This is a genomic window from Citrobacter sp. Ce006, assembly GCF_030336535.1.
GTDB lineage: Bacteria > Pseudomonadota > Gammaproteobacteria > Enterobacterales > Enterobacteriaceae > Citrobacter > Citrobacter europaeus.
Map to the genome: position 1 here is coordinate 172,124 of NZ_JAOWDO010000067.1, position 57,671 is coordinate 229,794.

A 57,671-nucleotide genomic window follows, 5' to 3' on the forward strand; every position below is an offset into this window, starting at 1 on the left:
CATTTTTTCATTAACGTGATATGCGATCATTTTTAACAAACGCGCGACAAAATCACTATATATATAACTTAATATCTTTTATACATTAATTGTTCAACCCTGCGACTATTCCACAAAAGAGAAAGCTATATGGAACAGACTACTGATAAGAAAAACGATAATTTTCAGAAAGATGGCAAAGAACAGTTCAATCGCTCGATCGGTCTTATTTCAAACTTTGCGCTGGGTTTTACCTACCTGTCGCCGCTTACCGCCGTCTATTCACTGTTTGCGTTGGCCGTAACGCTGGCGGGGCCGCCTGCAGTTTGGTGGATTTTAATCGTCGCATGTGGACAACTTTTAGTGGCGTTAGTGTTTGGTGAGGTCGCTTCCCAGTATCCAATAACCGGCGGGCTTTATCCCTGGGCCAGAAGGTTGTGGGGCAAGAAGTATGCGTGGATCGCCGCCTGGATTTACCTGTGGGCGCTGGTGGTCACCATTACGTCAATCGCGGAATATACGTCTACGTTTGTTGAATCGCTCTTCCACTATGGTCAGACGCCAGCCACCATGTTGGTGACTTCCGTCCTGCTGCTGCTGTTGATGATGGCGGTTAATATGTCCGGGACTAAGAATCTGGCCCGTGTTGCGAAAATTGGCTTCTGGTGTGAAATCGTCAGCGTGATTGCGCTGGGTATTTATCTGCTGATTTTCCACCGTTCGCAGCCGTTCTCTGTCATCTTCGATTCGATGGGCGTGCTGGCTCATGACGGCAGCTATTCCACCGCATTTATGTCCGCCGCACTGATGGGGCTGTTTATGTTCTTTGGCTTTGAGGCCTGCGGTAACGTTGCGGAAGAGGTGCAGAATCCGAGTAAAAAGATCCCGGTCGCGATGATTTTAAGCATCGTATTTGGTGCGATTTCTGCGATTATTTCCGTAATGGGTTATTTGCTGGCTTCACCGAATCTGGTCAGTATCGTGAATGGCAAAACGTCCGATCCGATCCCGGCTATCCTGAACGAAGCACTTGGCGAAACCGGCGCAACCGTCTTTATCATCGTCGCGATTGTGGCGATGCTGTCTTGCATTCTGTCTCTGCAGGCTGCCTTAAGCCGCCTTATCTTTTCCTTCTCCCGCGACAGAATGCTGCCGGGTAGTGAATGGATGTCAAAGATATCTAAAAATGGCGTTCCGGATAATGCCATGGTCGTCAGCTGTTTGCTGCCGGTCATCATCTGTGTTTGGGTCTATTTTCAGCCAGATAATCTGTCGCGTATTACCGCATTTGCCGTCATCGGGATTTACATTTCGTTCCAGATGGTTGTGCTTGCCGCACTGCGCCAGCGCCTGAAAGGCTGGAAACCGGCCGGGGAGTGGACTATTGGCGGTTGGGGCACAATTGTGAACGTGCTGGCGCTGGCCTATGGATTATGTGGGATTTGGTTGTTGGCGCAACCGGCAGACAGCAGCGACTTCATCGATCGTTGGACGGTATTGTTCGGCCTGGCGATTGTCGTTGGCTCGGGGCTTATCTATATGTTCCTGACCCGACCGTTTGGTCGTTCTGCGGCACCGGAAAATGATGCTATTGCTTACGCTAACAAGCTGAATATAGGCCAGGATAACTAGAAACTAAGGGCCTTCGGGCCCTTAGTTTTGATAGTGATAAAGGATAAAGTAGTCGCTCTGATAAACCACACTACTGTTTGCTGGAGCGAGTAATTCACCCACGCGAAAGCGCGGCCAACTGGAGAAGATTATCCTGTTTTCCAGATTGGTCAGAATCACATAATCAGGGTGAGCGCAGGAGAGCAGTTCGGCTTCTATCTGACTAACCAGCAGGTCGACGGCAGCGACACCAAGAAACTGATCGTTGTAGTAGACCGGTACTGCCGAGGTCAGGGTATAGGAGATATTGCAGATATAGTCGACGTAGGGACCGTGGATATAGGCTTTTCCTGCCGGAGGTGAGTGTTTAAACCACTCGAAGGTTCTGAAATCCAGTCGTTGTTGTGTGGCCTGATCCAAATCGAGGTGCGCCTGACTCAAACCATTATCCTTTTTATACCACCATTCCAGCAGCCAATACTCTTTTGTTGTTGCGGTACTCTCAATATGGCTGGCAAACCCGGCTCCTGAACAGTAATGATTGTCGTTGAGCGTGCGCTTGATGTGTTGCTGAACGGTCGATCTCACCGAGGGATCGAGGACAACCTCTGCCGAGGGCTTTTGCACCCCGGAAATCGCCTCATGGATGCTCCTCGCCAGCGCAACGGTAGAATCTACGGTAGAGGCGGTAATATCATCAATTTTACGAATTAATGCGCTTAAGGATGTCGAAGAGCTCATTATCTGTCCTGCCTTCACTGATTGTCAGTTCGCGTTATATTTCAGCTTTTTTTCAATAAGGTAATAGGTAAACGTGTCGATGATCCGTGTGGCAAGCTGCACAGATTCCGCCTCGTTGTGCGCCGCCAGCGCATCGGCCAGCGCCGAATAAAGCGCGATAATTTCGGCATGAATGTTGTCTGCACGATAAAGTATCGCCACCAGCGATGCCCATTCAGCCTGCACCTGCAGCTCCTGGTTGGCCAGCCGCGCCGAATGCGAACTGGCGGCTATCGCCAGCAGGCAACGCATATCGGCCTGGGTCATCAGTTCAGGTGAGTTTGCTTTACTGAGTACTTCAACAAACTCGCGAAATTTGGCGATATCCGCGCTTGTCATCCGTCTGGAGGCCAGCCTTGCGCTATGGCTGATAATGGCGCAATGCATTTCACCCAGATCAGAAAGGTAATCCGTGCTGATCGCTTTGAACGGATGCAGAGCGCTGTTTTTGCCATCGATGTTTTCGCATACGAAGCTGCCGCCATTACGCCCACGAACCGTATGGATAAGATTATTAGCCCGAAGCGTGTTTAGCGCTTCTCTGATGGTGATATGTGAGACACCCATCATCTTTGCCAAATCAGTTTCGTTGGGGAGCTGTTCTTTTGGCTCCAGCAATCCCGTGATAATGGCGTTTGAAAGGCGCTGCACTATCTGGTCTGAACGACTGACCTGCCCGATAGGCGCAAATATGACCGCGTGAGTAATCATAATCTTTTCTGTACTCAATTCCCTGAAACAACGACCATTTTTAACACATGCCCGTCGGGCAAGGAAGGTAAGAATGGCCGAGTCATTTTACATGCCTGGGCGCAACTTAACTGCACAGGCGAATGTGTGTCCCGATAACCTCATGATGAGCCGGGCATAACGCGTTGACTCACGATGAAAAACCTTACCTTGTAAATGTGAAAATTAAGTTAAAAATGCGAGGCTTATCATAGTGTCAATGTTGCGCATTTGAAAATGTTTTACAATATATATATTACATAAGATTCTTTATGTATTAACTGGCAGGAGACAGGTATGAAAACCCTGAAGCATTTTATTAATGGGCAATATGTAGCAGGCAGCAGCGAAGACACCTTCGAGCTGGTGAGTCCGGTTGACGGCGAAACGTACGCATTATCTCCTAACGCCAGCGCGGCAGAGGTGGAGCAGGCATATTCGGCGGCGGAGGCGGCGTATAGCATCTGGAGAAAATCGACGCCGGCACAGCGGCAAAAGGCGTTATTGCGCCTGGCTGATGAGATTGAACGCAACGTTGAGCGGTTAGTAAACGCGCAGAGCCAGGAAACCGGTCAGCTTCGCCATTTTATTGAGAAAGAAGAGATCGCGGCATCCTGCGATGCCATCCGCTTTTTTGCCGGCGCGGCGCGCTGTCTTGAAGGGAAGGCGGCAGGAGAATATTCCGCCGGGTTTACCTCAACTATCCGCCGCGAACCGCTGGGTATTGTTGGCCAGGTTACGCCATGGAACTACCCGTTCATGATGGCGGTATGGAAGATTGCGCCAGCGCTGGCGGCAGGCAACACGGTTGTATTAAAGCCAAGCGACACCACACCGATCAGCACGCTGCTGTTGGCCGAACTGGCTGCCCCGTTGTTCCCGAGAGGAGCATTTAACGTCGTGTTGGGCAAAGCCAGCACCGGTTCGCTGGTGGTTTCAAACCCGAAAGCCTCGCTGGTTTCGATTACCGGTTCGGTCCGTGCGGGTCTGCAGGTTGCGGCTTCGGCTGCGGCAAACCTGACCAGGGCGCATCTGGAATTGGGCGGGAAAGCGCCCGCGGTGGTTTTTGCCGATGCGGATATGGACAAGGCGATTGCGACAATCGCCACGGCAAGCTTTTTCAATGCCGGGCAGGACTGCACGGCGGCTACGCGTATCCTGGTCGAACAGTCCATTTACGCTGAGTTTCTGGAAAAGCTGATCCAGAAAACGAAGAGTATTAAATTTGGACCGCCAGAGGACCAGGAGGCGCTGTATGGCGCATTAAATAGCAAAAATCAGTTGGAGCAGGTGAAAGGCTTTATTGAACGTTTACCAGCACATGCAAAAATTGAAACCGGTGGGCGCGCAGGATCTGGGCCTGGCTTCTATTTTGAACCGACGATCGTCTCCGGATTGCATCAAAATGATGAAGCTATTCAGCATGAAGTATTTGGTCCGGTAATGACTATTCAATCGTTTTCTACTGACGAAGAAGTACTACACAAAGCGAATGATGTGGAGTATGGTCTTGCCGCCAGCGTCTGGACCAGTAACCATGGTCGCGCGCAGCGCTTCAGCATTGACCTCGATTTTGGCACGGTGTGGATTAACAATCACATTCCTCTGTGCGCCGAAATGCCGCACGGCGGGTTCAAAAAATCGGGTTATGGCAAAGATCTCTCATCCTATTCGCTCGAAGAATACACTCGGGTGAAACATATCATGTGTGACATTTCTGAATAGAGAGGATGACGATGAAAACCATAAAAATAGCGGTGCTTTCATTAGTGATGTTCTCGGGCTTTAGCCTGGCAGAAAGCACCTCGCTGAATACCGTGAAAGAGTATATGGCGGCGTGGAATGCGCACGATGCTTCGCGAGCCGCTCAATATCTTGCTGATGATGCGGTCTATTATGATGCCGCTGCGGGCGAACCAATAAACGGCAGAGAAAAAGCGGAAAAAGAGGTCATCGGCGCTTTTATTAAGGCGGTGCCAGACCTGAGCTGGAAAATGGTGGGTAAACCCGTCTACGACGAAGATACCGTGGCATTCCGTTGGGAATTTTCAGGAAAAAATAGTGGTGAATGGGCAGGGAGTCCGCCGACAAATAATCCGATCAAATTTGAAGGCGTCAGCTATATTCATGTTAAAGCAGGAAAAATCACCTGGCAGGGTGACTATTATGATTCTAAAAAACTGGACGAAGAGTTAAAGCCAGTGAAGTAGTCGGCTGTACCCCTTTAATAATTTGAAGGGGTATATCTCTTATTTGTGTCGTATTAAGGGCAGTGTGTAGCAATAAGGAAAAAAGTTAATGGCAATTACCAGACGTGATTTTCTCAACGGCGTCGCGGTGACTATTGCGGCGGGGCTTACTCCGCTGGAATGGGTCAGGGCGGCAGGAAAGGGAAACGCATTTATAGATGGACACTATTATCCGCCCGCGCTGACGGGGCTGCGGGGTAATCATCCTGGATCGTTTGAAATGGCGCATGCGCTAGGCCGCGAGCATAAGCATTTTGATCTAAACGCTCTGCCCGTTGAGGAAGAGTACGATCTGGTAATAGTGGGGGGCGGGATTAGCGGGCTTGCTGCCGGATGTTTCTGGCGACAACTTGCCGGACAAAATAGCCGGGTCCTGATCCTCGATAACCATGATGATTTTGGCGGGCATGCCAAACGTAATGAATTTACCAGCTCGGGCAAGAAACTACTCGGTTATGGCGGCAGCGAAGCATTCCAGTCACCCGCGCATAATTTCAGTCCTGAGGTACAAAAACTGATGGAAACCGTGGGCGTCAGCGTCACGCGGTTAAAAGAGAGTTTTGACGTAAACTTCTACCCCGACTGGCAACTCAGTCGCGGCGTTTTCTTCGACAAAAAGAATTTTGGCGAAACAAAAATCGTCAGCGGCGATCCGGGCCGCGCGGTATCTGATGATATCCCGCCGGACAGGCTCAATGGGCGTAAAATTGAAGACTTTATCAATGATTTCCCGCTAAGTGAGAACGACAGAAAAGCACTGATCGACCTGCACGTACGTCCTGGCGATTACCTTCCGGGGATGACGGTCGATGAGAAAATGGAATGGCTGGATACCCACAGCTACAGTGAATTTTTAGCAACAAAAGTTGGTTTGAGCAAAATGGCGCTGCTCTATTTTCAGCAGCGTTCCAATGACTTCTTTGCCATCGGCATTGAAGGCATCTCCTGCAGCGATGCCAGGGCGTGCGCCTTACCCGGCATGGAAGGGATGGGGTTACCGCCGTTGGACGGAGAGTCGCTGGCCGACCTCGAAGAGCCGTATGTTTACCATTTCCCGGACGGTAACGCCGGTCTGGCCCGATTGTTAGTCAGGTATATGCTGCCGGATGCGCTACCGGGTAACACTATGGAAGACTCTGTTCTCGCCAGACTGCATTACGAAAAGCTGGATCTACCAGAAAACACCACGCGTCTGCGCCTGAACAGCACGGTGATAAATGCGGCCAACGTACAGGATGGCGTGGCGGTGACCTATCTGCGTGACGGCAAAATGCACCGTGTGCGCGGTAAGAACACCATCATGGCAGGCTATAACATGATGATCCCGTATCTGGTGCCCGAGATGCCGGAACAGCAGCAGGCGGATCTCAAACTGAACGTGAAAGCACCGCTGGTGTACACCAACGTGGTGGTCAAAAACTGGCAGGCGTTCAAACAGCTTGGCGTACATGAATTTTACTCTCCGGCTGCTCCCTATAGCAGGGTTAAGCTCGACTATCCGGTCAGCATCGGCGGGTACCAACATCCGGCCTCACCGGACGATCCGATGGTCATTCACATGGTCTATGTGCCTACCTATCCTGGCAGTAACCTGTCGGCCAGAGAGCAGTTCCGTCTGGGACGAGCCTATTTACTGGGGACCACATTTGCGGCGCATGAGGAGATGATTCGTTCCCAGCTGCAGGAAATGTTTGGCTCAACGGGCTTTGATAATCAACGCGATATCGCCGCCATTACCGTTAACCGCTGGGCGCATGGCTATGCGTATTACGCCAACTCGCTGTTCGATGATATGGATAAAATGCCAGAAATTATCGAGCGGGCGCGTCAGCCAGTCGGTCGCATCGCCATCGCTAACTCCGATTCTGACTGGAGTGCTTATGCCCATACGGCGATCGACCAGGCATGGCGTGCGGTTAATGAACTCAAGGATATGGGGTGATCTATGCGTAATGTAACCGTTCTTGCCGCCTGTTTATTTACCGCCTCTGTTAGCGCTGCGGAGTCTAATGGCGAATATATCGCGCGAATCTCAGACTGTGTGGCCTGCCATACCACTGAAGGTGGTGCTGCGATGGCGGGTGGCAAAAAGTTTCCTACCCCGGTAGGGGATATTTATTCGACCAACATTACCCCAGACAAGACGCAGGGTATTGGTAATTACTCATACGAGGATTTTGAAAAGGCGGTACGTCAGGGAATTGCCAAAGACGGTCATCCGCTCTATCCGGCTATGCCTTATCCCTCTTATGCAAAACTTTCTGACGCGGATGTTCAGGCGTTGTATCGCTATTTTATGCATGATGTCACGCCGTCTGCGCAACCCAATAAAGAGAATGCTATTCCGTGGCTACTCTCCGCTCGCTGGCCACTGCATATCTGGAACTGGTTGTTTACCGACGCGCCAACAACGACAGCAGTGAATGCGAAACCAGATGACAACGCTGCCCTGGTAAAACGGGGCGCTTATCTGGTGGAAGGTCCCGGGCACTGCGGTTCATGTCATACACCGAGAGGCATGGCGATGAACGAAAAAGCGTATACCAATGCTGATGCCGAGTACCTGAGCGGCGCGATGATCGACGGCTGGTATGCGCCTTCGCTGCGGGGCAGCGGAATGTCTGAGCAGGCGTTAAAATCGCTGCTGCTTACCGGTAAAAGCAAACATGCCGCGGTTTCTGGTTCGATGGCTGAAGTCGTTACGCAGAGTACGCAGTATCTGACTGATGAAGATGCCACGGCGATCGCGCAATATCTGCTGAGCCTGAAAAGCGCGAAGCCTGAAGCGGGGCGTACCGCATCGACTACTGCATCCTGGTCGAATTCACCCGAGGCGGGCAAAGTGACCTATAACCGCTACTGCTCCACCTGTCACGGACTGGAAGGGAAAGGTACGGATGATAACGCGCCTTCTTTGATCAATAACCCGTTGGTCATGGTTGATGACCCGACGCCGCTGTTCAGAGTGATTGCCCACGGCGCAGAAACACCGACTACGCGTGGCAACGTCTCCTTTAAGATGCCTGCGTACGGTGGCCTGTTAAACGACACCGAAATGCGCGACGTGATTAACTACGTGCGTAAGAGTTGGGGAGAAGGGAATGGCGAAGTAAGCCAGGAAGACCTGGCTGGCGTTAAAAAAGCGTCACATTAAACAGCATGCCGGATAAGGCGCTTACGCCGCTATCCGGCAGTGCTTATACGGCGTTTACTCTGATAATACCCACCAGTCGTGTAAACGCCGCCGCCATTCCATGCTCTTCGATACTGGCAAATCCCAGCAGCAGTCCGCTGCGCTTCTCTTCATTCACGTAGTAGCGAGACAGCGGGCGCACCAGCAGCCCTTGTGTGTTCGCCTGTTGGGCAATAACAACGTCATCGCTTCCGGCGGGCAACTGTAGAATCAAGTGTAGCCCTGCGTTGCTGCTGAAAGAGCCAAGATAATGCTCACCAAGCTGGCGGCTGATAAGCTCCACCAGTGTCTGACGCCGACGACTGTACAGCTGGCGCATTTTACGTATGTGCGCCGCGTAGTAACCCTCACGGATAAACTCTGCCAGCGCGGCCTGAATCAGCAAATGTCCGCCGCGATAGAGGTCGTTATGAACTTTCTTCAGCGGTGCGGCTAGCGGTTTGGGCAGCACCACATACCCGAGACGTAGCGCAGGATAGAGTGTCTTACTGAATGTCCCGATATAGATGACCGGCGTCTCTTCTTCCAGTCCCTGCAAAGAGGGGATCGGCTGACCTGAAAAGCGGAACTCGCTGTCATAGTCATCTTCCACTATCCAGCTTCGCGTTTCGCGTGCGCGAAACAGAAGTTGCTGACGGCGACTGAGGCTCATCACCGAACCGAGAGGATATTGATGTGACGGTGTCACAAAAATAAGTTTTGGCGCAGGCTCTCCAGCTTCCGGAGGGACCATGCCTTGTTCATCAACCGGGATAGCCGAAAAATTTACCGCATTGATGCGCAGAATATTTTTGATTCCCCAGTAGCCCGGCTCCTCAATCCAGGCATTATCACCGGGGTTGCATAATGTTCGGGTCACCAGATCCAGCGCCTGGTGAATACCTTCAGTAATCAGAATTTGCTCCGGCGAACACCGCACGCCACGCGCGGTTCGCAGATAGTCTGCCAGCGCTTCTTTTAGCTCATTCACGCCGCCTGCGGCATCGTAAGTAAGAAACTCCGGACGCAGGCGTCTCGCCAGCCTGTCCTGAATTTTTTTGAGTACCCGGTGAGGGAAATGCTCTACATCAGGTACGCCTGGAATAAATGCCCCCCACTGACGGGGACTGGCGCTGGCATGACCCAACAGCTCAAGGCAGCGGGCAGATAAGCGGGTGTGATCCTCCAGAGTGGCAGCAACAGGTTCTTTATTGGGACGCAGGTTGAGATTGTCCAGCACGCTGTCAGTGACAAATGTGCCGCTGCTGGTACGCGCAGAAATATAGCCTTCGGCCTGCAACTGCTCGTAAACCCGCAGGACGGTATTGCGCGATAGCGTCAGCTCTCCTGCCAGATCACGCGACGGAGGCATTCGGGTAGCCGGTTTCAGGCTACCTTCGAGGATGCAACTACAAATGGCGGCATACAGACGACGATGCAGTTTTTCATCTGGCTGCTGGCTAAATGCCTGCTTGATCACATCTCCGGCAAGTGAACGCATTTGGATCCTTAAAATAAAACGATTTGGCTCTCGATTAAAGTACCAGACGGCGTCTAAATTTAAAGGGTAATTCAACCTAAATGTATTAATGGACAAGGTGTAAGAATGAACAATAAAAACCTGCAACAACGTCGTCTGGATGCCACCCCGCGTGGCGTGGGTGTAATGTGTGATTTTTATGCCCAGTCGGCAGAAAACAGCACGATTACCGATATCGAAGGCAATCAGTACATTGATTTTGCCGCCGGGATTGCCGTGCTGAACACCGGACACCGTCATCCTCGCCTGGTGCAGGCAGTCGAAGCACAGCTTCAGGCTTTTACCCATACTGCTTATCAGATTGTCCCGTATGAAAGCTATGTGTCTTTGGCTGAGAAAATCAACGCCGTTGCGCCAATCGACGGTAAGCGGAAAACCACGTTCTTCACCACCGGGGCTGAAGCGGTAGAAAACGCAGTGAAAATCGCCCGCGCGCATACCGGCCGTCCTGGCGTTATCGCGTTTGGCGGCGGTTTTCATGGGCGTACTTACATGACGATGGCGTTAACCGGCAAAGTAGCGCCCTATAAAAAAGGATTCGGCCCGTTCCCTGGCTCCATTTACCATGCGCCGTATCCTTCTGAATTGCAGGGGATTTCTACGGCAGACTCCATAAAAGCGATCGAGCGCCTGTTTAAAGCCGATATCGATCCAACCCAGGTTGCGGCGATTATTTTCGAACCCGTCCAGGGCGAAGGAGGCTTCGTAGTAGCGCCGCCGGAATTTGTGACCGCCATCCGCCGTATTTGCGACGAGCATGGCATTGTGATGATCGCTGATGAGGTGCAAAGCGGGTTTGCCCGTACGGGCCAGCTGTTTGCGATGGATCATTACGCTGATAAAGCGGATCTGATGACCATGGCAAAAAGCCTTGCGGGCGGCATGCCGCTGTCAGGCGTCGTGGGCAAAGCCGAAATCATGGACGCGCCAGCGCCGGGTGGTCTGGGCGGAACTTACGCCGGGAACCCGCTGTCGATTGCGGCGGCTCATGCGGTGCTGGATATCATTCGTGATGAACAGTTGTGCCAGCGTGCGGCGGCCCTCGGTGAACAACTGCGCGCCACTCTGACCGAGGCGCAAACAGGGTGTCCTGAACTGGCCGAAGTGCGTGGCTTAGGCTCTATGATTGCCGCTGAATTCTGTGATGCAACGACGGGAGAACCCAACGCCGCCGCCGCACAGCGCGTGCAGAAGAAAGCCCTTGAGCAAGGATTGCTACTGCTGACCTGTGGTCAATATGGCAACGTTATTCGTTTCCTTTACCCGCTGACCATTCCGCAGGATCAGTTCGCCAAAGCGCTTGATATCATCAAAGCGGCAACCAAATAATCCATAAGTCAAAAGGATACTCATAGCCGACGGTCGTCATCACCGTCGGCTTTTTTGTTGCTATAAATTGACCAATTACACGCCGTTATATATTTACATACATATCGATTGAGTTTATCCTATTTATCATACAAATATAACAACTGTACTCTTCAAGAGAAGGCGCTTGCGTTAGTGGCCTCCAGTCTTTCTACCTAACAAACTGAATTAACGAATGTTAAATAACAAAATTACCCCAGTAGCCTCTGGGTTGTTGACCTTTGCCTGTCTTTCCACCGCCGTAACCGCGCATGCTGAAGATACCGTCATCGTTTCGGCGCCCGCCTCGTCACAATCCTCGTTTTCGAAACATGAACCGCCGGCGAGTGAAAAAAAAGCAATGTTAGGTAGCCTTGGCGAGCGTGAGCTGATTGATGTTCCCTGGTCGGTACAGACCTTGTCGAAAAGAGTGCTGGATCAGCAACAGATCAAAGACGTGAAAGATGCCTATCGTTACCTACCTTCCGTTCAGGGGGACGGCGTCCGCCCGCAAACCCGCGGCATGCAGGGGAGTGTGGTACAGAACCATATGATTGATGGCCTGAACGCCGTCTCCACGACGGAATATTCGACTGAACAGTTCCAGAGCATAGACGTGTTGAATGGAATAGCCGGATCATTGTACGGCCCAGCCAATCCGGCGGGGATGTTTAATCTGGTGTCTAAACGACCTGTCGATACGCCGTTACATCGCGTAACCGTAGGGCAAGGTACAGGGTCGGGAACGCTGACGTCGATGGATTTCAGCGGCCCAATCGATGAGGGAGACCGGGTGAAATATCGCTTTAACTTGCTAAATGATGAGGGCCGTAGTTACACCACCGATAGCCATGTCCGTCGACAGTACGCAGGATTAGGGCTGGATTTTCAACTGACAGATCAAACGGTGCTGGAGAGTAATTTCAGCTATTACCATTACTATGAAAAAGGCATGCCAGGGAGTTTTGCCCTGGCGAAGGGCGTTCACTTCCCCACGGCATTTAATCCTACGAACAGTAAATATGGTCAGTCTTATGCGGGTCATGATGACGAAACGACCACCGCCGATATGCATATTAAGCATGATTTTGACGGTAACTGGATGCTGGATCTGGGGGCGCTACACCAGGTCGCAGATCGAGAATCGACGGCAGTGACCAACACTCTGACGAATAATCGGGGAGATTACACCACCACAACCGCCAATTCGGCGGCCAGTCGCTTTACCATCAACAGTTATTTAGCGAACCTGACCGGTAGCATTGATACCGGCTGGCTGACGCAGGACATTTCTACCGGAATGCGTGGATTTGTATGGAAAAACTATAATCCCAGAAACGGGGGAACCTTCACCCTTGGGCATTCTTCTCTTGATCAACATCCCGACTACCCACGACCACCATATCCGGACTTTAACGATCGCTATCATTCAGCAACGACCACTCAGCATGCGTTTTTGCTAAGCGATACGCTGCATTTTTCCCCGCAGTGGAGCTTGCTGCTTTCCGGTAGTGAGAACCTGTTTACCGTCAGTAACTACAACAAAACTGGGCATGAAAGTAGCCGGCAGAAAGACAATGGCATGAGCGGTTCTACCAGCCTGATGTATAAACCGGTGGAGAGCGTCACGCTGTATACCACCTGGGCGGACAGCTTGCAGCAGGGCGATACCGCACCCGCTGGGGCGCGCAATGCCGGGCAGGTATTAGATCCCTACCGTAGTCGCCAGGTTGAAGTGGGCGCAAAATATGCGCCAGTAAAGGATCTGCTGCTTACCGCTGCGCTGTTTGAAGCTAAACGCCCCTTTGCCTATACCAACGACAACGGTGATTTTGCCCAGGACGGAACGCAGAAAAACCGAGGACTGGAACTGATGGCTGATGGGCATATTACCCGAAATTTGCGCGTGTTAGGCGGCGGAGCCTGGCTTGATCCGGTGCTACATAATACCGCGGCCAGCAATGCGGATGGTAAGCAAGTTGTTGGTTTACCACGCTTCGCCTCGAATATCCTCGCGATCTACACCATTGAACGGGTTCCAGGACTGGATGTCGACACGAATGTGCATTATGTCGGGCGTCGGGCTACTGATAACGCCAATGACAGCTGGGTCGGGAGTTACACCACGGTGGATATCGGCACGCGTTATGCCACCAGGCTATGGAACACGCCAACCACCTTCCGGTTTGATATCACCAACCTCACCGATCGTCACTACTGGACCAATATTGTTCCCGGCGCATTGACCGGTTACACGGGGGCAGGGGCTGCCAGCGCGCAACTTGGCGCACCGCGTCAGGCTCAGATTTCTGTTCAGGTTGATTTTTAGAGGTTACTCATGAAAACGTGCCACACATGGCTGCTTTGTGTGTGGCTGGCGTTTCCTGCCCTGGCAACACGCCAGGTTGTGGATGATGCTGGTCACACGGTTACCGTTCCCATGCAAGTTGAGCGTATTGCTGATGGCTGGTTTGCTCATCATTCGGTACTGATGACGCTGGGTGCTGGCCGTAACATTGTTGCGACGGTGAACCATGAGGAGAACCAGCCCTGGATGTTCAAAATCAATCCTTCCCTGAGACAAGCCTTACAGATACGGGGAACATCATTCAATAGTGAGGATTTGCTGGCCCGGCACGTCGATGTGCTGTTTGTGGCAAAAGGAAAAGGGGATGCTCAAAGTTACAGCCAGGCGGGCATCCCGACTCTTGAAATGGCATTTACTGACTATGCTTCGATGGAAAAATCGGTCACTACAACCGCAGAAGTGCTGGGTACCGGGCAAGCGCGCGCCCGGGCGACGGCTTACAATCAGTATCTAAACCGTGTACTCGCTGACGTGCAGGCTAAAACGGCGGGATTAACGGCAAACCATCGCCCACGGGTACTCCATATTCAATCGCTGAATCCGCTTAAAGTCGACGGCAGGCACACGTTGATCGATACCTGGATTACGCTTGCGGGCGGATTGAACGCGGCAGGAGAAGTGAACGGCAATATGAAAGAGGTATCGCCTGAGCGGGTGCTTTACTGGCAACCGCAGGTCATTATTCTCGGGGCGGGTTGCGGTGATATCGGCAATTCACCCTACGCGGCATTGTTCAAAGAACTTGACGCGGTTAAGCAGGGTAACGTTTGGCGTAATCCGGCGGGCGTGTTCCCTTGGGATCGTTACGGTACTGAAAGTGCGCTGCAGCTGCAGTGGGCTGCATCAAAACTGCATCCTGCGCTGTTTAGCGGTTTGGATATGGTCAGCGTGACGCGAGATTTTTATCGCCAGTTCTTCGATTATTCGCTTACTCAGGAGCAGGCGATGCGAATTTTAAATGCGTTACCTCCACAGGAGTAGCGTCCACGTGTAAAGACTGGCGCGCTAGGGATTGCACGCCATATTTACCCCTTTTAAATGTGGGATTTGATGCGACGCATGATGATAACGGGTTGCCAGCTATCACGTTATATAATTTAATGCATATCGATTTTACTCCTCTATCCAGATGGTATCCCATGTTTACTTTCCGTTCTTTTGTGCTGGTATGCGCCAGCATGTTGTTTTCGTTTTCTGCCCAGGCCGACCGTACGATCACCGATCAGCTTGGTCGTCAGGTCACGATAGCGGATCACATCGACAAAGTGGTCGTGCTGCAACACCAGACCTTAAATATTCTGGTCCAGCTCGATGCGCAGCAGGACATTGTTGGCGTGATGTCGAGCTGGAAAAAACAGCTCGGGCCTGAGTTTGAACGCTTTATGCCGACAATTTCCACATTGCCGACACCGGGCGACCTCACCAGCGTGAATATCGAAAGCCTGCTGGCGATTCATCCACAGGTGGTGTTTGTCGCTAACTATGCGCCTGCGGAGATGATCCAGCAGATTCAAAACGCCGGTATTCCAGTCGTGGCTATCTCGTTACGTAGGGACGCCGCAGGGCAACAGAATAAAATGAACCCGACCATGGCCGATGAAGAGCAGGTTTACAACGAAGGGTTAAAGCAAGGGATTCGCCTGATTGCGGACGTGGTTGGGCGTAAACCGCAGGCCGAGACATTAATCGACTACGTTTTTGCGGCACGGGCAAAATTTAATGCGCCGGTTGCAAAAATCCCGGATGCGCAAAAAGTCCGTATTTATATGGCTAACCCCGACCTGATGACTTACGGCTCCGGGAAGTACACAGGACTGATGATGCAGCACGCGGGGGGATTAAACGTGGCGGCTGCCAGTGTGAAAGGTGCCCGTCAGGTTGCGCTGGAGCAGGTACTGGCGTGGAATCCGCAGGTGATTTTTGTGCAGGATCGCTATCCGCAGGTGGTGACTGAGATCCAAAATGATCCTAACTGGCAGGGGATTGATGCGGTGAAAAATCATCGCGTCTGGCTGATGCCTGAATACGCTAAAGCCTGGGGCTATCCGATGCCGGAAGCGTTGGCGATCGGTGAGCTATGGATGGCCAAAAAATTGTATCCGGATGCTTATAAAGACGTGGATGTTGATGCGCAGGCGCAAGACTATTATCAGCGTTTTTATCGCGTGAACTGGCAGTCTGATGCAGCTAAGTAACCGCTTTTTACCCCAGCAGCCGATTTTGATCGCGGCGGTCCTGTTGCTGGGCGTCAGTTCGCTGTGCCTCGGGCAGTATCCGCTTTCGTTGCGCGAGGTATTTTATCACCTGACGCACTTTAGCGATGCCGAAGGGATTGCCGGTCAGGTCATCTGGACGGTCAGGCTACCGCGTATTCTGATGGCGCTGCTGGCGGGTGGCGCGCTGGGTTTATGCGGCGCGACGCTGCAAGGAGTATTTCATAATCCGCTGGTCGACCCGCATATAATCGGCGTGACGTCCGGGGCCGCTTTTGGCGGCACGCTGGCTATTTTGCTCGGTCTGTCGCCGTGGTTGATGATGGGTTCAACGTTTTTCTTCGGCCTGACGGCGTTGATCCTGGTATATGCCATTGCTGCGCTGCAGGGGCTGGAAAATACGCTGGTGCTGATCCTGTCGGGTATCATTTTGAGCGGCTTTTTTGCCGCGCTGGTGAGCTTGATTCAGTATCAGGCTGATACTGAAGAGACGTTACCCAATATCGTGTTCTGGCTGCTTGGCAGCTTTGCGACGGCCAACTGGCATAAAGTACTGCTGCTGGCGATTCCGGTCGGTATTGCCGCGACGGTTTTGTACCAGCTACGCTGGCGGATAAACCTGTTATCGCTTAATGACAAAGATGCCAGAGCGCTGGGCGTTGCGGTTGTTCCTTTGCGACGCAGCGTTTTGGTGTGCTGCGCATTTTTAGTCGCCGCTCAGGTGGCGGTTAGCGGCAGTATTGCCTGGGTTGGGTTGGTTATTCCTCATCTGGCGCGTTTGCTGGTGGGCGTTGATCACCGTCGTCTACTGCCGTGCGCCTTCTGGCTGGGGGGCGGTTTTATGATTGTAGTGGATGATATTGCACGCACCCTGATGCATGCGGAGATACCGTTGGGGATTATCACCGCATTATTCGGCGCCCCGCTGTTTGCTTTTTTACTCATCCGCTCCAGTCGTCGGGAGAAATCATGAAACCTGCCGCACTGCGTGTAAATCAGCTGACTTATGGGTATCGCGCGCCGCTATTTGACCCGCTTACGTTCTGCTGCCAAAAAGGCGAGATCTGGGCTGTGCTGGGACGTAACGGTCTGGGTAAAAGTACGCTGCTCGATACGCTAACCGGCACGCTGCCTGCTTTGGGCGGCAGTATTGAAAATAACGGTGGGATAGGGATTGTGGCACAGCATAGCCATCTGCCGTTTCCTTATACGGTCAGCGATGTGGTGTTGATGGGGCGAGCACAGCACGTGAAGCTTTTTGCGCAACCGAGCCAGCAGGATCAACAAAGAGCAACGCAGGCGCTGGAGCAGTTAAATATTGCGCAGCTTGCTTCCAGCTCGTTTAGCTCACTTTCCGGCGGGCAACAACAACTGGTGATGATAGCCCGGGCACTGGTGACTGAGTGTCAGACGCTTTTGCTTGATGAACCATGTTCCGCGCTGGATCTTGCTAATCAGCAGGTGGTGCTTCAACTCATCAGCGATCTGGCCCATCATCAGGGATGCAGCATTCTCTTTTCAACCCACGATCCGCTGCATGCGTTACAGATAGCCACCCATACTTTGCTGCTGCTCCCCGAAGGCAAATGGCGGGCAGGACCTACGGACAGCATTGTGACGGAAGAAAATTTGTTCCTGGCCTATGGCTTACCGCTGCGAAAACTTAGCGTGGAGAACCACCACACGCCGTTTATCGCGCCGTTGTTTTCTATTCGTCGTTAAGCGGTAAGAATCCTGCGGCGGTAAGAAACGCCTGCCCGTCGCGGGAAAGTATGAATTCAACCAGCGCCATCACTTCTTTGGACGCATCAAGCACCGCCAGTTGGTATTCGCAGTGAATATTGTGCTCATCAGGGATAGCCACGTAATGTACGTCGGGCAGCGCGCGCAGCGTGTGTGCGTAATGCGCGTAACCGATAAACAGATCGGCCAGCCCCTGGCGCAGGATCCAGGCGCTTGCTATTTCTCCTTGCGGGATTTTTACCGTATCACGACCACCAACCAGCGGGATGGCGCGCGTTCGAAGCTGTTGCCCGAGTCCCGGCTCCAGTACATCCATGTTGTCGAAAAATGCCCAGGTATAGTCTCCGGAAGGGTCACAGCCGGGCGTTGATGTACCTGGTCGCAGCGTTGGGTCGCGCAGCAAATCCAGCCAGGCGCCGGTTCGATTGCTGACCAGACTCAGTTGATTCCAGCTAAAGGTCTGCGTGAAAACCGCTTTCTTCTGAGCCAGCAGACGTTGCGGATGCTCCCGATTGGCCGAGGCAAAGAGCGCACAGGGTTCACCTGCTTCAATCCGCTCGCGCAATAAACCGGCCGGACCATATTCAACCTTAACGTCTATTCCGCTCTGGTGTGTGAACTGGCTTATCAGTGGAGTAAATGCCGGGCGTAAACTGCCTGCGGCGAACAGGAGGATGGAAGAGGGCATGGTATCCGTTCTCTGGCGAAAGACATTATGCGAAGAAGATGAATGATACGCGTTGATCATGGAACTTAGAATGATTTAGCGCAGTGCTATTGAATCATCATGGAAAATGATAAAACTGAAGGATACAAACCAGAGATAAAAAGAGAGTTTTGAAGGGAAATAGCACCAAATCAAAGAGATGATTTGGTGCGTCCGAGTGGACTCGAACCACCGACCCCCACCATGTCAAGGTGGTGCTCTAACCAACTGAGCTACGGACGCAAGATGGTGCGTTCAATTGGACTCGAACCAACGACCCCCACCATGTCAAGGTGGTGCTCTAACCAACTGAGCTATGAACGCAACGTTGTAGGTGACAACGGGGACGAATATTAGCGGCACAGACCGAATGAGGCAAGAGGGAAATAGCATTTTTCTTCCTGAACTCACGCGATTGCAGAGTAATTAAGCAAGTTGATTATATTTTGTTGATTTTGCAGCGTGTTTTTTATTCAGACAGCGAACTGGAGCATACCAGGGGCGGTTTGCATTACAGGGGCGCTCAGACTTTAAGCGCTGTAAGGATCGTGGCTTCTATTTTTTCTGGGGTAGTGAAGGGGGCAAAACGCTTGAGCGGCTTGCCGTCACGCCCGATCAGGAACTTAGTAAAATTCCACTTGATCCGCCCACCCAGCACGCCGGGTAATTCGTCTTTCAGGTAACGAAACACCGGGTGTGTAGCGGCACCGTTGACTTCCACTTTCTCAAACATCGGGAAGCTCACACCGTAGTTGATGTGACAGGTTTGCGCGATTTCGTCTGCTCCACCGGGCTCCTGATTACCGAACTGGTTGCAGGGAAAACCAAGCACTACCAGACCCTGCGCGGCGTACTTCTTGTAGAGCGCTTCAAGGCCTGCATATTGTGGCGTGAAACCACAATGGCTGGCGGTATTAACCACCAGAACCAGTTTGCCAGCGTAGTCGGCCATAGAGATGGGCTGGCCATGCAAACTGGTGGCAGTCAGTTGATGAAAGGGGGTCATGCCGGATTCCTCAAATTAGATAGCATTACTCATGTTGCCCGCGAGTGACAGGCTTCGCTGCGTATCTATTTATTATGATCGCAACTGCAGGATTAATAAACTTGCCATTGGTGCAGGGCAAAAATAGAAATTCTCTGCGGTTCAGTTATGGACATTCCATAATTTATATTAACCAGGCTGACGAGCGTTCCATTCGTCGCGCGTGATTTCCCAGAGTTCAGAATCCAGCAAACCGCTGACATACTCTTTCTTTTCTGTCCTGATAAGCCGCATGCCGCTACTGTCTGAAATACGTCTGGAACGGATATGAGGATACTATATAGCGAACTATCTCCCAGCGTGGATAAAGCACCTGAATCTGCGAGGCATCTTCGGCTTCTAATGGTTTTAACAGCAAACGTTTCGTATGGAGTTTTGGTATTTTCATACTCACTTTTCCTGCTCAAGCAAGAGAAAAGAATCAATGTGGGGAGGATTTTGAAAAAATATTAATAACCAGAACCCCAGCACAAATTAGAAGCATGCCTGCGATCGCCGGAAAATCTAGCTTTTGCCCACTTACCAACCAGCCTAAAAGGCTGATTAATACGATTCCAGCACCTGACCAAATTGCGTACGCAATACCCGTTGGAATGGTCGACAGGGTCTGGGAGAGAAGATAAAAGGCTGTGCAGTAGCACACAATAGTTGCTACAGATGGCCATAAGCGTGTAAATCCGTCAGAGAACTTCATCAGGGTTGTTCCTATGACTTCCGCTACGATGGCCCCGGCAAGGAAAATGTATGAATTCAAAATCTGATCCCATGTAACAATCTAAAACAATTATCGTATCACATAGGGTGAGATGCGTTTGAACGCAACGCTAACTACTTTAGTTTAGTTTAAAAAATGTCATCTTCGTGGCACGTAACGGATCGTCTGAAGCGCCGTGAGGTGTTCTATCAGCAAGAAGCGGACGTGTACGCGTTTTCTGAGATCCTGTATATGCAGGAGGCGGACTATGCGTTGACAGCGAATTTTAGAATACGTATATTGTTATGTTATAACATAACTTGAATATGGAATTATGAAACTCACTTTCCCCCTGTTGATGCCTGTACTGCTGTTGCTTCCCCTGACTGGCGCAACTGCCGGCAACTATCCACTGACAATCGAAAACTGCGGCGTTACAGAAACCTTTAACCATGCACCTTCACGTGTGGTGACAATTGGTCAACATGAAACGGAACTCATGCTGGCGCTGGAACTGAAAGATAAAATTGTAGGCACTGCTGTTTGGTTTGGTGCATTACCCGATGATTTGAAAAAGCAAGGGGCGGGGTTAAAGCGACTTGCTGAGAATGCACCTGGATTCGAAGCCGTAGCGGCCCAGCGTCCTGAGCTGGTTCTTGCTCAGTACAATTGGCACGTTGGCCCGCAGGGAGAGGTGGCTACGCGTCAACAATTTGAACAATTGGGGATTAGGACCTGGATCTCTCCAGCCGACTGTACTGCAAAAACAGTCACAGCGACCTCCAACGGCGATGGCGCACGATCAAAACCTTACACAATCGATATCATTCTTGATGAAATCTCGGCGCTGGCGCGCGTTTTTGATGTGCCAGCACGTGGTGAAGCTCTGAAGCAAAAGCTGTCTGAGCGCATTGTCGCCGCGCAGCAGCAAATCCACATGCAACCGCAAGCGCCGCTTAAAGTGGTTTACTGGTTTTCAAGTCCCCGTCTGAAAGGCGATCCATGGATAGCAGGCAGTAAAGGCGCGCCAGGCTGGATTAATAAAACACTTGGTCTGAACAATATCATCGATTCTGATGAGGAGTGGCCTGCGGTGACCTGGGAGCATATCGTTAAGTCTCAGCCTGATATTATTGTTATTGCGAGTATGGAAAGACGGCTTTATCCCGCCGATGACGTAGAGACTAAAAAACGGTTCCTGGAAACCGATCCCGTCGCCCGTGAAATGCCTGCGGTCAAACAAGGGCATATCGTGGTGGTTCCTGCCATGTCGCTCAATCCATCATTGCGTAACGTAGAAGCAGTAGAACTGATTAGCCAGCAGATGAACGCTTTCGCTCCCTCCAGATGATGAGCAAATCTGTTTTTTACTGGCAAATCAGCCTGATAATTTCCTGCGGGATACTCAGTCTGCCGGTCATGATGATCCTTGCTGCGGCAACCGGCGATATACCGGTAAGTTTCGCGACTGCCTTTCGCGCAATAACCAATGGTCTGGGGCTAACGCACTTTGATTTACCCGCCGTAGAAGCAGGGATTGTCTGGCAGTACCGGATGAGTCGTGCGCTGATGGCGGCCAGCTGCGGTGGAGGGCTGGCGTTATGCGGGCTGGTTCTGCAATCATTGTTGCGTAACGCGCTTGCCGATCCTTATTTGCTGGGGATCTCTGCTGGTGCCTCAACCGGCGCCGTCAGCGTGATGTTGCTTGGTATTGGCAGCGGCTCCATCACGACGGGTGTCGGGGCGTTTATCGGAGCCTGTACCGCTTTTATGCTGATCATATTGTTATCGGGTGGTATGCGCGTGAACTCTGCACGCATCATTCTGGCGGGTATCGCCGGTACGCAGTTGTTTAACGCGTTAACATCGTACATTGTCAGTACGGCGGCCAATGCTGAACAGTCGCGCGGCGTTATGTTCTGGCTGCTGGGTAGCCTGAGTGGCGTACGCTGGGCTGATGCGCTGCTGTGCTTCGCTGTCGTCATCATCGGGTTGCTTATCGTGGTTTGCTATAGCCGCTCGCTGGACACCTTTAACTTTGGTATGGAAGTCTCCTCGACGCTTGGAACGCGAGTGCTTCAGGTACGCGTTATTTTACTGCTGACTACCGCGTTGATTACGGCGGTAATCGTCAGCGCCATCGGTGCTGTAGGCTTTGTTGGGCTGGTTATCCCACATATAACCCGCATGATCGCCGGGCATCGTCATTTGCTCACTATCCCTGTTGCTTTTCTTGCCGGATGCCATTTTATGATTCTTGCAGACTTGATCTCACGCACCCTTATTAGTCATCAGGTTTTGCCGATTGGCGTAGTAACGGCGCTTGTGGGCGCTCCTGTTTTTGCCATGATTCTGTACCGCAACCGGGATAAATAATTATGCATATCGTGGTTGATAAGCTAAGTGTGACGCTCCAGGCTCGTCGGGTGTTATCTGATATCAGTTTTGTTGCGCACCGTTCGCAAACGGTGGGGCTACTTGGTCCTAACGGCTCTGGTAAATCCACGCTGATTCGCGCGATCGCTGGCGTTCAGCCCTGCGCGTGTGAGGGGGTGAAAATTGGCGGCAAGCTGACAAGTAACTTGAGCCAGCGCCAGCTTTCCCGCACGCTTGCTTTTGTTCCACAGCATGCGGAGGCGGAAGCGGAGCTAAGTGTTATTGATATTGTTCGCCTCGGCCGCACGCCGCACCGTAATGCATTCACGCCATGGCGGCAAGCTGATGAAGATGCTGTACAACAGGCGCTTTCGATGATGAGGCTTGATGCTCTGACCCAGAGAACCTGGCAGCGTCTGTCTGGCGGCGAGCGTCAGCGCTGTCAGATAGCCCGTGCGCTCACCCAGCAACCGGATATTCTATTACTGGACGAACCAATTAATCATCTGGATATCCAGTTCCAGCTGGAGCTGATGCGCCTTATTTCCGCGCTGCCGATTACCGTGATTATGGCATTACACGATCTGAATCTGGCTGCAAAATATTGTCAGCACCTGGTCGTGCTGCATGAAGGTCAGGTTGTGGCGTCCGGTGAGCCTGCTGCTGTACTTACCCCGGAGCTGATTCAGTCTACCTGGCAGGTCGATGCGACCATCTGTCGAACTGAACGGGGAATGATGAATATCCAGTACGCCTGAAATAGGCCTACGCAGAAACCATTATCAATATTCAGCGTCCGCTGGATTAAATCACTGGAATGTCAGTTTTGAGCGAGAAGCGGATGTTTACACTCATGATCACCGCTTATGTACGCATTACGAACATAGCGCTGTATTAATCATCGGTAGCAGTTCAACTTAGCCATGTACACTTGCTTTGTACTAATATGTTTATCTAACAGATGCTTTAAAAAATCGCCTCAAAATGGATTTTTCAACATGACTAGAACAGAAAGACTTCTCGAATTACTACAAATATTAAGGGCACAAAGATATCCGATCACAGCATCCACCCTCTCAGAAAGATTGGGAATAAGTGTACGCTCCCTTTACAGAGATATAAAAACGCTGCAGCATCAAGGAGTATGCATTGAAAGTGGTGCTGGAATTGGTTATATCGTTAAATCTGACTTTCATTTACCTCCCTTAAATCTTTCTCATGAAGAAATAAATGCTATTACACTTGGGTTAAATTGGGTATCGCATAATACAGATTATAATTTCAAAATTACCGCAAAGAATGCGCTTGCGAAAATACATGCCGTCATTCCCAGTGAATTGAAAAATCTTATTGAGAGTCAATCCTATCTGATCGGTCCTTCAGAAAATAATGAGATTTTTTTTGAAGACATTCGCAATGCCATAAAAAAAAGAAAGAAAATCAAAATGAATTATTGTGATAAAAAAGATTCTTACACTTCACGAGTCATATGGCCCATCGGATTGGTGTACATGGAGTCGTGCTGGCTTTTGGTTGCATGGTGCGAGATGAGAAATGATTTTCGTCATTTTAGAACTGACAAAATTGAAGATATTGTGCAACTTGACTCCATATATAGTGAAAGCAGGACAGTTTTATTGAAAAAATGGAGAATAAAAGAAGGGATCTGCGAGGGGAAAGAGTACTGACAAAAACTGTCACAGATGGTTTGTATACTATCCCGGATGAAAGACTCAATTCTACTTCATAGGGGGTGGTTATGAATTTCCAGAATAAAATTGCCGTTATAACAGGAAGCACTACAGGTATAGGTGAGGCCGTCGCAGAGCAATTACATAAGCATGGTGCAAAAGTTGTTATTGTATCCCGCTCGTCAGAACAGGCTAAACAAAAAGCGGAACAATTATCTTCACAGGGACAACAAGCCATGGGAATCGGATGTGATGTGTCACAGCCCGAACAAGTACGGCAAATGATAGATGAGGTTATCAAACATTTCGGCAGACTTGATTATGCTGTAAATAATGCAGGCTTAACAGGTGAACATGGTAAAAATATAACAGAGCAGACAGTTGAAAACTGGGATAAGGTTATTGCTACCTCATTGAGCGGCGTTTTTCACTGCCTAAAATATGAAATACCCCAGATGATGAAGTTTGGTGGATCTATAGTTAATTTATCTGCAGTAAATGGTCTGGTTGGCATTCCTGGATTAGCACCTTACACCGTGGCTAAACATGGTATAATCGGTTTAACCCAAACCGCAGCGCTAGAGTTTGCATGTCAAGGCATTCGAATCAATGCAGTCGCTCCGGGCTATGTCCAAACCCCAAGAATGAGTGAGTTCCCTGAAAATATTGTAAGTAGTTTCGCAAATAGCCACCCTATGAAAAGGATGGCAAAAATGCAGGAAATAGCAGACTTCATATTGTTTTTGCTGTCAGACAATTCTGCATTCTGTACCGGAGGCGTTTATCCAATCGATGGAGGTTATTTAGCTGAGTAGAAAAAACCAAAGTCTTTTTAAGTGTAAGAATTGCTTTGCCAAAGTGGTAGGCTCAATGGAAGCGTTAGAATATAAAATTAACGCTTCCATTACAGGGCTAGTGAAAACAATATTTTCGTTATGGATTAATATGTGTATAGATGATTGATTCATACATCATGCCATTAGCAACGTCCGCCCCTGGCACACAACTGACGTCGGTATCAAGCAAACCGACGCCCGTTAATATTAAGCTGAACGATTAATTAACCTATTCCCCCGTTTCGTCATCTTCTTGTTGAGACCCTGATACCATTACGGTCAGTGTCATCTACTTCACAACACACATCGGCCTGCCAGATGCCGGCTCGGGGTGTATCTCCGTATCCACGCTGAATACGGTTCTTAGCAATCCAGGGTTCATCACCTCTTCTGGTGTGCCTTGTGCCATAACATGTCCGTTCGCCATCACCACCAGATGATCGCAGTACCGGCTGGCCTGATTAAGGTCATGCAGCACTGCGACCACCGTTTTCCCTTGGGCCCGGAGTTCGCCCATCAACCGCATCAGTTCTACCTGGTGATTGATATCGAGATAGGTGGTTGGCTCATCGAGGAGTACAACGGGCGTATTCTGGGCCAGGACCATCGCCAGAAAGGCGCGCTGGCGCTGACCGCCGGAAAGTTCGGTTAACCGTCGTTCGGCAAGATGATGGATTAGGGTCTGGCTCATGGCGGTATTAACCCGCGTATTGTCTTCAGCGGAAAGCCGCCCCCAGAGTGACAACCACGGGTTGCGGCCGTACGAAACCAGCTCCCGGACGGTGATCCCCTCTGGCGTTAAATGGTGCTGTGGCAGCAACGCCAGCGTGCGAGCGAGCTGGCGCGATGAAAACGCGTTAATGAGATGATCGCCGAAAAATACGCTGCCGGACTGCGGCATTAACAGCCGTGAAAAACAGTTTAACAACGTCGATTTCCCGCAACCGTTAGGGCCGAGCAGGGCGGTTATCTTCCCCGCTGGCAGTGCGAGTGAAACGCCGTCAAGCACCTTATTTGTACCGTAACAGACCGTCAGATTCTCAGTTCGTAATGTCATTTATCGCATTCTCACAAGCAGCCAGACAAACCATGGCGCACCGATAATGGCGGTCAGCACGCCAGCTGGAAGCTCCAGCGGGGGATGAATAATTCGCGCCAGCATATCGGCAACCACCAGCAGCAATGCACCTGCCAGGGCCGAAACGGGCAGCAGCCAGCGGTGACGTCCGCCGGTAATGCTGCGCACCATATGCGGCACCACAAGCCCAATAAAGCTGATCGGGCCGCAGACGGCCACGCCGGTTGACGTCATAGCAACAGCCAGTAGCAAAGCCCGGAACTGGGTACGCGGTACCGACACACCGAGCGTGGTGGCGCGCGCATCGCCCAATGCCAGGAGGTCGAGATCGCGGCAAAAACTCAGGCTCAGCGGCAGAAACAACATCAGCAGCGGGAGGGCAATCTTCACAAAGCTCCAGTCACGGCCCCATAAACTGCCGGTTAGCCAGAGCAGGGCGCTGTTCACATCCTGCGGGCGCGCGAGCATCAGATAATCCGTCAGGCTGGCCCAGCAGGCAGAAAGCGCGACCCCTGTGAGCGCCAGCTTTATCGGTTGGCTGGAGTTTGCCAGCATTTTCAACAGGATCAGGCCCGCCATACCACCGGCAAAGGCCAGCGGCGGTAGTGCAATCACCGGGAGTGACGGCAAGAGAAGCAGTGCGCCCACAGAGGCCAGGCTGGCGGCATGGTTTACGCCGAGTATATCCGGCGATGCCAGGGGGTTACGCACGATCCCCTGCACCAGCACGCCTGCGACCGCGAGGGCTGCGCCAACAAACAGCGCCAGCAGCAGTCGCGGCAGGCGGTACGCCGTTAACACGTAATGATACTCGCGCCCGGTTTGCCAGTCGGTCAGCAGGGCGCGCCAGGGAACGGAGATCACTCCCATTTGCAGCGACAGCACTGAAAATCCTGCCAGCGCGAGGGCGATGAAAATAACTAGCGCAATTTTCATCCACGCCTCCTGACCAGCCAGACAAAGCAGGGCGCACCAATCAGAGCCACCACGGCTCCCGCGGGTAATTCGCCAGGGAAGGCCAGTGCGCGGGCCAGAACATCGGCCAGTAGCAGCAGCGTGGCGCCCATAAGCATGCTCATCGGCAGGACTTTGCGCTGGTCGAATCCCACCCAGAAGCGAGCCAGATGTGGCATCAGCAGGCCGATAAATGCCACCGGGCCAGCCACGCTGACGCAGGTACCGACCAGAAGCAGCACCAGAATGTTGATGATTAAACGTAGCTTCGGCAGATTCACCCCCAGCGTGCGGGCGGTGCTGTCGCTGACGTTAAGCAGGTTCAGTTGATTAGCCATCAGCAACACCACCGGTACAGCAACCGCCACCACCGGGAAAAGCTGCCAGAATTCCTGCCAGCGTGCGTGGGATACGCCTCCCGCAAGCCAGTAAAAAATGCCGTAGGCATGATCTTCCGTCAGCAGCAGGGTGATACGGGTCAGGGCCATACAAAAAGCCGAGAACGCGATACCCGCGAGGATCAGTTTGTTTCTGTCCTGGGTATGGCGGAATCCACCGCCTGCGGTCATCACCAGCAGCCAGCTTACGCCGCCGCCGCAGGCGGCGATAAAGGCGATGGAGTAACCCGTTATGGACACAGGGCTGATGGCGCTGGTGAGTGCCATCGCCAACGCCGCGCCGCTGTTAATGCCGAGTAGCGAAGGGGAGGCCATTGCATTATGCGTCAGCGTCTGCAGCAGCGTTCCCGCGAGAGCCAGGCTTGCGCCGATCAGAATGGCGACCAGGCTTCGCGGCAGACGAAGGTTTTGCACCAGCGCTTGTGGAAGCGTCGGCACATGACCCGGCAGCAGGGCGCGAATGGCGTCAACGCCAGAAACAGGAATGGCCGAGTAGCAAAACAGACTCAGCCAGAAGATTGCGATAAGCGCGACAAGGGGAAGTCCCCACTGCAACGCTGGATGTTTGAAAACTGTCATTTCACATCGGATAAAGGCTGGTGATGAAAGATTTTTACCGTGTCGCTGGCAATGCGTTCGGCCGCGAAAATGCCGCGCATTCGCGCCCAGGCGTTACTGTCGACCGACGCCGTCTGCTGTTTTTGCGCCGCGGTTAACATCTGCCATAGCGGGTCTTGCTGCCAGCGTTTAACGATGCTTTCTTCGCGATAGTGCGCGACCAGCAGCCATGCAGGATTGAGCGCCAGCAACTGTTCCAGTCCGATGGACGGCATAGACGCGCCCGACATCGCCGCAGGTACCGTCAGCCCCAGAGCGGTCAAAACGCTCCCGGTCCAGGTCTCCTGCGTGTGCAGGTTGAACTGCTGCTCCCGAGAGGTACCGAACAACACCAGCGTGCCTTTTGGCAACTGGCTGGCCCATGCCGACATCTGTTGTTTGTGTCGCTCCAGACGTAACTGCATCTGTGCCTTCTTGCCAACGACTTCACCGATGATGGCCGCAGACTGCAGATTTTCAGCGTAGGTTTCATTGCGAGACTTAAGCAGCAGCACCGGTGCGATTTGCTGTAATGCGCTGTAAATAGCCGCATGGCGGCTGCTGTCGGCAATGATCAGATCCGGTTTCAGCATGCTGATAGCTTCTAAACTTGGCTGTGCACGCGTGCCGACAGATTGCCAGGGGTTAAGACGGGCGCGAACCTCTGGAAGAATGCGCGCGGCGTCGTTATCGTCGGCAATGCCGACCGGACTGACATCGACGGCGGCCAGTGCATCCGCGAACGACAGTTCCAGCACGACTATCCGCTGTGGCGTTTTATCAAGCGTAAAGGTGCCATGTTCGTCATGTATCGTGGCGGCAAAGGCGTGACTGGTGAGTAGCAGAGCGGCGAATAGCGTGCGTAATGGTGTGAACATGTGAGTTGCCTGTGTCTTGTGGCGCTGCGCTTACCCGGCCTGTAAAAAACAGCATTCAGGCCGGGCAAACGGGATTTAGAACTTCAACGACCCCTGCATATACAGCGTGCGCGGTTGGCCTGTGTAGATGCCTTTGTTGTTGTCGTCGTAAGAGCGGGTGAAATACGCCTGGTCGAAAATATTTTTCACGCCGAACGCCAGATTCAGGTCTGCCATCTGCGGACCAAAGTCATAGGCTACGCGTGCGCCCCAGAGCATGAAGCCAGGGATGCGGCCGGTGCTGCCGTCGGCACTCTCTTTAACGGTATTGGCGTTATCCGCAAACTGGCTGGACTGGAAATCGCTGTTCAGGTTGAAGGTCCAGTTGCCCGGCTTATAGTCCACGCCCAACGTGCCTTTGTGTTTCGGCGAGAAAGGCACCTGATTGCCGTAGGTATCGCCTTTCTCACGAATCTCGGCATTCACATACGCATAGCTTGCGTAGACCGACACGTCGTCGAGCGTTGGCGTCAGCGTGCCGAGGTCATAGCGGGCCTGGGTTTCCAGCCCGGTATGGCGCGTTTTACCGCGTGCGGTAACGGTGTCGTTGGTCTGGTTAGAATCGTACTGATTATTAAAGTTAATCAGGAACAGCCCCATTTCCGCTGTCAGCGCGCCATCGTCGTATCGGGTTCCAAGCTCCCAGGTTCGCGCTTTTTCCGGTTCCACATTGCCGCTTTGCACAGCCTTGCCAATTTGGCTGTACTGTACGGTGCCGAACGAGCCTTCGGTGTTTGCATAAAGATTCCAGCTGTCAGTCAGGTGATAGAGCACGTTTAGCGCCGGAAGTGGGGCGTTATAGCTCACTTCCTCATGTGTGCCCTTGATGGCGTTGTTCTGATATGACTCGATATGTTCAAAGCGCATACCCGGTGTGATAGTCCAGTTGCCGACGTCGATTTTGTCATCCAGATACCAGGCGTGCGCTTCGGTGCCGGAACGGGTGTCGCGATCGTAAGGGCTGGCGTTGGACGGCAGTTGTCCGCTGCTGGTGGCGGTGTAGTAACGCATTTCATGGGTCGACTCGCTCACATAGCGGTAACCTACGCCCACTTCGTGCGCGGAAGAGCCCATCATAAAGCTCTGACTGTAGCGAGGTTCAATGCCACGTACCCAGTAGTTACGCGGTGAAAGGGTGAGGCGTTTGCCCTGTTCCAGGTAGCCGCTGCGTAGGGTTTCGGTGTAGAAGCCCTGAATATTGAATTTATGCTGGCTGTCTGGCTGGAACTGATAGCCGAGGCTTGCCAGCTTGCGGCGTCCCCAGAAGCGATCGTAAGGGCGCGTGGATTGCCAGCGATCGGCGTTGTAATCCGCGCGAGACAGGCCACCGGGCATGTCGGCTTCACCGTCGTAGTATTGCAGCAGGCTGTTGAAGGTATGCACTTCGTTTGGCGCATATTTGCTTTTCAGCATCAGGTCGTCGATGCGCGTCGCGCTGTGTTCGCGCCAGTCGCTGCCGCGAGTGCCGGAGTATAGCAGGGCGGTACCAAAACCGTTATCTGCCGTACCGCCCATCATCAGGTTGTGTGTCTCTTTTGGATTATTCTGTGAGGACGTTGGGCTGAGCTGGCCTTCCACGCCGGCTTCGATACCGAAGTCTTGCGGAATAGCGCGGGTGACAAAGTTCACCACGCCGCCCACGCTCTGCGGCCCGTAACGCACTGCTCCACCGCCGCGCACCACGTCGATGGCGTCCATATTTCCGAGCGAGACGGGTGCCAGTGAAAGCTGTGGCTGGCCGTAAGGGGCAAACGGCACGGGAATACCGTCCATCAGTACGGTTGATCGACTGGCGAGGCGCGGGTTCAGACCGCGAATACCAAAGTTCATTGCCAGATCGTGGCTGCCGGTACCGTTGTTTTCCGGGGCGGTGACGCCAGGAATGCGGTTCAGCACCTCGCGCATAGTTGTCGCACCGGTTTTGGCGAAATCCTCACGGCGGATAACGTCACGTGCGCCAGCATGTTCGAATACGTCGTTTTCGCGCGCATCTCCCAGCCAGTCGCCCACTACGGTCAGAGCATCTTCTTGCGGGGTTGGCGCAAGCTCGAGCGTCCAGCTGTTATTGCCCAGCGATTTCACCTGCAGGCCGCTACCGCTCAGCAGGTGTTGCAGACCAGTTTGGACGTCGTAGTCACCGTGAAGACCGTCACTCTGTTTACCGCGCGTCAGGCTGGCGTCAACCGACAGGGTAATTCCGCTGAGCGCGGCATACTGGTTAAGGGTTTTATCGAGCGAACCCGGAGCGATATCAACCTGTGCTGCGAAGGCGGATAACGATAACCCGGCCAGCGGCAGCAGGCTCAGGCGAATGGCGTTAACCAAAGGTGTTGTTTTGCGAAAAACGCGTAAAGGCGTCATACCTTCTCCATCATCATTTTTGTTGTGTTCAGCTATGAGTCGAACGAGAAGGGGAAAAAGGACAATCGAAATGAGAATTATTTTTCTTACAATGCGGAAATATTTACCCAGTATCGTGTAACTGACTGAATTTTCACTGGAAGGGTCTGGGCAATCACATCCAGGATCGCATCAGTATTTTTCAACGGGAAAGTTCCACTCAGGCGCAGTCCGGCCACAGCCGGATCGCAACGCAGCACGCCGTTGCGATAACGGCCGAGCGCGGCAATCACTTCACCCAGCGGTTTATCGCTGAAGCTCAGAACGCCCTGGGTCCAGGCGGCGTTGTCATCATCCGCTGAAGCTATCGCACCAAACTCAGACGCGCTAAACAGCAGACTCTCACCAGCGTTGACGATGCGTTTTTCCTGCGGACGGTTTGCCAGTACGACTTCAACAGCGTGCTGTTGAACGGTGACGCGCGTGGCGTTGAGCTGCTGGAAGACGGTAAATTTCGTGCCTAAGGCGGTGAGCTGACCCTGGCGGGTCATCACCCGGAAAGGCCGACGCTGGGCGTCTTTTGCCGTGGTAATGGCAATTTCACCGTACCAGAGGTGAATAGCGCGCTGTCGCGTATCAAAACGAACATCTGCGGCGCTTTGCGTGTTGAGCGTCAGCAGCGAGCCATCGTCCAGCCGCTGATGGCTGACCGCGCCTTTGGCGGTGCGGTAGTCGGCGCGCAGCCCTTCACCGGCTTCAGATTGCCAGAGCTGCCAGCCGCCGCCCACGCCCAGCAGCAACAGTAACCCTTTCATGACGTGGCGACGGGTAAGGCGCGTATCGTGCAATGCCCGGCTGGCGACATCGCCCGGTACGTGGCTGAGTTGGCTGCGCAGGTTTTCAACCTGTTGCCATGCCCACTGATGATCTTTGTCCTCTTCATACCATTGTTGCCAGCGCGCTTCCTGCTGTGGGCTGACGCGCTCGCCGCTCAATACGGCATACCAGTGTGATGCCGATCGCAATGCCTGGCGGCGAGAATCGGTGATAGAAGCGCTCACAGGCCGTGCTCCAGTCGAAACAGCAAACAATGTTCGATAGCCTTTGCCATATACTTTTTCACCGAGCTGACGGAGATACCCAGCTTCAGCGCGATCTCGCTGTATGTCAGACCATCCAGTTGCGAAAGCAGAAACGCTTCGCGTGTTTTGCCATTTAGTCCGTCAAGCATGCTGTCGATGATTTGCAGGGCTTCGAGCTGGCTTTCCCGTACCTCGGGCGAAGGCGCCAGCCCCTCAGGCATAAGCGCCAGCATCTCCAGATAGGCTTTCTCCAGCGCGTGTCGGCGGAACAGGTCGACCATCACTCGTTTGGCGATAGTGCACAGGAAGGAGCGAGGATCGCGGATTGTCGAGAGCGTGTCGCTGCCCATTACCCGTAGAAAAGTGTCCTGGGCAATGTCATCTGCATCAAAGGCGGACTGGAGTTTGCGCGTCAGCCAGCTTTTCAGCCAGCCGTGATGTGCGCCATAAAGCGACTCGAGCGTAAATGAAGCAGTGGTAGTGGCGTGGTCAGACATGCGGAATGCATCAAAAGTTAATTATCACGCGGTCATATTAATATGAGAATGGTTATCATTACAATTAGAAATATAAATTGTAAGTCGTTGAGGGTTTTAATATGTTGTTTTTTATGAAAAATAGTTTCAGAGACTCATTAGTATGAGCGGAGACTGCTATTCCGTCCTGACCTGACGACCAGAAAGCAGGATCACTAAATCTTCCACAAGCCCAAAACACCAAAAATATGATCTGACAGGTACATATGTCAATGTGACTGCCGCTGCCAGATCAATTAAATCTTACTATATGAAAAATAGGCAATTTCCATATTATGCACTTAAGCTAACAATGATTAGGAGGCATAAACTGAAAGGAGCTCTTTAGCTGCCAGTTGACCAAGTGCATTGGCCGCAAAAGGACTGTCCCCAGTGAGCACCTTACGATCCTTGTAAACACTTCCTTTAATGTCCTCATTAACAATGTTCATCCCCATTTGCTTAAGCGCTTCGCCAAAATACCATGTGAGGTGACCAGGCATATAACCTATATCAGGCGTCTGCTTATCAGCTGAATCAGGGAAAGCACAAATAGAATAGCCTTTAAGAGGGTTATCGCCATTACGTAGCGAAAGGAATGCTGCAGGGCCATGGCAAAGGGATATGACGAAGCGGTCATTGTTCATGAACCAGCGAAGGGTATCGGCTACTTCGCTGCTTTCTGGCAGTCCAATCAGTGCGCCGTGGCCACCAGGAATAAACACGGCAGCATATTCACTTTGCTCGTTCAGGCTACTCAATATATTGGACAATTTTTCAGGATTTTGAAACTTAGCCCTATACCCGCTGAAAAATGGCATAATTTTTTCATCCTTATGCGGCATGGCCCAGTATTCGAACTTGGTCATGTAACCTGATATTGTCGCAATGTCAAAATCAAAACCGGCGGCATGCAGGTGATACATTGGAATCAGCGTTTCAACAGGATGGTTTCCCGTTGAGAACAGAGCCCCGCTATCAGTCATCAGGTAACGCTCATCCGCAGCGATGACCAGCACCTTTTTCTCTCCCATGTACTGTTTGGGATAGTTGTAGTCACTAAGGTCAGATACTGGGCTGGTAAACTGACTCAGAGAATAGTCAGAAGGGAAAAATGCGTTTTCTTCAGCATGATCCACTTTCGGGTGTTTACTTTTATCATCTGTCATTACGTATTCCTCGTTGATTGATGTTAACTCTCTTTCCCGGGTCTGAATTCGCCGGTTTTTACCATGAAAAGCCTTCCGTTCAGTTCACTTCAGCCCGGTGCATGCTTTTAGCGAATGGCCTCTACATGAACGAAACTGAAAAATAGGCTACAGTCAGAACCACACCATAAAGCAACTTCTCTCATATGCTGTTTCAGAGAATTCAGACCACCCTCAGATATTCTTCATCTGAAGAATAGTATTTATAGTTATCCTGATCACATCTGAAAGCGATTGTTGCTTATACCTGGCGCATGACAGATCCAATACCTGCTGGTTGGGTAACAAGCAGGTACGTATACCCATTTATGATAGTGAATTAGCACCCAGGTTCAGGTGACTGTAAAACTGCTGCTCCAGTTTCAATTCCAGTACTGAACGAATCTCAGATGCCAGGTTCTTATAAAATCCTGAAAGCTCATCATTCTTACACAACAAAACAATTTTGCGACGCTCTTTGGGTTTATTGATCTGAATGATCTTCAGTGAGTCAGAGAAAGCTGGAAAGGTGGTAATAAATAACGGCGTAGTCAACGTCCATCCGTACCCGCAGGCAATTAGCTTTAAAATCTCATCAGCATTATCAATTTCAAACTGAATTGAAGGGGATAAATTCTGCCATTTCAGCCAGTTGAGTGTCTGGATCCCTGTTGGCGTATTTTTTGTATAAGCAATGTAATTCCGTTGCTTACATAATTCTTCCAATTCTGTTTCCGGCCATCCTTTTGGGCAAATACAGAGGAATTCCTCCTCAATCAATGGGTACATTTTAACATTGGGCGGCATTTCCGTATGCAACATCGTTACAGCCAGATTAATATCCCCCTTATTCAGCGCCAGGAGCAATCCTGATGCTGTGCCAGTTACCTGTAAAATATGCTTCACCTGTGGTTGCAGGAACTTAAGGATATCCAAACCAACAGTTTTACTAATTGAATCCACAAAACCAATTTTCAGATGTGAGATATGTCCATCGCTTATAGCATTGATATGTTCTTGAAGGTGGACACCGTTATCAATAATTTTTTTCCCAAGTGGGTAGAGAGCCTGCCCGGCTATTGTCATCTGGATTGGTCGTTGAGAACGGTTAACCAGAGCAGTATTTAAGGCGAGTTCCAGGTTCGCAACCTGCTGTGAAATTGATGACTGGGTTACGCTAAGTTTCTTGGCTGCAGCTGTAAATGAGCCTGTATCTATCACGGCCAGAAATGCCTGTAATTGCTTAAAATCGAAGTTGATATCCTTCATTTACACCCCGGATTATTACTGTTTTTAATAGTATCTATCTAACTTTTAAATGGTATTTTTTCTTTGAGCTACTTCAAACTATCTGTCATATCGGTAATTTAATGTATTGGCAACCTTAATACACAAGAGATAGAAAAATGCGTGAAGAGAAGGACCTATTAGGAACTTTAATGGTGCCAGACGAGGCTTACTACGGTATTCAAACACAACGTGCGGTGCTGAATTTCTCAGTGTCAGGAAAAACCGCAGGAGAAATCCCACACTTTTTATGGTCTATCGCCGTAATCAAGCAAGCAGCAGCACAGGCTAACAGACAAATTGGTGCTCTGGATCAACAGAAGGCATCAGCCATCGTTAAAGCGTCAGAGGAGGTAATGGCCGGAGATTATGATGCCCATTTCCCTATTGATATATTCCAGGGGGGAGGTGGCACTTCAACTAACATGAATATGAATGAAGTGGTCGCAAACCGTGCCAATGAGATTATCACTGGCAAACGTGGATATGATGAGATTCACCCGAATACCCACGTTAATATGGGACAGTCAACCAACGACGTCATTCCAGCGGCGATGAAAATGACCAGCCGTATGAATATAAATCAACTGTTAGTTCAATTAGAAAGACTTGAAGCCGTGTTGTCAGAAAAAAGTTGCTTGTTCGCTGACAAGGTAAAGTTGGGGAGAACCTGCTTACAAGATGCAGTGCCGATGACGTTTGGCCAGCAATTTGGCGCTTATCGCACGCAGGTCAGTAAACTTAAAGCGAAAATGGTGGAAGTAAGCGAAGAAGCATTATTTTTACCGTTGGGAGCAACAGCAATAGGTACAGGATTATCCACTCACGAAGGATATCTTCCGGCAGTTTATCAGTGGCTGGAAAGTATTACTGGAGATAAATATGCCCCAGAATCAGATTTCTTCGATGGTCTCCAACATGGTGATTTCTATATTGAATTTTCCTCGCAGCTAAAAAAAATAGCTGCATTTCTCTCAAAAATGGCTACTGATTTTCGTATTCAGGGTTCAGGACCAAGAGCCGGTTTTAATGAAATTATTGTTCCTGCTGTTCAACCCGGCTCGTCAATTATGCCGGGAAAAATTAATCCAGTGATGCCTGAATTGATAAATCAAATTGCGTATCAGGTAATTGGCAATGACCTGACGGTGACGATGGCTGTTGAGGGGGGGGAACTGGATCTGAACGTGTGGGAACCGGTATTGTTGAAAGCTCTCTTTGAGTCCTGCTCGTTATTGAGTAAAGGTATACCCTTATTTATTGATAACTGCCTGAAGGATATAGCGATCAACGAAGAAGTGAGCACGCGTTATGCAGAGGAAAGTACGGCGCTTTCGACCATCATCGCAACACTGTTTGGCTATCAGGTTGGGTCCAGAATTGCTAAGGCTGCGTATCAGCAGCAGACCAGTGTAAAACAGGTCGTGTTAGCAGAAAAGCTGCTGACGCCAGAACAGGCAGATTATTTGCTTGACCCAATGAATATGACTGACCCACAAAAAAGTACAGCAGTAATTAAACGGTATAAAAAGGAAATGAATATTTCGTAGTCAACCGATGTGATAAACAACTAACTTTAACTTAAGGTAATGAATAATTATATTCATTACCTTTACATCCCTTTTGCGTGAATTATAATTTCAAATAGGTCAAATATATGGTGATTTTACATATCGCTTTATTGCTAGGGACTATCATGCTTGCCGCCCGTTGGGGAGGGATTGGCGTAGGGTTCGCTGGTGGGGTTGGATTAGCAATTGCAGTTTTTATTTTTGATGTTCCGGTTGGGAGCCCGCCTGTCGACGTTATGCTCATTATTCTGTCTACTATTGTAGCGCTCTCTGCAATGCAACAGGCTGGCGGAATGGATTATTTAGTAACTGTGACAGAGAAATTATTACGCAATAATCCAGGTTACCTTAATATTCTTGCGCCAACTGTGACCTTTATCCTGACAGTACTTTCCGGGACAGGTTATACCGCCATGTCTGTCATGAATGTGATTCAGGAAGTTGCAAAAGATAACGGCATCAGACCCAGTCAGCCATTAAGCTCTGCTGTTGTAGCCTCACAGTTAGGGATTACAGCCTCACCAATCTCTGCCGCCACGGCAATTATGTATGGTACAGTAGAGGTAATGGGAGTCAGTTTTGCTGATGCTATGTTGATTGTTTTCCCCACCGCTTTTTTTGCTGTGTTGGTTGCAGCTTTCATCGCCAGCAAACAGGGCGAAAAACTGGCTGATGATCCCGTTTGTAGGAAAATTATGCAGGAAAATAAAGTCGTTATAAATAAACATGTCAGCTATGAGACTCCCGCCAGCGCTAAATCATCGGTAGTGATATTCCTGATGGGTGTTTTATTTGTGGTTTGTATGTTGATGTTTAAGTCAGTTATTGGACACAAAATTAACTCCCGCGATTTAATAATCATCACCATGTTTGTTGTTTCCACGGTCATTATCTTTATATGCAAGTTGGATATGAAGGAGCTGAAGAATTCACCTATATTTAAATCTGGTGCTGAATCATTAGTAGTGGTATTAGGTATTGTGTGGTTAAGCAGTACGCTTATTGGCGCACACATTGACGAGATAAAAATACAAGCCAGTGATATGTTGCGTTTATATCCTGGATTACTTGCAGTTGTTTTTTTCTGTACCAGTGCAATGTTATTCAGTCAGGGGGCAACGTGTGCCTTATTAATGCCTATTGCTGCTTCTATTGGCATTAGTGCTGATGCGATTTTGGCCAGTTTTGTCGCGGTTAGCGCACTTTATCTCACTAATATTTATCCAACAACTGCATTTGCTATTGCAACCGATGATACAGGTTCATTTTTAAGTAAACGATGGAATGGTTCTAAGATAGTTAATCATCCATTCTTTTTGCCGGGCTGTATCTCTATAGTGGTTGCGGTACCAGTCGGTTTCATTCTGGCAAAAATCATTCTTTAACTAATATCATTTCTAAGCAAGTTCAGGACATGCCAGGATGTAACGCAGAATATTTTAGCGGGTTAAAGATAACTAACTTTTACTGTATTTGACCAATAAGCTGCGTGTCAGCTTCTGATAACTCCCGACGATAGTAATTCGTCGGGAGCTATCTTTATTTATCGAAAAGGGTGTTATCAGCGCTCAGAATACCGGTAAACCCAGACCTTGCTTCACTTCTCTTAATGTCTGCTGCGTAACTTCGTGCGCCTGTTCGCTTCCTTTTTTGAGCATCGCCATCAGCATGCCTTTATCCTGGATGTAGGTTGCCCGCCGCTCGCGCATCGGGGCGATAAGCTCTTGCAGGCACATCTCCAGCTCGTTTTTACATGCCCGGTCACCCAGTCCACCGCGCTGATAATGCGCTTTCATCTCAGCCACTTTCGCTTTATCCGGATGAAAAGCGTCGAGGTAAGTGAATACCATATTGCCGTCAATTTTCCCCGGATCGGAGACTTTTAGATGATTAGGGTCGGTGTACATTGCGCTGACCGCATGATGAATAGCCTCTTCGCTGGCGGATAAGAGTAATGTGTTACCGAGCGATTTAGACATTTTGGCGTTACCGTCAATCCCTGGAAGGCGGCTGGTTTCACTCAGCAACGCTTTACAGTGCGACAAGACGGGGGCTGGTAACAGGCTATTCATCTTATGTACGATCTCATTGGTCTGTTCAATCATTGGCAACTGATCGTCGCCGACGGGAACCACTTCGGCTTTGAAAGCTGTAATATCTGCTGCCTGACTGATGGGATAAACCAGAAAGCCAACTGGTAACGAGCGGGCAAAACCTTTCTGCGCAATTTCGTTTTTGACTGTGGGATTACGCTCCACGCGAGCTACGGTGACGATGTTCATATAAAGAGTGGTCAGCTCAGCGAGGGCGGGCAGTGCAGATTGCAGACAAATGGTAGTGAGTGAAGGGTCTATACCAGCGGCGAGGTAATCGGCCAGTACTTCGGGAATATTGTCCCGGATCTTTTGCGGCGTGCTGCCGTTATCGGTTAGCCCTTGCAGGTCAGCAACCAATATAAACTGCTGATAATCATGTTGCAGAATAGCACGCTGGCGCAGAGACCCAACATAGTGGCCAAGATGCAGCGGGCCGGTGGGACGATCGCCAGTGAGGATGATGGTTTTGTTGTTCATGTAAGACTCCTTAATCATAAAACCGAAAGGGGTCTTTAAATGCAAATAACCGCCTTTCGGCGGTTATCTAAAAATGGGGAAAACACATTCTGACCGCCTTTAAGAAGGCAGCCACCACTGGTTGTAATTAAAAGCGGTGATATCGTGTTTTATGTTCATACAGTCAACATATCACCGCCTGGCGCAGAGGTAAAGCAATGCACGTAATGCCGGCGTAACTCAACTTGCTTCCAGCATGCCAAAGCTAACGATGCGCGAACGTCCCAACTCTTTAGCACGGTACAGCGCGACATCTGCGGCGCGCAGCAAGTTGTCGCTCTGGGCGTGCTGTGGATAACTGGCAACGCCGATAGAGACATCGACGTGACCAATGTTAGAGACGCCAAAGCGCAGCGACAGCTCGCGTACGCCGTTGTAGATATCCGTTGCAAAGCGGTTAGCGGCCTGTTCATCCGTATTAGCCAGCAGCACCAGAAATTCTTCGCCGCCGTAGCGGAAGGCCATGCCGCTGTCGTGGACAACGCGTTGAATAGTCGCCGCGATACTTTTTATCACGCTATCGCCTGCCTCATGACCAAAGCGGTCGTTAATATTTTTGAAATGGTCGATATCGATCATCAGGCAGCTTATCGGCTCTTTGTTACGTACTGCCTGGCTCATTTGGGTGCGTAGCGTATCTTCCAGATGGTGACGGTTGCGCAGTCCGGTTAGCGGATCGTAGAGCGCTTTCTCCAGCAACGCATCGCGCAGGCGCTGGTTGGCTAACGCCAGACCGAGTGCTTCCGCCATCAGCTCCAGATACGCCCGTGAGGGAGCAGAATCTTTGCTGAGGTTCTGGAATGAGAGCAGACCAATGGCTTCACCCTGGGCAATCAGTGGCACGCACAAAGTGTGCTGCTGGCATGACTCCGGCAGATGATAGCAGGCGATATCGGGTTCGCCTTGCACCGGGGGATGGCTCTGACCACGGCGCACAGCCCAGCACTCGTCCGGGTGGAAAGCGTCTGCTTTGCCCTGTGGTGAAAGCCATTGCGCAACGCAGCGCATCTGCCAGGGTTCGCGGTCCAATATGTAAAGCCGCCCGGCAATACCCGGGGCAATATTTGGCGCAAACAGCTCGGCCACATTAATGACATCGGCAAAACTCTCGCAGCCCTGCAAACGTTGAGTCATGCGTGCCAGCAGCTCGCGGATAGCCCAGTCGGCATCTCTTTCTTTCTCCAGTCGTTGTCGTATCAGGCCGTTTTCGCGAAAAATTCGGATCGCCTGCGCCATATCGCCGATTTCATCGATCTGGTTAAAGCTGGGCGTTTCCACGGCGTAATCCTGCGACGCCAGACGGTTAACCACATCGCTCAGCCGTACAACGGGGCGTAATACGCGGCGTTTTAAAATAAAGCCGAGGACAAACAAAAATAGCAGTGCCGTTAGCCCGACCATCACTTCCGAGGCCGTACGTAGCGTGCGCGATGCCTGGGTAGCATCTTCAATGGTGTTGCGTACGCGGTTGTCGAGCAACTGACGGAAATGGTCTATCCGATCCTGGGCGCGCTCCAGCTCTTGTTCATAAGTTTTCCCGTACAGCAGGGCGATGGCCTGCGACTCTTCTCCGCGCGCGACGCTGGCAAGCGCCGTAGCTTGTTCATCCTGCAGGGCATCAACAATCTGTAGTCCTTCATGCAACAGCGCCAGCTCTTCATCCGTTGCCCCGATGTCTTTTAGCTTCGACAACCGCTGTTCCACCACTTTTAGCGATGCTTCTTTCTGACGGTAGGCATTAAGCGCCTCAGGATCTTTTGCAATAACATATTCGCGTGCCAGATCGGACAGCGACCAGGCGTCGAGCTCTACTTCTTCGGTCAGCTGATCGAATTGGTATCGCTGCTCCACCACCTGGCGTTCGGTGTTATCGGCGCTGGAGGCCATCAACATGACAACGCCGGAGGCTATGGTCAGACATACCGTCGCGCTGTAGGCCCAGTTGGTGATTGTGGCAATTCGCACTGATTAGTTCCTTCTGCGACGATTAATGAATACGCATGATTGAAATTATAGGAAACGTATGATTTTGCGTGAAAATAAAAAAGGCGGTCCGAGGACCGCCTTCTGTTATCGTCCTGCCATCATAAATCTGGAGGATTTTTTCCTTCTTCCATAAAGGCTTCGTCGATTCCTTCCACGTTACCTGCATGGTCACGCCCGGAAAACAGGTTCCAGCAGGTGATGAACAGTGCGGCAATCAGGGGGCCAATCACAAAGCCGTTAATGCCGTAGATCTCCATGCCGCCGAGGGTGGTAATCAGAATCAGGTAGTCCGGCATTTTGGTGTCTTTACCCACCAGCAGCGGGCGCAGGATATTGTCCACCAGCCCGACGATAATCACGAAGAAACCTACGATAAACAGCCCTTGCCACAACTGGTGCGTAGCGAAGAGAAATATTGCCGCTGGTACCCAGACGATTGCTGAGCCGACGGCGGGTACGAGGGATAGAAACGCCATCAGCGCGCCCCACAGAACGCTGCCGTCGATATCAACAATGGCAAACGCGATGCCGCCCAGGATACCCTGAACTAATGCCACTACCGCCGTGCCCTTGACCGTTGCCCGCGTGACCCCGACGAACTTGGCAAACAGGTGCTGTTTGGCAAAATCGGAAAGCGGTAATGAGTCCAGAATCTGGCGCACCAGGTACGGTCCGTCCTTCAGTAAGAAGAACAGTAGATACAGCATGATGCCAAAGCTAATAGCAAAGCCGAATGTTCCTTTGCCAATCAGGAACGCGCTGCCTGCGAGGTACTGTCCACCCTGCAGGACAATGTCGGACAGTTTTTTCTGAATCTGCGCGACGTTATCCAGATTATGTTCTGCGAGGAAACTTCTGGCCCAGTCAGGAAGATAAGAAATAATGGCGGTGACCACTTCGGGAAACTGAGTGTCGTTTTGTTGTAATTTGGCATAGACCACGTTCAGCTCAATAGCTAACGAGGAGAGGATTATCATCAGTGGGATAAAGACAATCAGACAAATGATGCCGATGGTGAGCAGTGACGCCAGCCCGTTGCGTTCCCCAAGCGCCGTGCGCAGTCTGTTTTTCACCGGGTTAAAGATAGTGGTCAGGATTGCGGCCCACAAAATGGCGGAAAAGTAGGGGGACAATACATCGAAGAATGCCCAGGTCACGAGGGCAAGTATGAAAATGAAGAAACCTTTAGTCAGTCCGTTAAATCGCATTAGTGAACCCTGTAATGAGAAGCAGTCACGACTATAGAACCGTTCAGGGGAATTACCAACTTTAGCTGCAGATATTAAGAAGAAAGATGACAAGGCATGAGCGGACGCCCTGTCATATGAAGGTTCTTTCCTGGCTTTTAAAGGTCAGCAGCGAAGGTCTGCTGCGAGCGAAGAGCGGACGTTGGCAGCTATTGTTGATCTCGCGGTGTTTTTTTAAAAATAGCATGCCGAAGGTATGCCGAATAAAATCAGCTCTTTTCAGTCGACCAAATTCAGTGTGCCACTTCAGTTCAATGAAGAGGAACTTTCGTATACTCTTTACGAAGTTAATGCATCATGGCGCAATCGTTCAGAAGGAAAAACGGAGATACGTTGTTTTCTTTATTCTTGGGCAAATGACACTGAAAACGATTACCGTCGTTACATTCGAGTATTTGATGAATGTGAAAAAAAATCTGATGCAATTAGTAAGTTAAAGAAAAAACACGACATTAACTAATTAACGCCCATAAAATAAGCGCCTCTACGGGCGCTTTTCTTTGTGAGGGAGGTACTTAATTTATCACCCCCGGAGGATCCTGTTCAGGAAATACCTTTTAACTTCGGGTTTAAGGAGAGAACTGAACTCCCACGCAAGTGCATAGCCTCCATCACCGCCTGCTTCATTTTCGAAACCACAAGTCTGGAAATAGCTGACGTAATTATCCAATAGGTAGTCATGCACCTCGACAAAAAAATCCTCGAAATTTACATCGTAATAACACTCTGACAGGCGTTGTGACTCCATGTGACGCGCCCGCTTTGTCTGACCGTTTCCGGCACAGAATACACCATCGAGATAGCTTATAGCGCTTTTTTCAATGCTTTTGAGCTGTGCTTCCGTTGTGCTTTGCTGGCACTGAAAGGCGCAGAACAGGTAGAAATTAGGGTTGTTGGTGCCGTATGAGCGGGATGTTAAATCGCCCATCGTAATTCCTACTTTCGCAAAGCCGAGGTCTCGGCTGTCAGCACCCACGTAAAACCATTTGTTGGGAGACTCAAAGTTCAACTTATCACGTTCCATGACTGCTGCCATTTTATAGTCGTCATCAGGAATTTGCAGGTCGTACATCTGTTGTGGCTTTTTCATGGTTCCCTCTATGCATTGTTGTTTGAAGTCTAATCAAAGTAAAAAACTGCCTGATATAACAAAATTTAAATCAGCGCAGGAAGGTGCCAACGATCACCAGATCGTCACTGGGTTTGCGCGCCAGCCAGATGTAACCCTGGCGTTCGAAGCGCTCCCAGATTTGCTCAAAGGTCTGGCCAGGTGGGTGGGCGCACTGGTTATGTCAAACCGACGGGCCATGAACTGGCCCGGGAAGTCTATGGGATTATCGTAGACCGTCCAGAGTTCAAGATTTGTCGATGTGTCAGTTACCATTCTGCTTCAAACTCGCCTTCGCGCAGTTCGCACTTGCCCTCAATAATTTCCCACGCATGAGTCATGCCCATATTCATCAACTCAATGGTACGCTCGCGGTCATCGGAATAAGCGCCAACAAATATGACGTATTCCAGTTTAGGTTCTCCAAATTCAGGCGAGCAGCCGAAATCATGGAAAGCAGCTTGCCATTGAGTACCTTCTTCATCTGGCATATGGAAAAGTTGCATAGGGCGTTCACTTGGTTCGAACTCAATAAAGCTCGCTGAACCAGCCGAGGAAGTGAGAACCCGAACATGGCCATCAAAAAAATAATTGCGGGCGCTTCTCAATCCTTCCACATAAAACAACCGGCCATCTGATAGTTGTTTCAAGACCAAATACACCTCACGTCGCTGAATACTCATTATTATTCCTGTGGTTATGGGCATTGAAGGATATTAAGTATGCCCATGCGAAAACTTGGGAGAAAGCAAAACTGGTATAGCCTGCAGAAGAAATTTTCATTTATTTGACCGATGCCCCGATCTCGATCATTTTGGCCACAACCTTGCCCAGTTTCTCGTTACTCAGCGTCAACGTTGCCAAGCATTGGTGCCAGGGCGATCACATCCACGTCATTATTGCGGGTAGGCAAGAGTGTTTACGTGAGCCGTCCGGCAGGTCGTTTCGTGGAGTGACACTACAAAATGCATTGATGCGGAAACATCTGACAGAACAATCGAAAACTTGACCTGCTCCCTTATTGTTTGATTCAGGGTAAATTAAGCAACTTCCGCTCCCGGCGAAGAGCGGGCGAACTCATCGAGCATAAAGTCCACTGTGAGCGAGGAGCGGACATGGACAGGAGAATGCTGATAATATTTCCACCAGTGGATTACTGTTTCCAACAAAGGGTACGAATGGAATACCAAATGTCATTGCAGAAAATATTGTCCGATGACCCTGTAAGAATGAAGATCCTATATGCGGTTCGAGCACTGGAACTCAATGACGGTTGGATTGGAGCAGGATTTGTACGAGACACTGTCTGGGATCACTTACATGGGTATGGGCTAAGTCCTGTTTCTGGTGATGTAGATGTCGTCTGGTTTGACTGTGAGCACTGTAGCCCAGACCATGATAGTTATCTGGAAGACAGGCTTAGGCAACAATTACCTTCGCTAGACTGGTCGGTGAAGAATCAAGCCAGAATGCATCAACGTAATGGTGATCATCCCTACACCTCAACGGGAAATGCTTTACTGCACTGGCCTGAAACAGCTACGGCCATAGCTGTCAGATTGGGGAAGGAAGGTCTCGATATCACTGCGCCTTATGGACTATCTGACTTATTTGAACTGCGTTTACGACCGACTCCAGCATTTGAACGTGAAAAATTGGACTCTTTTAAACAACGGGTCACGACAAAGCAGTGGGTGGAACGTTATCCCAAGTTACAGCTCATCGCTTCCTTATAACCTCAAAATACAAATATCCCGGCTATTGCGGTTCTCTTGTATGATTGACAGTCCGCTGTAAGCGAAAAGCAGAAGTTGCACGTGATCATCGATGGACATGGAGTGGAGCAACCAGCTGAAAGGATAACAGCCAAAGCAGAGGTTACTAACAACATTCCCCTCATGAGCCGGATATGTATCGCTTTTCATACCCTCTGAGCATATTAGTATCAACTATTTGCGAACCATGCCGATACTGACAGAATGACTATCATTTGATGATAATGAAAGAAGGATTCTTGAATTGAACAGAATGACAGGAATTGCTGTTTTATGTCTTGCGCTGATGGGATGCAGTTCTATGCCCTCAGAAAACAGAACGCAGTACCTGAGAACGGAAATGCAATCACCAGTTTCAGGGCCAACCACAGTAACTGTAACCGCGGACAGCCTTCTGAAAAAAGACAATACCCGTAATTTGCTACTGTACGCACTCCGCCCGTTGCCAGGAAAAGTATTCACCTCTGGTCTGGACAGAAAATTTGCAGCAGCGACGATCTATATCGATTTGTACGCAGATAAAGGAAACAGTACGGCGGAGATCAGTCGTGAGATCAATTACTATGATCACGAGCAGTATGTGAATGCCCGCCTGGTAGGAGGTATTGTCAGGACAATACCACTTGCACCACAGGCCATCCCGCTGACACTAAATAAGCCTTTATCAATCAGTTTGCCACATGGGATCCACTATTCCGTCATGCTGACGGACAGCCAGCCTTGAACTTAGCTCCGCTTAAAAAAGCGCATGAGGACGTAATGGTAAATATATGGCACAAAATTAAATCGGTTTTCATAGCAGAACCGGAAGATGCATATTGGGATCAAAGAGCGACCAACCTGGACTATCTGGTGAAGCGGCATACGGGTGAAATTGTAGTTGATCCGACCACCGCTCACTTGTCTCTGGATGACCGGGCCAAAATGGCAGTCGATACGGTAGACTTCGAGACGATGCTTGCCGACCTAGAGATATCGACGGATTATTGTGCACTCAATTCCAATGACATTGTTGTGGCAGTCTGCATTGGGATCATGGGGGTGGGCGCTGCGCATATGACAAATCACTATGCCGATGCGCTGGAAGAAAAGTTCGTAAAGCTGCATGAGTATTTTAAGCCTGAGGGTTCAGGTGCCAGTCCTTTAGACTACCGGGCAGGTGCTAACCATCGTTCTATCTTTGGGCACGACTTTAATCTCAATCAGAAACTGCCAGAAGGTTATACGTATGGAGGGCAAGATGTCGGTGGGCAAACTGTATATTCACTAGTGCTAAAATACCTCGAAACTAACTTTCCCGGGAGCAGTGGACTCGGCCTGCACCTTAAAGCAACCTTGCATATTCTGACCCACTATCTTTCCGATTTACCCACAACGAAAGGGTTACCTTTACCCTTTTCTTCTTTTTTTACAGAATGGAAAGAGGACCCCACCAAATCATCAGGCTATGCGGCTTCTAACCCTTTAATGGAAGCTCTGGGAGATGAGTACGGAACTATAAACGCAGCTGATGCATCCACCTACACTGTTATGAAGTTGCTTTTACTCTCTTATGGCGCTTTTGCGCATAGGGGACTGGATACTCCGGAAGATGAAAAAGAGCTACATAAGACGCAACTTGCGGTGATCGCTTATGGCACTGCGCTTGTTATACAAATGCTTCTGCTGGTAACAGGAGCTCTTGGACGAACCGGAAAGCTGAACTACCTTATTGCCGGTCCGTTCCTCTGGAACAGTGCTCGATCGGTGTTGATAGTCCATAAACAGCATCGTCAGGTCATGACTCATTACGAGAAATCTATTGCCGTACTTAATGATAGCGAATCAAATTTTGACGATTGGGTAAATACTGTATGCGTTTAGTAAACCATGCCACTAATACAAAAAACTTTTATCATTTTGAAGACTCCGATGACTGTTGCGAGCCTGCTATAGTAACAGGAGCAGCTGAGCGTCTGCGGCAAAGCAAAGATCTTAATGCTGCTGATGCCGCCCAACTCGAAACGATTGTCTCGCTTGAACTGCTGAGGTATGAGTACGCTTCTGGCGAAATGCCGGTGGATGAATTAAAATCGCAGATACAAAAATTGCGTAAAACTTTAATCGATGTCCATGGCCGGGAACCTTTCGATAACGGCAATATAGACAAAGGTTTCTACAGATTTCTGAACGAGGAATACGGTCTTGTCACAAAGTAAAAACATCCTGGCCGCTGTTGGGTTATTAGTGACTGCTATTTCATCAGCTTTTGCAGGGAAAAAGGCTTCGGACCATCTTGAAAAACGTCGTAAAAAATCGCTTGAAAAGGAAGAGGGTGGGATTGATAAAAAACTGAAAAAGGACGGAAAATGATTATTTTATTTATTGTTATTGCATTAATTGCTTTTGTTATTATATTTGGCGCCAATGAGGTGCCCAGACGAAGAAGGCATCAGGCGATGCAAGAGGCAAAAAAGAAAAGGTTTCGTGATAGTGACCAGAGATGAATGACGAAGTATTACGATCAAACATATATATCATATTGATGATGTCCACTTCCCGTTATCTGATATGTATTAGCTCAGACCTGATCTGACAGTTACCGGTTATTTATACAGGTGTCTGTAAGATTACATCTGGCTTAAATTTATATCAGCCCAGATGCGTTTTCCAACAAGTAATGTATCCATTGGCGTCCGCCCGCAGCACACCCATCCCTGATGGGTTCGCTCATTATTATAGTGAGTTTGACCTGCTTCCCGTAGATTAGTACATCATGATGTTAGCCATGTCCGCTTCTGGCACGAAACGGACAGCCTGATGCATCGCAAGGTCTACTTCGAGCGGGAAGCGGATATAGAATAAGGGATTGACAAATTCCTCACACCAATGGTTGTATTGTGCAACTATTGTTGCAGGGTAATGCTCATGATTTCTGAACTAAGTAACATACAAAACATACGTGCGGCATCACGCTTAATGGTACGAGAGCTTGGGTTCATGAACCAAAATCTGGCTGCTACCGACTATCCTCCTTCAGCAGTTCACGCCATGCTTGAAATTGAAACACATGGGTCATTAACAGCCGCTCAATTGGTCCAGATCTTGGGGCTAGAGAAGTCCAGCGTTAGCCGCATGCTCGCTAAACTTGTTGAAGCCGGAGAGCTTAAAGAAGCTCCTTCTGCTGAAGATGCGAGGACAAAACGGCTAAGCCTTACCGGGAAGGGCGTGGAGACCGTACATAGCATCAATACTTATGCTGACGAACGTGTCGGAGCAGCACTTGGTAAGCTCGATCCGTTTACACAGCAAGCTGTATTACAAGGTCTTTCTTCCTATGCCAACGCGTTGAAAGCCTGTCGTGAAAGAAACGAGGGTAACCTGCGTAACAGCGTAAAAATAGTCACGGGTTATCATCCCGGCATGATAGGTCGTATTACTGAAATGCACGGCGGCTATTACGCCAGAGAACATAACTTCGGCAGTTTTTTTGAAGGGAAGGTTGCCGCAGGTCTTGCTGATTTTTCTGGTCGCCTGGACAAGCCATGTAATCAGATTTGGCTGGCAATCGTGAATGAGCGCATAGTCGGCTCAGTTGCAATTGACGGTGAGGATCTGGGGAATAATGAGGCGCATCTGCGCTGGTTCATCCTTGACGATGGGTGTCGTGGCAGCGGACTGGGTAGAAAACTTATTGGCGAAGCGATGAGATTTTGTGATGAGCAGAGATTCTCTTCGGTTCAATTGTGGACATTTAATAAACTTACTGCGGCAAGACGATTGTACGAATCATTCGGATTTGAATTATCGAAAGAATGGGAAGGCGATCAATGGGGTAATACTATTACTGAGCAACAGTTCACTCGAAAGGCATCTTAAAACCGCTAACCACTTCCCCTGGCGGCCAGGATTTTTTTGAGTACTTGCATCTATCAGTTGAACTCACAGCAGATATCGTACGCTATGATTTAATAGTGAAACCGTTATGTTTTTTCCCGAAAAGGGTCGTCAATAAACGAGGGGGTCGTTATGAACACTCAACCTGTCATCGGGATTAGTGGATGTTTAACCGGTTCAGCCGTGCGTTTCGACGGTGGGCATAAACGGATGGGGTTTGTGATGGATGAGCTGGCTCAGTGGGTGACTTTCAAACCTGTCTGCCCGGAGATGTCCATCGGTTTGCCAGTACCACGTCCCGCGTTGCGCCTGGTTCAAACCGCACAAGGGAATATCCGCATGTGTTTTAGCCATGCGCCAGGTGAGGATGTCACCGATAAAATGTCCGATTTCGCTGCTTCATATATCGATGGACTTGGCGGTCTGTCGGGTTTTATTGTCTGTGCTAAATCACCAAGCTGCGGTATGGAGCGAGTGAGGTTGTATGACGAAAAAGGAAATCGTGGCCGAAAAGAGGGTACTGGCCTGTTTACCGGCGCATTGATGGAAAGCTACCCGTGGTTGCCAGTCGAAGAAGATGGCCGTTTGCACGATCCGGTTCTGAGGGAGAACTTTGTCGAGCGAGTGTTCGCGTTACATGAGCTTAATAGGCTGCGGGCCGATGGTCTTACTCGTCACGGCTTACTCAATTTCCACAGTCGCTATAAGCTTCAGCTTCTGGCCCATCACCAGGCAGGTTACCGGGAGATTGGTCCATTCGTTGCTTCGCTCCATCAGTGGGATGATTTGGACGCTTTTTTTGTGGCTTATCGCGAAAAGCTCATGGCAATCCTTAAAAAGCCCGCCTCGCGGAAAAATCACACCAACGTACTGATGCATATCCAGGGCTACTTCCGCGATCGGTTAAACACCCGCCAGCGCGGAGAGTTACGTGACGTTATCCTCAACTATAGCGGCGGGCTGCTGCCAATACTGGCGCCACTGACGCTACTCAAGCACTATCTTGCTGAATACCCGGACAGCTATTTGCTTACCCAGAACTATTTTGATCCTTATCCGAATGATTTAGCACTACGGTTGATGATCAAGTAGCCTGATAGCGAATCAACATGGGGCCGATTTAACCATGTTTGCGAAGGTTATCCTTGCGATCCCGCAGGGATAACGCTCGCAGTGTGCAGATGAGAAAAAACGCGGCCCTGTATCCACGAGTAAATGTGTCGTCCGTGATTTAACCGTTTCTGATTTCCTCATCAATGCAAGGCTGAGGTTTGCCAAACAGATATCCTTGTGCAAAATCGCATCCCAGTGCCTGAAGACTTTCAAGTTGCTCCTGCGTTTCAACACCTTCTGCAACAGCCTTCATATTGAGGGATTTCGCCATGCCGGTGATCAGTTTGATGATATTAAGGGCGTCTTCCTGTGTGGATATCGAATGCACAAAGGATTTGTCTATTTTGATTTTATCGAAGGCAAGTCTGCTGAGGCGCGAAAGAGACGAGTATCCGGTACCAAAATCATCGATGGAAATTTTCACGCCCAGGGCTCTGAGCTTATTAAGCGTGTTCATTGGTGTCGTACTCTCAGTAAAGAGAGAAGACTCTGTCACTTCCAGTTCGAGGCGGTCCGGTGGAAGTCCTGTTTCTTTCAGTATGGTTAACACGATGCCGGCAAAGCCTTTGCTGCTTAGCTGAACAGGGGAGACATTGACCGAAATCTTAGCCGGAACCGCCCAACACGCCGCTTCCCTGCAGGCAATTTCAAGCACCGCTTTACCCATCTCATTAATCATTCCTGTTTTTTCAGCAACAGGAATAAAGCTATCAGGCGACAGCAGACCTTTTAGAGGATGAATCCAGCGAATCAGCGCTTCATAGCTGTAAATTTTCTGGCTGAAAGAATCGACAATAGGCTGGTAATAGACCACGAATTCTTTGTTCACTATTGCCAATGCCATATCATGCTCAAGCGTTCTGCTTTCTTGCAGCTTTTCTAACATGCGTTGCCGAAAGACTTTTATCTTACCTGAGCCTTCATTTTTGGCCTCATACAGGGCCAAATCGGCAAATTTATAAAGATAGTCGGAGCGACGTTCAGTTTCTGAGATAACGATGCCAACACAGGTGGTTATGTTGATAATCGTGTTGTAAATAGTGTAGGGCTGGCTGATAAAATCACTTATTTTCTGTGCTCGTGAAACGGCCCGGCTTTCTGTCAGACCGCTCGACAGAAACGCAAACTCATCCCCTCCTAAGCGATACAGGGTATCCGAAGTCAGGCTCATCGAAATCAGACGGTCTGATATCTGGCGCAATAACATATCACCAGCATCATGACCATACGTATCATTTACCTCTTTGAATCGATCTAAATCGAACAACATCACGGTCACAGCATCGTTATTTTTTTCTGCTATCTCGATTGTTTTATTTAAATCGCTCCAGAATAGCTGGCGGTTATTCATCTCGGTAAGAGAATCATGGTAGACGTCATATTCCAGTTTAGCATTCTGGATTTGTAGCTTTTCTTTAGATTTCTGCAGTTCTTGGGCCAGACTCTTGACCTGAAGGTGCGCCCGCAGAATATTTCTGTTTTGATAGAAAATGAGCACGCCCAGAATCGCACTGAGTATTATCAGCAGTACAGAGGTAGCTGAGTAAATATAGTACAGCGTTTGAATTTTTTGGTTGGCGTTATTGATCGAGTTAACATCCTTGTTTAAGGCACCAGATGAAAGACGGCCAAGTGGTGCATCCAGAGCATGCATTTTTTTCAGATATGCCTGAAGTGCTGAACGATTCATACTCTCAAGATTAACATCCAGATAACTAAGAGTATTTTCAAGTTTTACCGCCAGCTCACGGTGGGCTATATTGCTTTCTATGTAGCGCCCCAGGTCACCTTCTTTTATCAAATCACTCTGGCTGAGCATAATGTCGAGACGCATACGTACATCATCGAGATTCATCGTATCATCGATAGTGTAAAGACCAAGCAACGATTCAAATCGGTAATATTGTGATACCAACTGAGCAGCAGACCAGGAATCAGTGTAATGAGTCAGTTTCTGTAGCTCTTGTTGCCGTTCATGCACGAGGAAAGAGATATACCCGGTAGATATAAAAAGAAAAAAGATGATGCCAGCCAGTATTCTGTTCATGATGTTCCTCTGAACGCTTACTCAATATCCATACTACTGACCTGCCATGCAGACCTTGAATAATAAATCTGATTATTCAGTTCTGGCATGCTGTCATAGGGGTACACAATGAATAGCGGGCCTTTGTCACGGATGCGCATATATTTTCCGTTGATTTTTAAAGCAAGGATAGCATTGTATTTTTTGAAATCACTGAGAGGGATAACGGTGGTGTAGTCATTGAGCGCAGTGACCTTCACAACAGAGCCATTCGCCCCGACATAATCCATGATTTTTTGAAGTGGAATACCCGTAAAGGTAGTGCGTCCATTATACCAGGGGGAGGTGGTCTGGAAACTGACCATGCCCAGCTTCTCGAGGCTGGCGGTATCAAAAACGGCTTTCCCATCAGCATTTGTATTTTCAATATTACCCGACAGCGTTAAAAGAACTTTACCGGTGGGCCTGGAAAGTTCACCTGCCCAAAGCTGGGTGGAGAGTACAAAGCTTACCAACATGACCATTAACCGCATTCTTACCTCACCAATCAGCCGGATGTAAAAGAATTATAATTTAGATATCACGCTATTTATATATATTGCATAGGTATTATTGGTGCAATAAGTTCAGTATTTTTTAAATTCTTTTAAATCAGTGGGTTAGTTGTTATTTGTTCTATTGTGAAGCATTAGCAATGCTGGTGGTGTTATTTGAGTAAAGCTAAATTTCACTGTGTACGTACAAAAATAAGTCATCTATTTACTCAGCGCCAATAAATACGCACGAAAATAAAGGTTTATTTTTTCACTGCAGCGGGATTTGGTTGTTTACTGGTGGATAACTATATCGGACACGAAATCGGGCACGAAGCCGCCCTTAGTATAGCGGGAGCGCTTCGTGTCGGTAATCAAGAGCAGACATTCTATGCTGCGGCAAGTGTGGTCTATCTGAACCCGTTTATTCACCCGCCTGAACTGACTGACGGGCATACAGATAAGCGGTAGCCCTGGAAACGCCCAAATGCTGCGCGACGGTATCCATAGATTTTCGTACGTTAAGCAAACCGTCTTTGCGTAATTGTTGAATCAGTCGCTTACGGTCTTCAGGTTTAAGGGCGCGGGCCGTTGTGGCGCGCTTAGCTGCAAAGTCATCGATACGCTGGCGGATGACTTCATTACTACCAGGATCGATATGTTCCTTAACAGGCGAGTCTGTGGTTTCAGTAAAACGCGCGAGGGCGCTCTGCATGCCACGAAACAGCGTCATATCCACATTCAGACACAGTGCTGCTACGTATATGCCTTTTTCATCCTTGATGCCTATGGACGTGCTTTTCACCGGGCGGCCATCGGCAAACTGGTTGCTGTAGTTGGCAATGATACTGGGAAATTCAGGCGATGCGATTCTGGCCAGGCCAAGCTCTGTTGCCGGCTGGCCGGGTTCACGTCCTGACAGGTTATTATGGATGGATAAAATGGCATGTTCAGGATTTTTGAGATCATGAACTACCACTTCGCAAAATGGAGAAAAGGTCTCACTCAAGCCCCTGGCGATAGTATCAATTTGGCAGAGAAGTGAGTTGTTGTCGGTTTTTGGCATGCCAGTCTCCTGCGGTGATGCCTGTTGCCACGATTGCGAGCAGTTTACAGTGAGCTGGGCTCGCTTTTCCAGACGGGAATGTACAGACAATAGTAAGGTATCCGCTTAGCAGATACCTTTTCGATCACCCGGCAAGGAATTCACTGTAACGGCTGATATCCACGTTGCCACCGCTGATGATAATGCCGATTTTCTTACCACGCAGTTCAGCTTTACGCGCTCTGGCGGCGGCGAAACCCAGGCAACCGGTCGGCTCCACGACAATTTTCATTCGTTCAGCGATAAATTTCATTGAGGCGACTAATTCATCGTCTGAGACTGTCAGAATATCGTTCACGTTTTGCTGGATAATTGGAAACGTAATATTCCCGAGATGTTGAGTTTGAGCGCCGTCAGCAATGGTTTTAGGTGTATCGATATGAACAATTTTGCCGCTGCGAAACGACTGTTGACCATCATTTCCTGCTTCGGGCTCGACGCCATAGATGATGCAGTCAGGAGACAAATGTCGCGCTGCCAGTGCGGATCCTGAAAGCAGCCCGCCGCCGCCCAGACACACGAAAAGAACGTCTAACTGACCCACTTCCTCAATCAGCTCTTTTGTGGCGGTGCCCTGGCCCGCAATCACGTGCGGATGGTCGTAAGGCGGGATTAGCGTCAACCCGTGTTTTTCTGCCAGGTCCCGGCCAATCTTTTCACGATCTTCGCTATAGCGATCGTACATCACCACATTTCCGCCATAGCCTTTTGTTGCGGCAACTTTAGCTGCCGGGGCATCATGCGGCATGATAATGGTCGCCGGGATCCCCAACAATTTTGCCGACAGGGCAATGGCCTGCGCGTGGTTGCCGGAAGAAAAAGTAACGACGCCCGCAGCGCGTTGCTCCGGGGTGAACTGGCGCAACGCATTCATGGCGCCGCGAAATTTAAACGCGCCCATTCTCTGGAAGTTTTCGCACTTGAAGAAAACTTCAGCAGCAAATTCTTCATTAACCGTTCGGGAGGTCATCACTGGCGTTCTGTTGGCATAATCGGCGATGCGTTCTGCCGCAGCGGCCACATCGTTATAATCTGGCAGTGTCATTTCAGTCATTGTTGTTCACCTGTATGTCGTTAAACGTTACGCTTGTTGGGCCAACGCAATGGCTTCAACTTCCAGCGCGAAGCCATAATGAAGCTCAGCAACGCCTGCTACGGCACGGGATGGACGGAAATCACCGATCCATTCTCCATAGATTTTGTTAAACGTCGGCCACTGGTTCATATCCGTCACATAGACGCGAACAGACACCAGATGCTGACGGGAAACTCCAGCACCCGCCAGACAAGCATCAATATTCTTGAGTACCAGTCGGGTTTGATCTTCAAAAGAGGCATCCGCTTTTTTCTCGCCATCAAAAGTAACCGGCAACTGCCCCGAAATGAAGATGAAGCCGCCAGCCGTTGTACTGTGCGAGTAATGACCTGCTGGCGGGAAGCTTCCGGCAGATGAGTTCAATGTAATGTCCACGGACATAAGAAATCTCCTGTAGCTGATGGTGATTCACTTTGTATAAAATAATACTGTTTGTCTTATTTATACGCTTTCATACTGCTTTCGGCTAGTGGTAGTTTTCGCGAGTGATAATTTTGTGAACTATTGCAAACGCGGCACACGCTATATCGCCATCGTGAGGTGGCGAAAAGGGGGGCTTTTGATGAGGGGGACGGCAGGAGAGTGTAGCAGCGCCCCGGAGCGGGGCGTCTGGGGGAAAATATTAGCCGATATGACCGTGGTTAATCTTACTTAATGGTTCATTGATATCGAAGATTTTGAACGTCACGTCTGTCACGCCTAAATGCTTCAGGCGGGCCGTGTGTTTTTTGATATAGGGCAGCGCGGTGTTTTCATCCTGGAACAAGTAGATGCCACCCGCTTCATTATTTGCTGCGTTTTCGGTCCAGATTTTCCAGATGAACCCCGGCTCCTGGTTGATTGACTCGGCCAATTCAACGAGCTGATTCGACATCTCAGCCCCAAACGGACCATGAAAATCAAAGTGTATCTGTACGAGTTTGTTCGACATAAATCCTCCATGGATGGGTTAATTCGGGTAAGGCTGTTAGCGCAACAGCACGTGACCCGTCAGATAAGTTACAGCTTGTCCGCCGATGTAAACACGCATTCCTGTCAGTTGGCAGCGTAAATCCCCGCCGCGTGCCGAGACCTGGCGCGCCAGCATCTGTGTTTTGTTCAGTTTTACAGCCCAGTAAGGGATCAGCATGCTATGTGCCGAGCCTGTGACGGGGTCTTCCGCAACGGCTTCGCCCGGGCAGAAGAAACGGCTGACGAAATCGTATTCCCCATCACCCGGTGCGGTGATACAAACCATTTTCCCCAGCGGAAGCATGGCGTGGATGTTTGGGCGCACAGCCTCAACCTGCTGTTGATTCTCCAGCACCACCATGTAATCGCGTGCGACGCGCACCTCTTTGTATTCTGTGATGCCTAATGTTTCCAACAATAAGGTGGGCGGCTCGACAGGTTCACTTTGCCAGGCCGGAAAATCAAGCGTCAGCCATTCACCGCTGCGTGTGACCGTCAGCGGACCCACAAACCGGGTAGCAAAATGGAGGGTAGTGTCCGGGTAATCCAGATGTTCAAAGATGACATGCGCGGCGGCCAGAGTGGCATGCCCACACAGATTGATTTCTCCCTGAGTGGTAAACCAACGCAGCTCAAAGCCATTTTCCTTGGCGACAAAAAAAGCAGTTTCAGACTGGTTATGCTGCTGCGACATTTTTAATAATGTTTCATCGGGCAGCCAGTCAACGAGCGGACAGACTGCTGCGGCATTACCGCCAAACGTCGTGGTGGTAAAGGCATCTACCATGTAAAAATCGATTTGTTGCACTGTGTAACCCTCTCATCGCACTCGGGATAATCCACACTCTATCATGCAATGATTGCCATGGGTTAAGCGCGCCGATTCGCCTGGCTGGTCAAAATTCGTTATCATCCGTTCCCACACTTTATCCAGGCCGCTCATGTCTACGATCCTCGATACCTTCATTGCCCCACCTTGTCATGACGAGATAGAGATCCTCTATCAGGACGAGCACCTGGTGCTTATCAATAAACCCAGCGGGCTGCTTAGCTTGTCGGGGAAAAATCCGCAGAATCTTGATTCGGTACATTACCGGCTGGTACAGATTTACCCCGGCTGCACGCTGGTTCATCGGCTTGATTTTGGGACTTCAGGGCTGATGGTGGTTGCCCGCAACAAGGCTATCAATGCCGCGCTTTGCCAGCAGTTTAGCCAGCGTACGGTCACTAAGGTATAC

General features: G+C 50.0%; 53 protein-coding genes, 2 tRNA genes and 2 pseudogenes (1 of these 57 cut by a window edge). 26 read left to right on the forward strand and 31 right to left on the reverse strand.

Features of this window, described 5'->3' with window-relative positions:
* The first annotated feature begins 129 nt into the window (after positions 1-129).
* A complete protein-coding gene (locus OGV94_RS09905; RefSeq protein ID WP_043016535.1) occupies positions 130-1,611 on the forward strand; it encodes an APC family permease in 1,482 nt (493 codons plus the stop codon).
* A gap of 21 nt (positions 1,612-1,632) precedes the next feature.
* Here OGV94_RS09905 and OGV94_RS09910 read toward each other — a convergent pair whose 3' ends face one another.
* Entirely contained in the window at positions 1,633-2,331 is a 699-nt protein-coding gene (locus OGV94_RS09910; RefSeq protein WP_043016534.1) for a cache domain-containing protein, read from the reverse strand.
* A 24-nt stretch (positions 2,332-2,355) separates the two neighbouring features.
* Entirely contained in the window at positions 2,356-3,081 is a 726-nt protein-coding gene (locus tag OGV94_RS09915) for a FadR/GntR family transcriptional regulator (RefSeq protein ID WP_043016533.1), read from the reverse strand.
* A gap of 315 nt (positions 3,082-3,396) precedes the next feature.
* On the opposite strand from OGV94_RS09915, the gene OGV94_RS09920 reads away from it, so the two are divergent.
* The 4 genes from OGV94_RS09920 (at position 3,397) to OGV94_RS09935 (ending at position 8,502) form a co-directional block, all read left to right on the forward strand.
* The gene (locus OGV94_RS09920; RefSeq protein ID WP_080625117.1) at positions 3,397-4,824 is read left to right on the forward strand and encodes a gamma-aminobutyraldehyde dehydrogenase; all 1,428 of its coding nucleotides are present in this window, start codon (positions 3,397-3,399) and stop codon (positions 4,822-4,824) included.
* Between the two features lie 11 nt (positions 4,825-4,835).
* Positions 4,836-5,309, forward strand: a complete 474-nt coding sequence (locus OGV94_RS09925; RefSeq protein WP_043016531.1) for an ester cyclase — start codon at positions 4,836-4,838, stop codon at positions 5,307-5,309.
* Positions 5,310-5,397: 88 nt separating this feature from the next.
* On the forward strand, positions 5,398-7,290 hold the full coding sequence (locus OGV94_RS09930) for an NAD(P)-binding protein (RefSeq protein ID WP_043016530.1): 1,893 nt from the start codon (positions 5,398-5,400) through the stop codon (positions 7,288-7,290).
* A 3-nt stretch (positions 7,291-7,293) separates the two neighbouring features.
* Positions 7,294-8,502, forward strand: a complete 1,209-nt coding sequence (locus OGV94_RS09935; protein WP_043016529.1) for a cytochrome c — start codon at positions 7,294-7,296, stop codon at positions 8,500-8,502.
* Between the two features lie 43 nt (positions 8,503-8,545).
* On the opposite strand, the gene pdxR is transcribed toward OGV94_RS09935, so the two are convergent.
* Positions 8,546-10,021, reverse strand: a complete 1,476-nt coding sequence (gene pdxR / locus OGV94_RS09940; RefSeq protein ID WP_043016528.1) for a MocR-like pyridoxine biosynthesis transcription factor PdxR — start codon at positions 10,019-10,021, stop codon at positions 8,546-8,548.
* 105 nt (positions 10,022-10,126) lie between these two features.
* Between pdxR and puuE the strand changes: the two genes are divergently transcribed.
* The 6 genes from puuE (at position 10,127) to OGV94_RS09970 (ending at position 17,710) form a co-directional block, all read left to right on the forward strand.
* Complete coding sequence (gene puuE, locus OGV94_RS09945) at positions 10,127-11,389, forward strand: 4-aminobutyrate transaminase (protein ID WP_043016527.1); 1,263 nt, start codon at positions 10,127-10,129, stop codon at positions 11,387-11,389.
* 214 nt (positions 11,390-11,603) lie between these two features.
* Entirely contained in the window at positions 11,604-13,736 is a 2,133-nt protein-coding gene (locus OGV94_RS09950) for a TonB-dependent receptor (RefSeq protein WP_043016526.1), read from the forward strand.
* A 9-nt stretch (positions 13,737-13,745) separates the two neighbouring features.
* On the forward strand, positions 13,746-14,756 hold the full coding sequence (locus OGV94_RS09955; protein ID WP_043016525.1) for an ABC transporter substrate-binding protein: 1,011 nt from the start codon (positions 13,746-13,748) through the stop codon (positions 14,754-14,756).
* A 158-nt stretch (positions 14,757-14,914) separates the two neighbouring features.
* Entirely contained in the window at positions 14,915-15,970 is a 1,056-nt protein-coding gene (locus OGV94_RS09960) for an ABC transporter substrate-binding protein (RefSeq protein ID WP_286523225.1), read from the forward strand.
* Positions 15,957-16,961 carry a FecCD family ABC transporter permease gene (locus OGV94_RS09965; protein WP_043016523.1) on the forward strand — a complete coding sequence of 335 codons (1,005 nt, stop codon included), beginning with the start codon at positions 15,957-15,959 and terminating at the stop codon, positions 16,959-16,961. Before OGV94_RS09960 ends, OGV94_RS09965 begins: the two co-directional genes overlap by 14 nt.
* On the forward strand, positions 16,958-17,710 hold the full coding sequence (locus tag OGV94_RS09970; RefSeq protein WP_075146097.1) for an ABC transporter ATP-binding protein: 753 nt from the start codon (positions 16,958-16,960) through the stop codon (positions 17,708-17,710). The genes OGV94_RS09965 and OGV94_RS09970 overlap by 4 nt, the downstream gene beginning before the upstream one ends.
* Here OGV94_RS09970 and OGV94_RS09975 read toward each other — a convergent pair.
* From OGV94_RS09975 to OGV94_RS10000, 6 genes and pseudogenes are all read right to left on the reverse strand, one after another.
* Positions 17,697-18,419: a substrate-binding domain-containing protein gene (locus OGV94_RS09975; RefSeq protein WP_075146098.1), complete on the reverse strand. Its 723-nt coding sequence runs from the start codon at positions 18,417-18,419 to the stop codon at positions 17,697-17,699. The genes OGV94_RS09970 and OGV94_RS09975 overlap by 14 nt on opposite strands.
* Positions 18,420-18,603: 184 nt before the next feature.
* A tRNA-Val gene (locus OGV94_RS09980) sits at positions 18,604-18,680 on the reverse strand.
* Positions 18,681-18,684: 4 nt separating this feature from the next.
* Positions 18,685-18,761: transfer RNA gene (locus OGV94_RS09985), tRNA-Val, on the reverse strand.
* Positions 18,762-18,960: 199 nt separating this feature from the next.
* Positions 18,961-19,443, reverse strand: a complete 483-nt coding sequence (locus OGV94_RS09990) for a glutathione peroxidase (protein WP_043016478.1) — start codon at positions 19,441-19,443, stop codon at positions 18,961-18,963.
* A gap of 168 nt (positions 19,444-19,611) precedes the next feature.
* Positions 19,612-19,870 (reverse strand): annotated as a pseudogene (locus OGV94_RS09995) (hypothetical protein).
* A gap of 33 nt (positions 19,871-19,903) precedes the next feature.
* Positions 19,904-20,236 carry an EmrE family multidrug efflux SMR transporter gene (locus OGV94_RS10000; protein WP_063941528.1) on the reverse strand — a complete coding sequence of 111 codons (333 nt, stop codon included), beginning with the start codon at positions 20,234-20,236 and terminating at the stop codon, positions 19,904-19,906.
* 274 nt (positions 20,237-20,510) lie between these two features.
* On the opposite strand from OGV94_RS10000, the gene OGV94_RS10005 reads away from it, so the two are divergent.
* The 5 genes from OGV94_RS10005 to OGV94_RS10025 all read left to right on the forward strand — a co-directional run bounded on the left by OGV94_RS10005 (position 20,511) and on the right by OGV94_RS10025 (position 25,058).
* Positions 20,511-21,527, forward strand: coding sequence for an ABC transporter substrate-binding protein (locus OGV94_RS10005; RefSeq protein WP_080625118.1), 1,017 nt, complete (start codon positions 20,511-20,513; stop codon positions 21,525-21,527).
* On the forward strand, positions 21,527-22,552 hold the full coding sequence (locus OGV94_RS10010) for a FecCD family ABC transporter permease (RefSeq protein WP_370638288.1): 1,026 nt from the start codon (positions 21,527-21,529) through the stop codon (positions 22,550-22,552). Before OGV94_RS10005 ends, OGV94_RS10010 begins: the two co-directional genes overlap by 1 nt.
* 2 nt (positions 22,553-22,554) lie before the next feature.
* The gene (locus OGV94_RS10015) at positions 22,555-23,310 is read left to right on the forward strand and encodes an ABC transporter ATP-binding protein (protein ID WP_167394264.1); all 756 of its coding nucleotides are present in this window, start codon (positions 22,555-22,557) and stop codon (positions 23,308-23,310) included.
* Positions 23,311-23,550: 240 nt separating this feature from the next.
* A complete protein-coding gene (locus tag OGV94_RS10020) occupies positions 23,551-24,240 on the forward strand; it encodes a helix-turn-helix transcriptional regulator (protein WP_286523228.1) in 690 nt (229 codons plus the stop codon).
* A 71-nt stretch (positions 24,241-24,311) separates the two neighbouring features.
* On the forward strand, positions 24,312-25,058 hold the full coding sequence (locus OGV94_RS10025; protein WP_087053221.1) for an SDR family NAD(P)-dependent oxidoreductase: 747 nt from the start codon (positions 24,312-24,314) through the stop codon (positions 25,056-25,058).
* Between the two features lie 310 nt (positions 25,059-25,368).
* On the opposite strand, the gene fecE is transcribed toward OGV94_RS10025, so the two are convergent.
* The 9 genes from fecE to OGV94_RS10070 form a co-directional block, all read right to left on the reverse strand.
* On the reverse strand, positions 25,369-26,136 hold the full coding sequence (fecE, locus tag OGV94_RS10030; protein WP_286523230.1) for a Fe(3+) dicitrate ABC transporter ATP-binding protein FecE: 768 nt from the start codon (positions 26,134-26,136) through the stop codon (positions 25,369-25,371).
* A complete protein-coding gene (gene fecD / locus OGV94_RS10035; protein WP_080625122.1) occupies positions 26,137-27,093 on the reverse strand; it encodes a Fe(3+) dicitrate ABC transporter permease subunit FecD in 957 nt (318 codons plus the stop codon).
* Complete coding sequence (gene fecC / locus OGV94_RS10040; protein WP_043016466.1) at positions 27,090-28,088, reverse strand: iron-dicitrate ABC transporter permease FecC; 999 nt, start codon at positions 28,086-28,088, stop codon at positions 27,090-27,092. Before fecC ends, fecD begins: the two co-directional genes overlap by 4 nt.
* Positions 28,085-28,984, reverse strand: coding sequence for a Fe(3+) dicitrate ABC transporter substrate-binding protein FecB (locus OGV94_RS10045; RefSeq protein WP_286523231.1), 900 nt, complete (start codon positions 28,982-28,984; stop codon positions 28,085-28,087). Before OGV94_RS10045 ends, fecC begins: the two co-directional genes overlap by 4 nt.
* Positions 28,985-29,059: 75 nt before the next feature.
* A complete protein-coding gene (gene fecA, locus OGV94_RS10050) occupies positions 29,060-31,384 on the reverse strand; it encodes a TonB-dependent Fe(3+) dicitrate receptor FecA (protein ID WP_193144900.1) in 2,325 nt (774 codons plus the stop codon).
* An 86-nt stretch (positions 31,385-31,470) separates the two neighbouring features.
* On the reverse strand, positions 31,471-32,424 hold the full coding sequence (gene fecR / locus OGV94_RS10055; RefSeq protein WP_286523235.1) for a ferric citrate uptake sigma factor regulator FecR: 954 nt from the start codon (positions 32,422-32,424) through the stop codon (positions 31,471-31,473).
* Positions 32,421-32,942: a ferric citrate uptake sigma factor FecI gene (fecI, locus tag OGV94_RS10060; protein ID WP_286523236.1), complete on the reverse strand. Its 522-nt coding sequence runs from the start codon at positions 32,940-32,942 to the stop codon at positions 32,421-32,423. The genes fecR and fecI overlap by 4 nt, the downstream gene beginning before the upstream one ends.
* A 335-nt stretch (positions 32,943-33,277) precedes the next feature.
* The gene (gene hchA / locus OGV94_RS10065) at positions 33,278-34,129 is read right to left on the reverse strand and encodes a glyoxalase III HchA (RefSeq protein WP_043016461.1); all 852 of its coding nucleotides are present in this window, start codon (positions 34,127-34,129) and stop codon (positions 33,278-33,280) included.
* Positions 34,130-34,474: 345 nt separating this feature from the next.
* Positions 34,475-35,416: a LysR family transcriptional regulator gene (locus tag OGV94_RS10070; RefSeq protein ID WP_075146110.1), complete on the reverse strand. Its 942-nt coding sequence runs from the start codon at positions 35,414-35,416 to the stop codon at positions 34,475-34,477.
* A gap of 137 nt (positions 35,417-35,553) precedes the next feature.
* Here OGV94_RS10070 and OGV94_RS10075 point away from each other — a divergent pair, with 137 nt between their 5' ends.
* Positions 35,554-36,984 carry an aspartate ammonia-lyase gene (locus OGV94_RS10075; RefSeq protein WP_075146111.1) on the forward strand — a complete coding sequence of 477 codons (1,431 nt, stop codon included), beginning with the start codon at positions 35,554-35,556 and terminating at the stop codon, positions 36,982-36,984.
* A 107-nt stretch (positions 36,985-37,091) separates the two neighbouring features.
* Complete coding sequence (locus OGV94_RS10080) at positions 37,092-38,390, forward strand: anaerobic C4-dicarboxylate transporter (protein WP_286523239.1); 1,299 nt, start codon at positions 37,092-37,094, stop codon at positions 38,388-38,390.
* 183 nt (positions 38,391-38,573) lie between these two features.
* Here OGV94_RS10080 and trpS read toward each other — a convergent pair whose 3' ends face one another.
* From trpS to OGV94_RS10105, 5 genes are all read right to left on the reverse strand, one after another.
* Positions 38,574-39,578: a tryptophan--tRNA ligase gene (trpS, locus tag OGV94_RS10085; protein ID WP_181231376.1), complete on the reverse strand. Its 1,005-nt coding sequence runs from the start codon at positions 39,576-39,578 to the stop codon at positions 38,574-38,576.
* Positions 39,579-39,797: 219 nt separating this feature from the next.
* Positions 39,798-41,582, reverse strand: coding sequence for a diguanylate cyclase (locus OGV94_RS10090; protein ID WP_286523244.1), 1,785 nt, complete (start codon positions 41,580-41,582; stop codon positions 39,798-39,800).
* A gap of 119 nt (positions 41,583-41,701) precedes the next feature.
* Entirely contained in the window at positions 41,702-42,811 is a 1,110-nt protein-coding gene (locus tag OGV94_RS10095; protein ID WP_047411496.1) for an AI-2E family transporter, read from the reverse strand.
* Between the two features lie 562 nt (positions 42,812-43,373).
* Complete coding sequence (locus OGV94_RS10100; RefSeq protein WP_286523246.1) at positions 43,374-43,940, reverse strand: hypothetical protein; 567 nt, start codon at positions 43,938-43,940, stop codon at positions 43,374-43,376.
* 287 nt (positions 43,941-44,227) lie between these two features.
* On the reverse strand, positions 44,228-44,641 hold the full coding sequence (locus tag OGV94_RS10105; RefSeq protein ID WP_286523248.1) for a hypothetical protein: 414 nt from the start codon (positions 44,639-44,641) through the stop codon (positions 44,228-44,230).
* A gap of 495 nt (positions 44,642-45,136) precedes the next feature.
* Between OGV94_RS10105 and OGV94_RS10110 the strand changes: the two genes are divergently transcribed.
* From OGV94_RS10110 to OGV94_RS10130, 5 genes are all read left to right on the forward strand, one after another.
* Entirely contained in the window at positions 45,137-45,694 is a 558-nt protein-coding gene (locus tag OGV94_RS10110; RefSeq protein ID WP_286523250.1) for a nucleotidyltransferase family protein, read from the forward strand.
* A gap of 283 nt (positions 45,695-45,977) precedes the next feature.
* On the forward strand, positions 45,978-46,457 hold the full coding sequence (locus OGV94_RS10115; protein ID WP_286523254.1) for a hypothetical protein: 480 nt from the start codon (positions 45,978-45,980) through the stop codon (positions 46,455-46,457).
* A gap of 35 nt (positions 46,458-46,492) precedes the next feature.
* The gene (locus OGV94_RS10120; protein WP_286523256.1) at positions 46,493-47,596 is read left to right on the forward strand and encodes a hypothetical protein; all 1,104 of its coding nucleotides are present in this window, start codon (positions 46,493-46,495) and stop codon (positions 47,594-47,596) included.
* Positions 47,587-47,931: a hypothetical protein gene (locus tag OGV94_RS10125; protein WP_286523258.1), complete on the forward strand. Its 345-nt coding sequence runs from the start codon at positions 47,587-47,589 to the stop codon at positions 47,929-47,931. Before OGV94_RS10120 ends, OGV94_RS10125 begins: the two co-directional genes overlap by 10 nt.
* Positions 47,918-48,085 (forward strand): hypothetical protein, encoded by a 168-nt coding sequence (locus OGV94_RS10130; RefSeq protein WP_155553786.1) that lies wholly within the window; start codon positions 47,918-47,920, stop codon positions 48,083-48,085. Before OGV94_RS10125 ends, OGV94_RS10130 begins: the two co-directional genes overlap by 14 nt.
* A 257-nt stretch (positions 48,086-48,342) precedes the next feature.
* Here the strand turns inward: OGV94_RS10130 and OGV94_RS10135 are convergent.
* A pseudogene (locus tag OGV94_RS10135) lies at positions 48,343-48,456 on the reverse strand (IS481 family transposase); the annotation flags it as partial.
* Positions 48,457-48,640: 184 nt separating this feature from the next.
* Here OGV94_RS10135 and OGV94_RS10140 point away from each other — a divergent pair.
* The gene (locus OGV94_RS10140; RefSeq protein ID WP_170928002.1) at positions 48,641-49,591 is read left to right on the forward strand and encodes a bifunctional helix-turn-helix transcriptional regulator/GNAT family N-acetyltransferase; all 951 of its coding nucleotides are present in this window, start codon (positions 48,641-48,643) and stop codon (positions 49,589-49,591) included.
* A gap of 150 nt (positions 49,592-49,741) precedes the next feature.
* Positions 49,742-50,701 (forward strand): YbgA family protein, encoded by a 960-nt coding sequence (locus OGV94_RS10145; protein ID WP_043016453.1) that lies wholly within the window; start codon positions 49,742-49,744, stop codon positions 50,699-50,701.
* 139 nt (positions 50,702-50,840) lie between these two features.
* Here the strand turns inward: OGV94_RS10145 and OGV94_RS10150 are convergent, their stop codons facing one another.
* The 7 genes from OGV94_RS10150 to OGV94_RS10180 all read right to left on the reverse strand — a co-directional run bounded on the left by OGV94_RS10150 (position 50,841) and on the right by OGV94_RS10180 (position 57,241).
* Positions 50,841-52,769, reverse strand: coding sequence for a putative bifunctional diguanylate cyclase/phosphodiesterase (locus tag OGV94_RS10150; RefSeq protein ID WP_047411482.1), 1,929 nt, complete (start codon positions 52,767-52,769; stop codon positions 50,841-50,843).
* A gap of 17 nt (positions 52,770-52,786) precedes the next feature.
* Complete coding sequence (locus OGV94_RS10155) at positions 52,787-53,281, reverse strand: putative pterin-binding protein (RefSeq protein ID WP_043016451.1); 495 nt, start codon at positions 53,279-53,281, stop codon at positions 52,787-52,789.
* Between the two features lie 424 nt (positions 53,282-53,705).
* Positions 53,706-54,347, reverse strand: coding sequence for a helix-turn-helix transcriptional regulator (locus tag OGV94_RS10160; protein ID WP_087050602.1), 642 nt, complete (start codon positions 54,345-54,347; stop codon positions 53,706-53,708).
* Positions 54,348-54,471: 124 nt separating this feature from the next.
* Positions 54,472-55,440 (reverse strand): threo-3-hydroxy-L-aspartate ammonia-lyase, encoded by a 969-nt coding sequence (locus OGV94_RS10165; protein WP_080625134.1) that lies wholly within the window; start codon positions 55,438-55,440, stop codon positions 54,472-54,474.
* 27 nt (positions 55,441-55,467) lie between these two features.
* On the reverse strand, positions 55,468-55,863 hold the full coding sequence (locus tag OGV94_RS10170) for a RidA family protein (RefSeq protein ID WP_286523261.1): 396 nt from the start codon (positions 55,861-55,863) through the stop codon (positions 55,468-55,470).
* A gap of 241 nt (positions 55,864-56,104) precedes the next feature.
* Positions 56,105-56,413 carry a monooxygenase gene (locus OGV94_RS10175; protein ID WP_286523264.1) on the reverse strand — a complete coding sequence of 103 codons (309 nt, stop codon included), beginning with the start codon at positions 56,411-56,413 and terminating at the stop codon, positions 56,105-56,107.
* A 36-nt stretch (positions 56,414-56,449) separates the two neighbouring features.
* A complete protein-coding gene (locus OGV94_RS10180; protein WP_286523267.1) occupies positions 56,450-57,241 on the reverse strand; it encodes a PhzF family phenazine biosynthesis protein in 792 nt (263 codons plus the stop codon).
* A gap of 133 nt (positions 57,242-57,374) precedes the next feature.
* On the opposite strand from OGV94_RS10180, the gene OGV94_RS10185 reads away from it, so the two are divergent.
* Positions 57,375-57,671 carry the beginning of an RluA family pseudouridine synthase gene (locus OGV94_RS10185; RefSeq protein WP_181231382.1) on the forward strand. It continues 402 nt past the right edge of the window, so 297 of the gene's 699 nt are visible here — the first part of the coding sequence; its start codon is at positions 57,375-57,377; its stop codon lies off the right edge, out of view.

Bases quoted from the DNA above. Each gene is read 5' to 3' on its own strand.
- OGV94_RS09905 (WP_043016535.1), top strand. From the start codon at position 130: ATGGAACAGACTACTGATAAGAAAAACGATAATTTTCAGAAAGATGGC.
- OGV94_RS10145 (WP_043016453.1), top strand. From the start codon at position 49,742: ATGAACACTCAACCTGTCATCGGGATTAGTGGATGTTTAACCGGTTCA.
- OGV94_RS09935 (WP_043016529.1), top strand. From the start codon at position 7,294: ATGCGTAATGTAACCGTTCTTGCCGCCTGTTTATTTACCGCCTCTGTT.
- pdxR (WP_043016528.1), bottom strand. From the start codon at position 10,021: ATGCGTTCACTTGCCGGAGATGTGATCAAGCAGGCATTTAGCCAGCAG.
- fecA (WP_193144900.1), bottom strand. From the start codon at position 31,384: ATGACGCCTTTACGCGTTTTTCGCAAAACAACACCTTTGGTTAACGCC.
- OGV94_RS10095 (WP_047411496.1), bottom strand. From the start codon at position 42,811: ATGCGATTTAACGGACTGACTAAAGGTTTCTTCATTTTCATACTTGCC.
- hchA (WP_043016461.1), bottom strand. From the start codon at position 34,129: ATGACAGATGATAAAAGTAAACACCCGAAAGTGGATCATGCTGAAGAA.
- OGV94_RS09975 (WP_075146098.1), bottom strand. From the start codon at position 18,419: ATGCCCTCTTCCATCCTCCTGTTCGCCGCAGGCAGTTTACGCCCGGCA.
- OGV94_RS10160 (WP_087050602.1), bottom strand. From the start codon at position 54,347: ATGCCAAAAACCGACAACAACTCACTTCTCTGCCAAATTGATACTATC.
- OGV94_RS10025 (WP_087053221.1), top strand. From the start codon at position 24,312: ATGAATTTCCAGAATAAAATTGCCGTTATAACAGGAAGCACTACAGGT.
- OGV94_RS10010 (WP_370638288.1), top strand. From the start codon at position 21,527: ATGAGCAAATCTGTTTTTTACTGGCAAATCAGCCTGATAATTTCCTGC.
- fecI (WP_286523236.1), bottom strand. From the start codon at position 32,942: ATGTCTGACCACGCCACTACCACTGCTTCATTTACGCTCGAGTCGCTT.
- fecE (WP_286523230.1), bottom strand. From the start codon at position 26,136: ATGACATTACGAACTGAGAATCTGACGGTCTGTTACGGTACAAATAAG.
- OGV94_RS10110 (WP_286523250.1), top strand. From the start codon at position 45,137: ATGGAATACCAAATGTCATTGCAGAAAATATTGTCCGATGACCCTGTA.
- OGV94_RS10170 (WP_286523261.1), bottom strand. From the start codon at position 55,863: ATGTCCGTGGACATTACATTGAACTCATCTGCCGGAAGCTTCCCGCCA.
- OGV94_RS10165 (WP_080625134.1), bottom strand. From the start codon at position 55,440: ATGACTGAAATGACACTGCCAGATTATAACGATGTGGCCGCTGCGGCA.
- OGV94_RS10140 (WP_170928002.1), top strand. From the start codon at position 48,641: ATGATTTCTGAACTAAGTAACATACAAAACATACGTGCGGCATCACGC.
- puuE (WP_043016527.1), top strand. From the start codon at position 10,127: ATGAACAATAAAAACCTGCAACAACGTCGTCTGGATGCCACCCCGCGT.
- OGV94_RS09950 (WP_043016526.1), top strand. From the start codon at position 11,604: ATGTTAAATAACAAAATTACCCCAGTAGCCTCTGGGTTGTTGACCTTT.
- OGV94_RS10070 (WP_075146110.1), bottom strand. From the start codon at position 35,416: ATGAAGGATATCAACTTCGATTTTAAGCAATTACAGGCATTTCTGGCC.
- OGV94_RS10155 (WP_043016451.1), bottom strand. From the start codon at position 53,281: ATGCGGTTAATGGTCATGTTGGTAAGCTTTGTACTCTCCACCCAGCTT.
- OGV94_RS10080 (WP_286523239.1), top strand. From the start codon at position 37,092: ATGGTGATTTTACATATCGCTTTATTGCTAGGGACTATCATGCTTGCC.
- OGV94_RS10105 (WP_286523248.1), bottom strand. From the start codon at position 44,641: ATGAGTATTCAGCGACGTGAGGTGTATTTGGTCTTGAAACAACTATCA.
- OGV94_RS10150 (WP_047411482.1), bottom strand. From the start codon at position 52,769: ATGAACAGAATACTGGCTGGCATCATCTTTTTTCTTTTTATATCTACC.
- OGV94_RS10175 (WP_286523264.1), bottom strand. From the start codon at position 56,413: ATGTCGAACAAACTCGTACAGATACACTTTGATTTTCATGGTCCGTTT.
- OGV94_RS09965 (WP_043016523.1), top strand. From the start codon at position 15,957: ATGCAGCTAAGTAACCGCTTTTTACCCCAGCAGCCGATTTTGATCGCG.
- OGV94_RS10020 (WP_286523228.1), top strand. From the start codon at position 23,551: ATGACTAGAACAGAAAGACTTCTCGAATTACTACAAATATTAAGGGCA.
- OGV94_RS09910 (WP_043016534.1), bottom strand. From the start codon at position 2,331: ATGAGCTCTTCGACATCCTTAAGCGCATTAATTCGTAAAATTGATGAT.
- trpS (WP_181231376.1), bottom strand. From the start codon at position 39,578: ATGAACAACAAAACCATCATCCTCACTGGCGATCGTCCCACCGGCCCG.
- OGV94_RS10075 (WP_075146111.1), top strand. From the start codon at position 35,554: ATGCGTGAAGAGAAGGACCTATTAGGAACTTTAATGGTGCCAGACGAG.
- OGV94_RS09915 (WP_043016533.1), bottom strand. From the start codon at position 3,081: ATGATTACTCACGCGGTCATATTTGCGCCTATCGGGCAGGTCAGTCGT.
- OGV94_RS10045 (WP_286523231.1), bottom strand. From the start codon at position 28,984: ATGTTCACACCATTACGCACGCTATTCGCCGCTCTGCTACTCACCAGT.
- OGV94_RS09925 (WP_043016531.1), top strand. From the start codon at position 4,836: ATGAAAACCATAAAAATAGCGGTGCTTTCATTAGTGATGTTCTCGGGC.
- OGV94_RS10015 (WP_167394264.1), top strand. From the start codon at position 22,555: ATGCATATCGTGGTTGATAAGCTAAGTGTGACGCTCCAGGCTCGTCGG.
- OGV94_RS09920 (WP_080625117.1), top strand. From the start codon at position 3,397: ATGAAAACCCTGAAGCATTTTATTAATGGGCAATATGTAGCAGGCAGC.
- OGV94_RS10120 (WP_286523256.1), top strand. From the start codon at position 46,493: ATGGTAAATATATGGCACAAAATTAAATCGGTTTTCATAGCAGAACCG.
- fecC (WP_043016466.1), bottom strand. From the start codon at position 28,088: ATGACAGTTTTCAAACATCCAGCGTTGCAGTGGGGACTTCCCCTTGTC.
- OGV94_RS10125 (WP_286523258.1), top strand. From the start codon at position 47,587: ATGCGTTTAGTAAACCATGCCACTAATACAAAAAACTTTTATCATTTT.
- fecD (WP_080625122.1), bottom strand. From the start codon at position 27,093: ATGAAAATTGCGCTAGTTATTTTCATCGCCCTCGCGCTGGCAGGATTT.
- OGV94_RS09930 (WP_043016530.1), top strand. From the start codon at position 5,398: ATGGCAATTACCAGACGTGATTTTCTCAACGGCGTCGCGGTGACTATT.
- OGV94_RS10005 (WP_080625118.1), top strand. From the start codon at position 20,511: ATGAAACTCACTTTCCCCCTGTTGATGCCTGTACTGCTGTTGCTTCCC.
- OGV94_RS09960 (WP_286523225.1), top strand. From the start codon at position 14,915: ATGTTTACTTTCCGTTCTTTTGTGCTGGTATGCGCCAGCATGTTGTTT.
- OGV94_RS09970 (WP_075146097.1), top strand. From the start codon at position 16,958: ATGAAACCTGCCGCACTGCGTGTAAATCAGCTGACTTATGGGTATCGC.
- OGV94_RS10100 (WP_286523246.1), bottom strand. From the start codon at position 43,940: ATGAAAAAGCCACAACAGATGTACGACCTGCAAATTCCTGATGACGAC.
- OGV94_RS09990 (WP_043016478.1), bottom strand. From the start codon at position 19,443: ATGACCCCCTTTCATCAACTGACTGCCACCAGTTTGCATGGCCAGCCC.
- OGV94_RS09955 (WP_043016525.1), top strand. From the start codon at position 13,746: ATGAAAACGTGCCACACATGGCTGCTTTGTGTGTGGCTGGCGTTTCCT.